The sequence below is a fragment of the Burkholderia sp. WP42 genome, from assembly GCF_000745665.1.
Lineage (GTDB): Bacteria > Pseudomonadota > Gammaproteobacteria > Burkholderiales > Burkholderiaceae > Burkholderia > Burkholderia vietnamiensis.
Map to the genome: position 1 here is coordinate 173,015 of NZ_JQJT01000010.1, position 57,671 is coordinate 230,685.

50 protein-coding genes (2 of these 50 running past the window's edge) are annotated in these 57,671 nt (G+C 66.9%); 10 read left to right on the plus strand and 40 right to left on the minus strand.

The features are described from left to right. From EX20_RS06150 to EX20_RS06155, 3 genes are all read right to left on the minus strand, one after another. A protein-coding gene (locus EX20_RS06150; protein ID WP_034192979.1) for a mechanosensitive ion channel crosses the window boundary here: on the minus strand, positions 1-54 show its 5' end (the start). The gene continues 1,410 nt to the left of window position 1, outside the view; 54 of the gene's 1,464 nt are visible here — the first part of the coding sequence; the start codon lies at positions 52-54; the stop codon falls past the left edge of the window. A gap of 382 nt (positions 55-436) precedes the next feature. Continuing rightward, complete coding sequence (locus EX20_RS30335) at positions 437-868, minus strand: zinc ribbon domain-containing protein (RefSeq protein ID WP_072465435.1); 432 nt, start codon at positions 866-868, stop codon at positions 437-439. A 10-nt stretch (positions 869-878) separates the two neighbouring features. Continuing rightward, complete coding sequence (locus EX20_RS06155; RefSeq protein WP_034192980.1) at positions 879-3,479, minus strand: heavy metal translocating P-type ATPase; 2,601 nt, start codon at positions 3,477-3,479, stop codon at positions 879-881. 81 nt (positions 3,480-3,560) lie between these two features. Here EX20_RS06155 and cadR point away from each other — a divergent pair, with 81 nt between their 5' ends. Together cadR and EX20_RS06165 are read left to right on the plus strand one after the other, a co-directional pair. Further along, positions 3,561-3,992 carry a Cd(II)/Pb(II)-responsive transcriptional regulator gene (gene cadR, locus EX20_RS06160; protein WP_011882831.1) on the plus strand — a complete coding sequence of 144 codons (432 nt, stop codon included), beginning with the start codon at positions 3,561-3,563 and terminating at the stop codon, positions 3,990-3,992. Positions 3,993-4,060: 68 nt separating this feature from the next. After that, positions 4,061-4,633 (plus strand): PadR family transcriptional regulator, encoded by a 573-nt coding sequence (locus EX20_RS06165; RefSeq protein WP_011882830.1) that lies wholly within the window; start codon positions 4,061-4,063, stop codon positions 4,631-4,633. A gap of 25 nt (positions 4,634-4,658) precedes the next feature. Here the strand turns inward: EX20_RS06165 and EX20_RS06170 are convergent, their stop codons facing one another. The 4 genes from EX20_RS06170 to EX20_RS06185 all read right to left on the minus strand — a co-directional run bounded on the left by EX20_RS06170 (position 4,659) and on the right by EX20_RS06185 (position 9,068). Next, positions 4,659-6,101 (minus strand): FAD-binding oxidoreductase, encoded by a 1,443-nt coding sequence (locus EX20_RS06170; protein WP_034192981.1) that lies wholly within the window; start codon positions 6,099-6,101, stop codon positions 4,659-4,661. Positions 6,102-6,113: 12 nt separating this feature from the next. After that, positions 6,114-6,902, minus strand: a complete 789-nt coding sequence (locus EX20_RS06175) for an ABC transporter substrate-binding protein (RefSeq protein WP_014722183.1) — start codon at positions 6,900-6,902, stop codon at positions 6,114-6,116. Positions 6,903-7,017: 115 nt separating this feature from the next. Then, positions 7,018-8,172: a pyridoxal phosphate-dependent aminotransferase gene (locus tag EX20_RS06180; protein WP_014722182.1), complete on the minus strand. Its 1,155-nt coding sequence runs from the start codon at positions 8,170-8,172 to the stop codon at positions 7,018-7,020. Positions 8,173-8,399: 227 nt separating this feature from the next. After that, positions 8,400-9,068 carry a TetR/AcrR family transcriptional regulator gene (locus EX20_RS06185; protein ID WP_014722181.1) on the minus strand — a complete coding sequence of 223 codons (669 nt, stop codon included), beginning with the start codon at positions 9,066-9,068 and terminating at the stop codon, positions 8,400-8,402. 88 nt (positions 9,069-9,156) lie between these two features. On the opposite strand from EX20_RS06185, the gene EX20_RS06190 reads away from it, so the two are divergent. Next, complete coding sequence (locus EX20_RS06190) at positions 9,157-10,809, plus strand: acyl-CoA dehydrogenase family protein (RefSeq protein ID WP_034192982.1); 1,653 nt, start codon at positions 9,157-9,159, stop codon at positions 10,807-10,809. Between the two features lie 120 nt (positions 10,810-10,929). Here the strand turns inward: EX20_RS06190 and EX20_RS06195 are convergent, their stop codons facing one another. The 4 genes from EX20_RS06195 to hemE all read right to left on the minus strand — a co-directional run bounded on the left by EX20_RS06195 (position 10,930) and on the right by hemE (position 20,252). Continuing rightward, positions 10,930-12,069, minus strand: coding sequence for a branched-chain amino acid ABC transporter substrate-binding protein (locus tag EX20_RS06195; protein WP_011882824.1), 1,140 nt, complete (start codon positions 12,067-12,069; stop codon positions 10,930-10,932). 84 nt (positions 12,070-12,153) lie between these two features. Beyond that, positions 12,154-16,083: a trifunctional transcriptional regulator/proline dehydrogenase/L-glutamate gamma-semialdehyde dehydrogenase gene (putA, locus tag EX20_RS06200; protein ID WP_011882823.1), complete on the minus strand. Its 3,930-nt coding sequence runs from the start codon at positions 16,081-16,083 to the stop codon at positions 12,154-12,156. 367 nt (positions 16,084-16,450) lie between these two features. Then, a complete protein-coding gene (locus tag EX20_RS06205; RefSeq protein WP_034192983.1) occupies positions 16,451-18,712 on the minus strand; it encodes a primosomal protein N' in 2,262 nt (753 codons plus the stop codon). 445 nt (positions 18,713-19,157) lie between these two features. Beyond that, entirely contained in the window at positions 19,158-20,252 is a 1,095-nt protein-coding gene (hemE, locus tag EX20_RS06210; RefSeq protein WP_014722178.1) for a uroporphyrinogen decarboxylase, read from the minus strand. A 146-nt stretch (positions 20,253-20,398) separates the two neighbouring features. On the opposite strand from hemE, the gene EX20_RS06215 reads away from it, so the two are divergent. Continuing rightward, on the plus strand, positions 20,399-21,196 hold the full coding sequence (locus tag EX20_RS06215; protein WP_034192984.1) for a transporter substrate-binding domain-containing protein: 798 nt from the start codon (positions 20,399-20,401) through the stop codon (positions 21,194-21,196). 175 nt (positions 21,197-21,371) lie between these two features. On the opposite strand, the gene EX20_RS32765 is transcribed toward EX20_RS06215, so the two are convergent. The 26 genes from EX20_RS32765 to EX20_RS06340 all read right to left on the minus strand — a co-directional run bounded on the left by EX20_RS32765 (position 21,372) and on the right by EX20_RS06340 (position 50,868). Further along, positions 21,372-21,608: a hypothetical protein gene (locus EX20_RS32765; protein ID WP_231572242.1), complete on the minus strand. Its 237-nt coding sequence runs from the start codon at positions 21,606-21,608 to the stop codon at positions 21,372-21,374. A gap of 194 nt (positions 21,609-21,802) precedes the next feature. After that, complete coding sequence (locus EX20_RS06220; protein ID WP_034192985.1) at positions 21,803-23,530, minus strand: AMP-binding protein; 1,728 nt, start codon at positions 23,528-23,530, stop codon at positions 21,803-21,805. A 257-nt stretch (positions 23,531-23,787) separates the two neighbouring features. Beyond that, positions 23,788-24,213 carry a F0F1 ATP synthase subunit epsilon gene (locus EX20_RS06225; protein WP_011882817.1) on the minus strand — a complete coding sequence of 142 codons (426 nt, stop codon included), beginning with the start codon at positions 24,211-24,213 and terminating at the stop codon, positions 23,788-23,790. Positions 24,214-24,373: 160 nt separating this feature from the next. Continuing rightward, the gene (gene atpD / locus EX20_RS06230) at positions 24,374-25,768 is read right to left on the minus strand and encodes a F0F1 ATP synthase subunit beta (RefSeq protein ID WP_011882816.1); all 1,395 of its coding nucleotides are present in this window, start codon (positions 25,766-25,768) and stop codon (positions 24,374-24,376) included. Positions 25,769-25,833: 65 nt separating this feature from the next. Further along, positions 25,834-26,709 carry a F0F1 ATP synthase subunit gamma gene (gene atpG, locus EX20_RS06235; protein WP_011882815.1) on the minus strand — a complete coding sequence of 292 codons (876 nt, stop codon included), beginning with the start codon at positions 26,707-26,709 and terminating at the stop codon, positions 25,834-25,836. A gap of 69 nt (positions 26,710-26,778) precedes the next feature. After that, positions 26,779-28,320, minus strand: a complete 1,542-nt coding sequence (gene atpA / locus EX20_RS06240; RefSeq protein WP_011882814.1) for a F0F1 ATP synthase subunit alpha — start codon at positions 28,318-28,320, stop codon at positions 26,779-26,781. Between the two features lie 44 nt (positions 28,321-28,364). Beyond that, a complete protein-coding gene (locus EX20_RS06245) occupies positions 28,365-28,904 on the minus strand; it encodes a F0F1 ATP synthase subunit delta (RefSeq protein ID WP_011882813.1) in 540 nt (179 codons plus the stop codon). Between the two features lie 2 nt (positions 28,905-28,906). Further along, entirely contained in the window at positions 28,907-29,377 is a 471-nt protein-coding gene (locus tag EX20_RS06250) for a F0F1 ATP synthase subunit B (RefSeq protein ID WP_011882812.1), read from the minus strand. A gap of 129 nt (positions 29,378-29,506) precedes the next feature. Continuing rightward, complete coding sequence (atpE, locus tag EX20_RS06255) at positions 29,507-29,776, minus strand: F0F1 ATP synthase subunit C (RefSeq protein WP_006482730.1); 270 nt, start codon at positions 29,774-29,776, stop codon at positions 29,507-29,509. Between the two features lie 75 nt (positions 29,777-29,851). Continuing rightward, positions 29,852-30,703, minus strand: a complete 852-nt coding sequence (atpB, locus tag EX20_RS06260; protein ID WP_011882811.1) for a F0F1 ATP synthase subunit A — start codon at positions 30,701-30,703, stop codon at positions 29,852-29,854. A gap of 110 nt (positions 30,704-30,813) precedes the next feature. Further along, on the minus strand, positions 30,814-31,341 hold the full coding sequence (locus tag EX20_RS06265) for an ATP synthase subunit I (RefSeq protein ID WP_011882810.1): 528 nt from the start codon (positions 31,339-31,341) through the stop codon (positions 30,814-30,816). 576 nt (positions 31,342-31,917) lie between these two features. Further along, the gene (locus EX20_RS06270; RefSeq protein WP_175464255.1) at positions 31,918-33,048 is read right to left on the minus strand and encodes an SLC13 family permease; all 1,131 of its coding nucleotides are present in this window, start codon (positions 33,046-33,048) and stop codon (positions 31,918-31,920) included. A gap of 13 nt (positions 33,049-33,061) precedes the next feature. Then, a complete protein-coding gene (locus EX20_RS06275) occupies positions 33,062-33,955 on the minus strand; it encodes a ParB/RepB/Spo0J family partition protein (protein ID WP_011882807.1) in 894 nt (297 codons plus the stop codon). Positions 33,956-33,986: 31 nt separating this feature from the next. Next, positions 33,987-34,766 carry a ParA family protein gene (locus tag EX20_RS06280; RefSeq protein WP_011882806.1) on the minus strand — a complete coding sequence of 260 codons (780 nt, stop codon included), beginning with the start codon at positions 34,764-34,766 and terminating at the stop codon, positions 33,987-33,989. 50 nt (positions 34,767-34,816) lie between these two features. Beyond that, complete coding sequence (gene rsmG, locus EX20_RS06285) at positions 34,817-35,503, minus strand: 16S rRNA (guanine(527)-N(7))-methyltransferase RsmG (RefSeq protein ID WP_034192987.1); 687 nt, start codon at positions 35,501-35,503, stop codon at positions 34,817-34,819. Further along, complete coding sequence (gene mnmG / locus EX20_RS06290) at positions 35,500-37,470, minus strand: tRNA uridine-5-carboxymethylaminomethyl(34) synthesis enzyme MnmG (RefSeq protein ID WP_034192988.1); 1,971 nt, start codon at positions 37,468-37,470, stop codon at positions 35,500-35,502. Before mnmG ends, rsmG begins: the two co-directional genes overlap by 4 nt. A 467-nt stretch (positions 37,471-37,937) precedes the next feature. Continuing rightward, a complete protein-coding gene (locus EX20_RS06295; RefSeq protein WP_034192989.1) occupies positions 37,938-38,693 on the minus strand; it encodes an ABC transporter ATP-binding protein in 756 nt (251 codons plus the stop codon). Then, a complete protein-coding gene (locus EX20_RS06300; RefSeq protein ID WP_051974397.1) occupies positions 38,693-40,477 on the minus strand; it encodes a branched-chain amino acid ABC transporter ATP-binding protein/permease in 1,785 nt (594 codons plus the stop codon). The genes EX20_RS06295 and EX20_RS06300 overlap by 1 nt, the downstream gene beginning before the upstream one ends. A gap of 4 nt (positions 40,478-40,481) precedes the next feature. Beyond that, positions 40,482-41,537, minus strand: a complete 1,056-nt coding sequence (locus EX20_RS06305; protein WP_034192990.1) for a branched-chain amino acid ABC transporter permease — start codon at positions 41,535-41,537, stop codon at positions 40,482-40,484. Between the two features lie 162 nt (positions 41,538-41,699). Further along, on the minus strand, positions 41,700-42,857 hold the full coding sequence (locus EX20_RS06310) for an ABC transporter substrate-binding protein (RefSeq protein WP_034192991.1): 1,158 nt from the start codon (positions 42,855-42,857) through the stop codon (positions 41,700-41,702). Positions 42,858-43,928: 1,071 nt separating this feature from the next. Continuing rightward, positions 43,929-44,903: a branched-chain amino acid ABC transporter permease gene (locus EX20_RS06315; RefSeq protein WP_034192992.1), complete on the minus strand. Its 975-nt coding sequence runs from the start codon at positions 44,901-44,903 to the stop codon at positions 43,929-43,931. Next, positions 44,903-45,787 carry a branched-chain amino acid ABC transporter permease gene (locus EX20_RS06320; RefSeq protein ID WP_014722163.1) on the minus strand — a complete coding sequence of 295 codons (885 nt, stop codon included), beginning with the start codon at positions 45,785-45,787 and terminating at the stop codon, positions 44,903-44,905. The genes EX20_RS06315 and EX20_RS06320 overlap by 1 nt, the downstream gene beginning before the upstream one ends. 119 nt (positions 45,788-45,906) lie before the next feature. Further along, positions 45,907-47,106, minus strand: a complete 1,200-nt coding sequence (locus tag EX20_RS06325; RefSeq protein ID WP_014722162.1) for an ABC transporter substrate-binding protein — start codon at positions 47,104-47,106, stop codon at positions 45,907-45,909. A 77-nt stretch (positions 47,107-47,183) separates the two neighbouring features. Further along, positions 47,184-47,939: an ABC transporter ATP-binding protein gene (locus tag EX20_RS06330; RefSeq protein WP_034192993.1), complete on the minus strand. Its 756-nt coding sequence runs from the start codon at positions 47,937-47,939 to the stop codon at positions 47,184-47,186. Further along, positions 47,936-48,715 (minus strand): ABC transporter ATP-binding protein, encoded by a 780-nt coding sequence (locus EX20_RS06335; RefSeq protein WP_011882795.1) that lies wholly within the window; start codon positions 48,713-48,715, stop codon positions 47,936-47,938. The genes EX20_RS06330 and EX20_RS06335 overlap by 4 nt, the downstream gene beginning before the upstream one ends. A gap of 467 nt (positions 48,716-49,182) precedes the next feature. After that, positions 49,183-50,868 (minus strand): GMC family oxidoreductase, encoded by a 1,686-nt coding sequence (locus EX20_RS06340; protein WP_011882794.1) that lies wholly within the window; start codon positions 50,866-50,868, stop codon positions 49,183-49,185. Between the two features lie 164 nt (positions 50,869-51,032). Here EX20_RS06340 and EX20_RS06345 point away from each other — a divergent pair, with 164 nt between their 5' ends. Together EX20_RS06345 and EX20_RS06350 are read left to right on the plus strand one after the other, a co-directional pair. Then, entirely contained in the window at positions 51,033-51,932 is a 900-nt protein-coding gene (locus EX20_RS06345; protein ID WP_034192994.1) for a LysR family transcriptional regulator, read from the plus strand. Positions 51,933-52,019: 87 nt separating this feature from the next. Continuing rightward, entirely contained in the window at positions 52,020-52,550 is a 531-nt protein-coding gene (locus EX20_RS06350; protein WP_034192995.1) for a class IV adenylate cyclase, read from the plus strand. A gap of 79 nt (positions 52,551-52,629) precedes the next feature. On the opposite strand, the gene EX20_RS06355 is transcribed toward EX20_RS06350, so the two are convergent. Further along, positions 52,630-53,115 (minus strand): Lrp/AsnC family transcriptional regulator, encoded by a 486-nt coding sequence (locus EX20_RS06355; protein ID WP_006408082.1) that lies wholly within the window; start codon positions 53,113-53,115, stop codon positions 52,630-52,632. A 106-nt stretch (positions 53,116-53,221) separates the two neighbouring features. Here EX20_RS06355 and phhA point away from each other — a divergent pair, with 106 nt between their 5' ends. Both phhA and EX20_RS06365 read left to right on the plus strand, forming a co-directional pair. Beyond that, positions 53,222-54,148 (plus strand): phenylalanine 4-monooxygenase, encoded by a 927-nt coding sequence (gene phhA / locus EX20_RS06360; protein ID WP_175464254.1) that lies wholly within the window; start codon positions 53,222-53,224, stop codon positions 54,146-54,148. A gap of 146 nt (positions 54,149-54,294) precedes the next feature. Then, positions 54,295-54,603: a 4a-hydroxytetrahydrobiopterin dehydratase gene (locus tag EX20_RS06365; RefSeq protein ID WP_011882790.1), complete on the plus strand. Its 309-nt coding sequence runs from the start codon at positions 54,295-54,297 to the stop codon at positions 54,601-54,603. Between the two features lie 93 nt (positions 54,604-54,696). Here EX20_RS06365 and EX20_RS06370 read toward each other — a convergent pair whose 3' ends face one another. Beyond that, positions 54,697-54,927 carry a DUF3717 domain-containing protein gene (locus tag EX20_RS06370; protein ID WP_014722154.1) on the minus strand — a complete coding sequence of 77 codons (231 nt, stop codon included), beginning with the start codon at positions 54,925-54,927 and terminating at the stop codon, positions 54,697-54,699. Between the two features lie 122 nt (positions 54,928-55,049). Between EX20_RS06370 and EX20_RS06375 the strand changes: the two genes are divergently transcribed. Both EX20_RS06375 and EX20_RS06380 read left to right on the plus strand, forming a co-directional pair. Then, positions 55,050-55,742 (plus strand): response regulator, encoded by a 693-nt coding sequence (locus EX20_RS06375; protein ID WP_006401494.1) that lies wholly within the window; start codon positions 55,050-55,052, stop codon positions 55,740-55,742. Between the two features lie 129 nt (positions 55,743-55,871). Then, positions 55,872-57,356: a sensor histidine kinase gene (locus EX20_RS06380; RefSeq protein WP_011882788.1), complete on the plus strand. Its 1,485-nt coding sequence runs from the start codon at positions 55,872-55,874 to the stop codon at positions 57,354-57,356. A gap of 139 nt (positions 57,357-57,495) precedes the next feature. On the opposite strand, the gene EX20_RS06385 is transcribed toward EX20_RS06380, so the two are convergent. Continuing rightward, positions 57,496-57,671, minus strand: the 3' end of a protein-coding gene (locus EX20_RS06385; RefSeq protein ID WP_034192996.1) for an SET domain-containing protein. 355 nt of this gene lie beyond the right edge of the window; 176 of the gene's 531 nt are visible here — the last part of the coding sequence; its start codon lies beyond the right edge, outside the window — the gene reads right to left on this strand; its stop codon occupies positions 57,496-57,498.

Sequence of the window (57,671 nt, forward strand, 5' to 3'; positions counted from 1 at the left end):
CAGGTAGCCGCCCAGCGTGGTCTGCAGCGACGTGATGAAGCTGGAAGCATCCATTTCTTCTTCTCCCGAAAACGTGGCGTTGCGATTGAACGTCGACGAACTACCTGCGTACTTCGAAAACCGTGCGTTACCGTCCGGCGAACTTACCCGAGAAAAATGACGCGTTGATCCGATTTCACCCTCTTTAACTTTAGTCGGTGATCGGAGGGGTGAACCCCGATTCGGACAAATTAAAAGGGGGCGATTCGGGGGCGGACGATGGCTGGGAGAGGGGGCTGGCGATGACGTGGGGCGAACGCGGGTCCGGGGTATCGGGATGTCTGGGCCGGGAGGGAAGCCGGTCGATGCGGTCGCGGAGGGGTGCGGGGGTGGGTCTGTCGGTCTGTCGGTCTGCCGGTCTGCCGGTCTGCCGGTAACGATACCCGTGCTTGCGCGTCTAGCCGGCCTGCGTCCCGCAGTTCGGACAAAAGCGCGCGTCGGCGGCGAGTGCTGCCTGGCAACGGCCGCACGCGCGGCCACGCTGCGATACGCCGCACTGCGCGCAGAATCGCGCGGCCGGCGCGTTGAGCGCACCGCAGCCCGCGCATACGAGTTGGCGCAACGACAAGTCGGCGCCGGGCACGCCCCGGCCGCCGGTCGGCGGCTGCCGGCCCCAGTAATGGCGATCGCGATCGCGGCCGTGCGCGTCGTGCGCGTCGTACAGTTCGCAGCCTCGCTCGCCGTGATGGCCGCCGCCATGGCCGCTCTGCGGTCCGCTGCCGTGCCCGCCGCCGTGTGAGCCGTGTGAGCCGTGTGAGCCGTGTGAGCCGCCGTGCCCGCCCCCGTGCCGACCACCCCACCCGCCAAACACCCGTTTCAGCAACCCCATCGCCCGCTCCTCAGCGCTGCGTGCGCGCGCCGTCGAACACGCCGGCCTTCGACAGCAGCCGCAACCCGTTGCCGACGACGATCAGGCTCGCGCCGGCGTCCGCGAACACGGCCATCCACATCGTGCCGAGCCCGGCGATCGTGAGACCGAGGAACACGATCTTCACGCCGAGCGCGAAGCCGATGTTCTGCACCAGCACGCGGTGCGTCGCCCGCGACAGCCGCACGAACGCGGGAATCTTGCGCAGGTCGTCGTCCATCAACGCGACGTCGGCCGTCTCGATCGCCGTGTCGGTGCCCATCGCGCCCATCGCGAAGCCGATATCGGCGCGCGCGAGCGCCGGCGCGTCGTTGATGCCGTCGCCGACCATCCCGACCGCGCCCGCGCCGCGCGCCGACAGCTCCTCGACCGCCGCGAGCTTGTCTTCGGGCAGCTGGTTGCCGCGCGCATCGTCGATGCCGGCCTGTTGCGCGATCGCCTGCGCGGTGTGCGGGTTGTCGCCCGTCAGCATCGCGGTGCGGATGCCGAGCGCATGCAGATCGGCGATCGCAGCGCGGCTCGTCTCCTTGATCGTGTCGGCCACCGCGAAGATGCCGAGCACGCGCGCCTCGTCGATCAGCATCACGACGCTCTTGCCCTGCCGCTCGAGCACGTCGAGCTTCGCTTCGAGCGCCGGCGAGCAGCGTTCGAGCTCCTCGACGAGCCGGTGATTGCCGAGCCAGTAGCGCGCGCCGCCGATCGTGCCGCGCACGCCGCGCCCGGCGAGCGCCTCGAAGTCCGTCACCTCGTCGAACGCAGCCGCGCTCGCATCGCGGGCGGCCGCGGCGATCGCCTGCGACACCGGGTGATCGGAGCGCGCCGCGAGGCTCGCGCCGAGCCGGCGCACCTGCGCGGCGTCGGCGTGCTCGGCATGCAGGTCGAAGTCGGTCTGCACCGGCTTGCCGTGCGTGATCGTGCCGGTCTTGTCGAGCGCGAGCCACGACAGCGTGCGGCCCTGTTCCAGATACACGCCGCCTTTCACGAGGATCCCGCGTCGCGCCGCGGCCGCGAGCCCCGACACGATCGTGACGGGCGTCGAGATCACCAGCGCGCACGGGCATGCGATCACGAGCAGCACCAGCGCGCGGTAGATCCAGTCGTGCCACGCACCGCCCGTGACGAGCGGCGGGACGACGGCCACCAGCAGCGCGATCGCGAACACGATCGGCGTGTAGACGCGCGCGAAGCGGTCGACGAAGCGCTGCGTCGGCGCCTTCGCGCCCTGCGCCTGCTCGACCGCATGGATGATCCGTGCGAGCGTCGAGTTCGACGCGGCCGCCGTCACACGATAGTCGAACGAACCCGATTCGTTGATCGTGCCGGCGTACACCGCGTCGCCGGTGGTCTTGTCGACGGGCAGGCTCTCGCCGGTGATCGGCGCCTGGTTCACCGTCGAGCGCCCGGCAACGACCTCGCCGTCGAGGCCGATCCGCTCGCCCGGCTTCACGCGCACGATCGCGCCCGGCGCAATCTGCGCGGCGTCGAGCGTGCGCCACGTGCCGTCGGCGTCCTGCACGGTCGCGGTGTCCGGTGCGAGCTGCATCAGCCCCTGGATCGCGTTGCGCGCCCGGTCGAGCGACTTCGCCTCGATCAGTTCGGCGATCGTGAACAGCACCATCACCATCGCCGCTTCCGGCCACTGGCCGATCGCCATCGCGCCCGTCACCGCGATGCTCATCAGCGCGTTGATATTCAGGTTGCCGTTGCGGATCGCGATCCAGCCCTTCCTGTAGGTGGTCAGCCCGCACGCGAGGACGGCGGCGATCGCCAGCGCTGCCGACAGCCACACCGGCAGGCCGGCCCAGTTCACCGCCTCCGACGCGACCGCGGCGACGCCGGCGAGCGCGAGCGGCCACCAGGACTTCGCACGCGGCGCGTCGACGGGCGCGGCGGGCGTGTCCGCCGATGCAGCCTCGGGCGTCATCCCGAGCGTGCGGATCGCGCTTTCGATCGCCGGCTGCGCGCCGGGCACGTGGTCGACGGTCAGCATCCGCTGCATCAGGTTGAACTCCAGCGCCGACACCTGCTGCATCGCGCCGAGCTTCTTGCGGATCAGCGTCTCCTCGGTCGGGCAATCCATCTGCATGATCCGGAACGCGGAGCGCACGTGGCCCGATGCGGTCGCCCGTGCAGCGGGCAGCGGCGCGAGCGTCGGCGCGGCCGGCGCGCAGCAGCCGCCGGCCGCGTGCTCGTGCTCGTGCTCGTGCTCGTGCTCGTGCTCGTGCTCGTGCTCGTGCTCGTGCTCGTGCTCGTGCTCGTGCTCGTGAGCATGCTCGTGGGCGTGGCCCTGCGAACAAGCCGCCCCATGCACATGCCCATCGCCCCGCACCCTACCTGCAGCAGCGGCGCCGTGATCGTGCTGCGCGCCGTGCGCGCGCGAATCGGCGTGCTCATGACCATCGGCCTCCGGACGTACGCCGCGCGCCGCCACATCGCCGTGTGCGTGCTCGCCGCCCGCCGGCGCCGCGTCGCCGGCGCAGCACGCCTGCGTGTCGCGCGCGTCGGCGCAGCAGGTCGCGGCGCCGTCGGCATGGCGGTGTCGTGGGTCGGGGGTACGCTGGGCGTCGGTCATGAAGACCTCCTCTATGGCTGGACGAGGTAGAGTTAACACCCTGAAGCCACTACAAGGTCAACCCTGACAACGGAGCAAGCCATGAAGATCGGCGAACTGGCCAAAGCGGCCCGCTGCACGCCCGAAACGATCCGCTTCTACGAGCGGGAGGGGCTGATGCCGGATGCGGAGCGCACCGATTCGAACTACCGCAACTACACCGACGTGCACGTCGAACGGCTGCGCTTCATCCGCAACTGCCGCGCGCTCGACATGGCGCACGACGAAATCCGCGCGCTGCTGCAACTCACCGACACGCCGGCCGATCCGTGCGATTCGGTCAATGCACTGCTCGACGAACATATCGGCCACGTCGACGCGCGCCTCGCCGAACTCACGCATCTGCGCGACCAGCTGATCGAACTGCGCCGCCAGTGCGTCGGCGAACATTCGGTCGAGGACTGCGGGATCGTCCACGGTCTGACGACCATGGAGACGGTCGCGCCGCCTGCAAAACGCTCGCACCTCGGCTGAAACCCTTGTCGGATCGGATAGTTTGTCCAATACTAGTCATATCATGACTAGATATAGACGAACTAACCATGCCGGTCAGCCGCCCGTCTCCGCTTGCCCTCGCCGTGCTGGCGACCCTCACCGAAACGCCGATGCATCCGTACGGGATGCTGCAGCAGCTGAAAGCGCGCGGCTATGACGAAGTCGTCAACGTGCGGCAGCGCACGAGCCTTTACCAGATGATCGACCGGCTGTTGCGCGACGGGCTGATCGCCGTGCACGACACCGAGCGTGACGGCGCGTTTCCCGAACGCACGCTGTACAAGCTGACGGAAGCCGGCCACAAGGCGGGACAGGCCTGGCTGCATGCGCTGCTCGCCGAACCGGCGCGCGAATTCACCGCGTTCGGCGCCGGCCTCGCGTTCCTGCCGCTGCTCGATGCCGACGATGCGCGCCGCCAGCTGGAGCGCCGCATCGACGCGCTCGAGGCCGAACGCGAGCGCCTCGATGCGCTGCGCAACGCCGCGCAAGGCGATCAGGTGCCGCGCCTGTTCCTGCTGCAGAACGAACACGCGCTCGTGATGCTCAACGCGGAGCTCGACTGGACGCGCAGCGTCGTCGAACACCTGAAGATCGGCGCGCTGCGCTGGGTCGACGCCTGACGCGCACCCGCCCGGCCTGCACCCGTCAAAGCACCTTGCCGGGATTGAGCACGCCGGCGGGATCGAGCGCGGCCTTCAGGCGCCGCATCAGCGCGATCTCGGCTTCGCTGCGCGTGTGCGCGAGATAGCGGCGCTTGAGCACGCCGATGCCGTGCTCCGCCGACACCGAGCCGCCCATGTCGCGTACGACCGCGTAGACGCAATCGTCGATCGCCTCGGCATCCGCGTCGCGCCGGCCGGCGAGCGATACGCCGACATGCACGTTGCCGTCGCCGACATGGCCGAAGAACAGACACACGATGTCCGGCCAGCGCCCGCGCAACGCCGCTTCGCAGCGTACGGCGAACGCGCCGAGCTCACTGGTCGGCAGGCTCACGTCGAAGTTCATCAGGTGCGGCAGCGCATCGATCGCGAGGCCTTCGCGCAGCGTCCACACGTCGCGCGCCTGCCGCGCCGAGGTCGCGAGCACGGCATCGTCGACGAGGCCCGCGTCGAGCGCGTCCGCGAACGCGGCTTCCAGCGCCGCGCGCGCATCGCCGCCCGGCGCGCTCGTCGCGCACTCGATCAGCACCGCGAAGCCGCCGTCGCCCGCCAACGGCGCGACGACGCCGGGCGTATGACGCGCGACGTAGTCGTAAAAGGCCGGCCACATCGCTTCGAAACTGACGAGCTCCGGCAGCGCGCGCAGGCGGTTCCACAGCTCGAGGACGGCATCGTAGCCCTGCACGCGGCACAACGCGGTAGCCGGCTCGGCCAGCTTCGGATGCAGCCGCAGCACGGCGCGCGTGACGACGCCGAGCGTGCCCTCGCTGCCGATGAACAGCTGCTTCAGGTCGTAACCGGCGTTGTTCTTCAGCATCCGGTTCATCGACGACACGACGGTGCCGTCCGCGAGCACGGCCTCCAGCCCGAGCACCTGCTCGCGCATCATCCCGTAGCGGATCGCGCGCGTGCCGCCCGCGTTGGTCGCGAGCATGCCGCCGATCTGGCACGACCCGCGCGCGCCGAGATCGACGCCGAACGTGAAGCCCGCCGCGTCCGCCGCCTCCTGCACGGTCTGCAGCGGCGTGCCGGCACGCACCGTCATCGTGCCGGCCGCCGCGTCGATCGCCTCGACGCCGGCGAAGCGCTCCATCGACAGCACGATCTCGCCGCCCAGCACGACCGCGCCGCGCGCGAGCCCGGTGAGGCCGCCCTGCGGCACGACCGGCTGCGCGAGGCGCGTGCACAGCGCGAGCGTGCGCGACACCTCGTCGACGCTGCGCGGCCGCACCAGCGCGCGCGGGCGCACGCCGGCCGGCTCGTTGTACGCGGTGAAGTAGCGCGGCTCGATGTCGGCCGAGCGCGTGACGAGGCCATCATCCAGCGCATCGCCCAGCGCGGCGGCGAGCGCCGTGGCGAGCGCGTCGTCCGCCTGCGGCGGCACGCCAGGGCCGTCCGGCACGCCGGCCGCGGGCAGGCTCTGCATCGTCCGCACCGCTTACTTGGCGGAGATATCGACGTCGCCGAAGTACTTCCGGCCGAGCGTCTTCACGGTGCCGTCGGCCTTCAGCTGCTCGATTGCCGCATCGAGCTTGGTCTTCAGCGCGTCGTCGCCCTTGCGCAGGCCGAACGCGATCCCGCTGCCGAGGATCCGGTCGTCGCGCACCGGCTGGCCGACGAACGCGAAGCCCTTGCCGTCCGGGCGCGACAGGAAACCGCGCTGGCCGGCCGGCGCGAGCACCAGAGTCGCGTCGAGGCGGCCCGCGACGAGATCCGCGTACGCCTGGTTCTGGTCCTGATACGCGACGACCGACACGCCGGCCGGTTCCCAGTGCGCCTTCGCATAGGTTTCCTGGATCGACGCCTGCAGCACGCCGACACGCTTGCCCTTCAGCGCGTCGGGCGTCGGCAGCAGGCCGCTGCCGGTGCGCGCGATCAGCTGCGTCGGCACGCGATAGATGATCGTCGTGAAATCGATCGCCTGACGCCGTTGCTCGGTCGCGTTCATCGCCGAATTGATCGCGTCGAACTTGCGTCCCTTCAGCGCCGGGATCAACCCGTCGAACGATGTCTCCACCCACTTGCACGTGAGTTTCGCGCGCTCGCACACCGTGTTGCCGACGTCGATGTCGAAGCCCTGCAGGTCGCCGTTCGGCGCCTTCGATTCGAACGGCGGGTACTGCGCCTCGAGGCCGAAGCGCAGCGTCTGTGCGTCGGCGAGCGCGGCGCCCGCGCCGAGCGCACATGCGATTGCGAACGCGAACTTGAGGATGGGGACATGCTTCATCGTGATCTCCTGGCTGGTCGGGCGGCGCCGTGCAGCGGCACGTGCGCCGGGTCCGTCGGTGGCTTTCCGTGCGACGTGCCCGTCGCGTGCTTGGGATGCGGGCCGCGCCCGCGCGTTACAGCGAACGCAATCGCCGCGCGCCCTCGATCAGCGTCGCGTCGTCCTTCGAGAAACTGAGGCGGATCACGCCCGTATCGGTGCCGTCCGCATAGAACGCCGACAACGGAATCGTCGCGACGCGCACATCGCGGATCACGCGCAGCACGAAGTCGCTGTCGCGTTCGTCCGACAGGTGCCGGAAGCGCGCGAGCATGAAGAACGAGCCCTCGCTCGGCAGCAGCTGCAGGCGCGAGCCGGCCAGCTCGCGCGCGAGCAGGTCGCGCTTGGCCTGATAGAACGCCGACAGGCCCAGATAGCTTTCCGGCCGCGCGAGCATCTGCGCGAACGCGACCTGCATCGGCGTGTCGGCCGAGAACGTCATGAACTGGTGGACCTTGCGGATCTCGTCCATCAGCGCGGCCGGCGCGACGCAATAACCGACGCGCCAGCCCGTCACGTGGAACGACTTGCCGAACGACGACACGATCACGCTGCGCTCGGCCAGCTCGCGATGCCGCGCGACGCTCTGGTGCTGAGCGCCGTCGAACACGACGTGCTCGTAGACCTCGTCGGACAGCACCACGATGTCGGTATTGCGCGTGAGCTGCGCGAGGCGTTCGAGATCGTCGGCGCGGAACACCGTCGCGGTCGGGTTGTGCGGCGTGTTGACGACGATCATCCGCGTGCGCGGCGTGATCGCCGCGGCCACTTCGTCCCAGTCGACGCGGAAATGCTCGGGCGACAGCTTGATCGCCACCGGCGTCGCGTGCTGCATCCGCACGATCGGCGCATAGCTGTCGAACGCCGGCTCGAAATAGATGACCTCGTCGCCCGGATGCACGAGCGCGCTGATCGCCGCGTACAAGCCCTCGCTCGCGCTCGCGATCACGGTGATCTCGGTGCCCGGATCGTAACGCGCGCCGTACAGCGCCTCGGTCTTTTCCGCGAGCCGCTCGCGCAGCGACACGACGCCGGCCATCGGCGCGTACTGGTTGTGCCCGTCGCGCATCGCGCGCGCGACGCCGTCGATCAGCGCGGGATCTGGCGCGAAATTCGGCGCGCCTTGCGAAAGGTTCAGCGCATCGTGCTGCGCGGCAAGCTGGCCGATCACCGTGAAGATCGTCGTGCCGACGTCCGGCAGTTTCGAACGGTGCGTGATGGCGCTTCGCATGACTCCTCCTGATGTCCGTCGGGCATGCCGGCGCGGTGCGCGGCGATGCCGGTGTCGGGCGATTTAGCCCGAGCCAATATCGACGCACAATCGAAAGTTCGTCATGACGGCCATGCGTTTTGCTCATGGCGTTCGATACGCGTGGCCCGGCATCGCGCGGGCATATGCCGTTCACGCATGCGTATCAGGCATCGTCGTGCGGAGAAGCCGCGCGGCCGCGGCGCGTGTCAGTCGTGCAGCGCCGCCAGATAGCCGCCCAGCGCGGCGTGCAGCTCGCGGCGCAGCGCGGCGAAGTCGAGCGCCGGCCCGAGCGTCAGCAGCGCCTGCGACACGCCGCCATAGCAGAGCGCGTGCGCCATCCGCGCGCACGCCTCGAGCCGCGCGGCCGGCGGCGGGTCGCCGGCCTGCGCGAGCGCGTCGCGCCACAACGCGACATAGGCCGTGTAATGGCGGCGGTACGCGGCAAGCGGCGACACCTGACGCTCCAGCACGAACAGCGCGCCCCACAGCGCCGCATCGGCGGCGATCACTTCCACCTGCAGATCGACGAGCGCGGCCGCGACCTCGGCGCGCGGCATGCCGCGCAGCCCGTGCGCGGCCGCACGCAGCCGCTCGGCGAGCGCCAGCACGCGCCGGTGGATGCACAGCGCGGCGAGGCTCTGCTTGTCGCCGAAGTATTCGTAGAAGGTGCCGACGCTCACGCCGGCGACCGCCGCGATCTCGCGGATCGTCACGTTCGCGTGCCCGCGTTCGAGCAAAAGCTGAACGAACGCCTGCTGCAACGCATCGGACGTGGCCTGAGCGCGCGACTGGCGCGGCCGGCGGCGCAACGCGGGCGCGGGTTGCGCGCCCGGCTGACCGGGCGGCGCCGGAACCTGAACATGTCGCGGCGGCATATTTGCTACTCTGAAATTCAGCGGAACACGCGGTTGACGGGAAACCGGCACACGAGCGGCCGCGAAGCACGACACCGGAGACAGCCCGATGACCGAAGCGACCCATGCCGTCACGAACCAGTTCGACGAACTGGTCGACTATAACCTGTTCGCCACCGACGCCGCGCTGCGCGACGCGCTCGCCCGCGCGGGCGCCGGCTGGGCCGCGCCGCAGCTCGACGCATACGGCGCGCGGCTCGGCAGCGCCGACACGGCGCGCCTCGCCGACGAAGCGAACCGCCACACGCCAGAGCTGAACGCGTTCGACCGGCGCGGGCGCCGCATCGACCGTGTCGAGTTCCACCCGGCCTGGCACACGCTGCTCGGCATGTACCGCAACGAGGGCCTGGTGTCGCTCGCGTTCCGCGACACACGCCGCGGCCGCTGGGCGGCGACCGCGGCCGGCTTCTACCTGCACGGCCAGATCGAGGCCGGCACGCTGTGCCCGGCGACGATGACGCAGGCCGCGATTCCGCTGCTGCAGAAGGAGCCCGCGCTGTGGGCGCTGCTGCGCGACAAGCTGTACAGCGACGACTACGATCCGCGCGACGTGCCGCTCGCCGGCAAGCGCTCGATCTGGTTCGGGATGGGCATGACGGAGAAACAGGGCGGCTCCGACGTGCGCGCCAACACGACACTCGCGACCGCCTGCGGCGCCGGTGGGCGCGGCGGCGAATACCGGCTGCGCGGGCACAAGTGGTTCTTCTCCGCGCCGATGTGCGACGCGCATCTCGTCGTCGCGCGCACCGAAGCGGGCGGCCCGTCGTGCTTCTACGTGCCGCGCTGGCGGCCCGACGGCACGAAGAACGCGGTCGAGATCCAGCGGCTGAAGAACAAGGTCGGCAACCGCAGCAACTCGAGCAGCGAGATCGAGCTGAACGACGCGTGGGGCATCATGCTCGGCGACGAGGGGCGCGGCATTCCGACCATCATCGAGATGGCGACCTACACGCGGCTGAACTGCGTGCTCGGCAGCGCGGCGATGCTGCGCCAGGGCGTCGTGCAGGCGATCGCGTACACGCGCCAGCGCCACGCGTTCGGGCGCGCGCTCGCCGAGCAGCCGCTGATGCGCACGGTGCTCGCCGATCTCGCGCTCGAGAGCGAGGCGGCGCTGGTGCTGGCGATGCGCATCGCCGACGCATTCGAGCTCGACGACTCGCCGCGCGAGCGCGCATGGAAGCGGATCGTCACGCCGGCCGCGAAGTTCTGGGTCTGCAAGCGCGCGGTCGAGCTGACCGGCGAGGTGATGGAAGTGTTCGGCGGCAACGGCTACGTCGACGACGGGCCGATTGCGCGGCTGTTCCGCGAAGCGCCGGTGAATTCGATCTGGGAAGGCTCGGGCAACGTGATGTGCATCGACGTGTTGCGCGCCGTGTCGCGCGAGCCCGACGCGGCGGCCGCGCTGCTCGCCGAGCTGACGGAGCTGGGCGCGGGCGAGCCGCGCATCCGCGCGGCGCTCGACGTGCTGCACGCGATGCTGGCGACGCCGGCCGACGCGCTCGAAGCCTCGGCGCGCCTGTTCGCGCAGCGGCTCGCGCTGGTGGCGCAGGCCTGCCTGCTCACACGCGATGCGCCAGCCGCGGTCGCCGATGCGTTCATCGCGACGCGGCTCGCGGCGCCGGACTGGGGACGCGTCGCGGGCGGCTTCGATCCGCGTGCGATGGATGTCGCGGCGTTGCTGGAGCGTGCGTACCGCGCCTGACGTCGCCGCAGTACCCGCCAACCCGCCAACAAAAAAGCCGCCGGGCTCGAAGGCCCGACGGCTTTCCCGCAGGATGCGCGACGCGACGCCGTTCGGCGCCGCCCGCGATCCGCATCGTGCTTACTTGCCGCCGATGCTCTTCAGCGGCTTCCACTCGCCCTTCTCGACCTTGTACATCGTGATGCCGCCGTTCTTCAGGTCGCCCTTCGCGTCGTACGCGACGTGCGTCGACGTCACGCCGGCCATGTCGGTCTTCGCGAGGACCGGCAGATACTTCGCCGGATCGGTCGAATCGGCCTTCTTCATCGCGTTCAGCATCGCCATCGCGCCGTCGTAGGCATACGGCGAGTAGGTCTGGACGTCTTCGCCGAAACGCTTCTTGTACTTCTCCGCGTACGACTTGCCGCCGGGCATTTCGTCGAGCGGCAGGCCGGCCAGCGATGCGATCGTGCCGTCGGCCGCGTTGCCCGCGATCTTCAGGAACGTCGGCGTCTTCACCATTTCGCCGCTCATCAGCGGTGCGGTGAAGCCGAGCGTCTTCATCTGCTTGACCATCGGCGCTGCCTGCGAGTCCGCGCCGCCGTAGTAGACGAGATCCGGCTTCGCCGCCTTCAGCTTGGTCAGGATCGCCTTGAAGTCGACGGCCTTGTCGTTCGTGAATTCACGATCGACGATCGTCGCGCCGGCCGCCTTCGCAGCCTTCTCGAACTGGTCGGCAAGACCCTGGCCGTAAGCCGTGCGGTCGTCGACGATCGCGATCTTCTTCAAGCCGAGATCCTTCGCCGCGAAGGTGCCCGCCACCGAGCCCTGCTGCGTGTCGGACGTCATCATGCGGAAGGTCGTCTTGTAACCCTGCTGCGTGTATTCCGGCGCCGTCGCCATCGCGATTTCCGGAATGCCGGCGTTCGCGTAGATGCGCGATGCCGGAATCGTCGTGCCCGAGTTGAAGTGGCCGAGCATGCCCTTGATGCCGTCGTCGACCAGCTTCTGCGCGACCGTCGTGCCGGTGCGCGGGTCAGCCTGATCGTCCTGTGTCTCGAGCACGAACTTCACCGGCTTGCCGCCGATCTTCGGGTTCGTCGCGTTGAAGTCTTCCAGCGCGAGCACGATCCCGTTCTGCATATCCTTGCCGTAGTGAGCCTGGGCGCCCGTCATCGGCCCTGCGTAACCGATCTTCACGTCGTCCGCATGGGCCGTCCCCGCAAGCGACATGACAGCGACGAACGTCGCGCCTGCCAGCTTTTTCATCGTGTGTTGCATAGCATCTCCTTGGTACCAGGGTAAATGGAGCGGCTTCGGGATCGCCTTGCCACTCCCTTTGTTTGATCCGAACGGCAAGGATCGTCAGCCGATCGTCATCAAATTCGCATTGCCACCCGCCGCGGCCGTGTTCACGCTGACCGAGCGCTCGGTCAGCAGCCGCTCGAGCGCGTAGTCTTCCGCGTCGCCGTTCTCGAACGCGCCCGCCGACACGCCCTGCACCGACACGATCGGCCCCGGGCGCTGCGCGACGTCCTTCACGAGCGTCTGCAGCTCGTCGCTGTCGCCTTCGAACAGCACGGCGTCGAACGGCGCGTCGGCCTGCTTGCGCACGGCCGCATGGCCCTTCAGCGCGGCCGGCAGCGCGGCGACCAGCGCCTCGCCCGCCGAGCCGGCGAACAGCGCCCGGTTGCCCGTCGCCAGCACCGCCGCGAACTGCGCGCGCGCGCCGCTCGGCGTGGCCGCGACACACAGCACCGTGCCGCGCGGGCCGAGTGTATACGTGTTTCGCTCGCCCGTCGGCCCGGTCAGCACGGCCGTCGCACCGGCCGGCACCTGGGACAGATAGCCGTCGCAGCGCGCCGCCAGCGCCGGCTCGCGCTGCTCGATCAGCCAGTCGCGCAGCGCGGTGAGCGCCGCCGCCGGATTGCCGCGCTGCTCGCCTTCGGCCACGCCGTCGGCGATCAGCGTCTGCGCGAGCGCCTTCGGCAAGCCCGACGGACGCGTCGCGAGCAGACGCTGCAGGTACAGCGCGCCGCCGGCCTTCGGGCCCGTGCCCGACAGCCCTTCGCCGCCGAACGGCTGCACGCCGACCACCGCGCCGATCACGTTGCGGTTCACGTAGATGTTGCCGACGTGCGCATTGGCGATCACGTGCGCGATCGTCTCGTCGATCCGCGTGTGGATGCCGAGCGTGAGCCCGTAACCGGTCGCGCGGATCTGCTCGAGCAGCTTGTCGAGCTGGCTGCGGCGGTAACGCACCACGTGCAGCACGGGGCCGAACACCTCGCGCTTCAACTCGTCGATGCTGCCGATCTCGATCAGCGTCGGCGGCACGAAGGTGCCGTGCGCGCAGGCGTCGGGCATCGGCAGCTGCGTGACCGCGTGGCCCTTGTCCTTCATCGCGGCGACGTGCGTGTCGATCGTCTGCTTCGCTTCGGCGTCGATCACCGGGCCGACGTCGGTCGACAGACGGTCCGGGTTGCCGAGCGCCAGCTCGTGCATCGCGCCCTTGAGCATCGTCAGCGTACGGTCGGCGACATCGTCCTGCAGACACAGAACGCGCAGCGCCGAGCAGCGTTGACCGGCCGAGTCGAACGACGATTGCATCACGTCCGCGACGACCTGCTCCGCGAGCGCCGACGAGTCGACGATCATCGCGTTCTGGCCGCCCGTTTCGGCGATCAGCGGAATCGGCTTGCCGTCCGGGTCGAGCCGCGCGGACAGCGTCTTGTTGATCAGGCGCGCGACTTCGGTCGAGCCGGTGAACATCACCGCACGCGTGCGCGGATCGGCGACCAGCGCCGCGCCGACGGTTTCGCCGGTGCCCGGCAGCAGCTGCACCGCGCCGGCCGGCACGCCGGCCTCGCGCAGCAGGCGCACGGCCTGCGCGGCGATCAGCGGCGTCTGTTCGGCCGGCTTGGCGAGCACCGTGTTGCCGGCCGCGAGCGCGGCGGCCACCTGCCCCATGAAGATCGCGAGCGGGAAGTTCCACGGGCTGATGCAGACCACCGGGCCGAGCGGACGGTGCGTGTCGTTCGAGAACTCGCCGCGGATCTGCGCCGCGTAGTAGCGCAGGAAGTCGACGGCTTCGCGGATTTCGGCGATCGCGTTCGGCAGCGACTTGCCGGCTTCGCGCACGATCAGGCCCATCAGCGTGTGCATCTGCGCTTCGAGCAGATCGGCTGCGCGCACCAGGCAGTCGGCGCGCGCATCGACCGGCGTCGCCTGCCAGATCGGCGCGGCCGCGACCGCGTGGGCGAGCGCCGCGCTCACGTGCTCGGACGTCGCTTCGCTGACCGCGCCGACCACGTCGCGCTGGTCGGCCGGGTTGCGCACGTCGCGCGCCGGGGCGTCGGCGAGCGCGTCGTCGGCCAGCATCGGCGCCGCGCGCCACGGATGATGCGCGCTCGCGAGCAGCGCCGACGACAGCGACGCGAGACGGTGCTCGTTCGACAGGTCGAGGCCCATCGAGTTGGCGCGCTCGTCGCCGTACAGGTTGCGCGGCAGCGGGATCTTCGCGTGCGGCGCGCCGAGCGGCACGACCTTCGACGCCTCGTCGACCGGGTCGGCGACCAGCTCCTTCACCGATACCGTCTTGTCGGCGATGCGGTTCACGAACGACGTGTTCGCGCCGTTCTCCAGCAGGCGGCGCACGAGGTACGCGAGCAGCGTTTCGTGCGTGCCGACCGGCGCGTAGACGCGGCACGGGCGGTTCAGCTTGTCGCGGCCGGTGACTTCCTCGTACAGCGGCTCGCCCATCCCGTGCAGGCACTGGAATTCGTACTGGCCCGGGTAGTAGTTCTGGCCGGCCAGGTGATAGATCGCGGCGAGCGTGTACGCGTTGTGTGTCGCGAACTGCGGGTACACGGCGTCGGGCGCCGCGAGCAGCTTCTTCGCGCACGCGAGGTACGACACGTCGGTGTAGATCTTGCGCGTATAGACCGGATAGCCTTCGAGGCCGTCGACCTGCGCGCGCTTGATTTCGCTGTCCCAGTACGCGCCCTTCACGAGGCGGATCATCAGGCGGTGACGGCTGCGGCGCGCGAGATCGATCAGGTAGTCGATCACGAACGGGCAACGCTTCTGATAGCCCTGCACGACGAAACCGATGCCGTTCCAGCCGGCGAGATCCGGATCGAAACACAGCGCCTCGAGCAGGTCGAGCGACAGCTCGAGCCGGTCGGCTTCTTCCGCGTCGATGTTCAGGCCGATGTCGTAGCGGCGCGCGAGCAGCGCGAGCGCACGCACGCGCGGCAGCAGCTCGCTCATCGTGCGGTCCTGCTGCGAGCGCGAGTAGCGCGCGTGCAGCGCCGACAACTTGATCGAGATGCCCGGGCCCTCGTAGATGCCGCGGCCGCCCGCGGCCTTGCCGATCGCGTGGATCGCCTGCTCGTACGACGCGTAGTAGCGCAGCGCGTCCTCTTCGGTGGTCGCCGCTTCGCCGAGCATGTCGTACGAGTAGCGGAAGCCGCGCGCTTCGTACTTGCGGCTGTTCGCCAGCGCTTCCGAAATCGTCTCGCCGGTGACGAACTGCTCGCCCATCAGGCGCATCGCCATGTCGACGCCCTTGCGGATCAGCGGCTCGCCGCCGCGCCCGATCAGGCGCGTGAGCGCCGACGACAGCCCCGCTTCGCTGTTGGTCGTCACCAGCTTGCCGGTGATCATCAGGCCCCAGGTCGCCGCGTTCACGAACAGCGACGGCGCGTGGCCGACGTGCGAGCGCCAGTCGCCCTTGCTGATCTTGTCGCGGATCAGCGCATCGCGCGTCGCGCGGTCGGGGATGCGCAGCAGCGCTTCGGCGAGGCACATCAGCGCGACGCCTTCCTGGCTCGACAGCGAAAACTCGTGGATCAGCCCTTCGACGCCGCCGCCCGAGCTCTTCTCGCGCAGCGTCTCGACGAGGTGCGTCGCGAGCGTCTGCACGTCCGCCTGCAGGTTCGCCGGCAGGCGCGCCTGGCCCAGCAGGAACGGCACGCATTCCGGCTCGGGGCGGCGATACGCGGCGGTGATCGCCGCGCGCAGCACCGATTGCGGCTGCACGTTCTGCGCGAACTCGAGGAACGGATGCGGCGAGTTGTCGTCGTCTTCCGCCGCGTGGCCGTCGGCGAGCTCGGTCACGCCGCTGCTGCCCGACAGCTCGGGCGGCAACTGACCGTGCTCGATGCGCTCGAGATACGCGAAGATCGCCTGCTTGATCAGCCAGTGGGGAGTGCGCTCGAGACGCGTCGCCGCGTCTTTCAGGCGCGAGCGGAGAAGGTCGTCGACTTTGACGCCGAGAGTCGTGCTTGCCATGGTGGGTTCGTGCGCCGGCGCGGGTCCGGCCATGTGGTGTGAGAGGATGCGCGAAATCCTACGGCACGCAATAAAAAGGTGCAACCGAATTACACGGCCGGTTGCACCCATTGGATAGTCAATATAATCAGCCACTTAGGCGGTTGCAACCTAGGAGTTGCCCGTGGTCGGCGGATCGGTGTTTTCCCTGATCCGTGCCGTTTGGCCGGCGGCGGCGGCTTTTGGGGCGCGCGGCGCGTGGCCGAAGCGGGTTGCACTGACGGTGTCGACGCGCGCGGCGCCGCGCACGCGGCGCCGCGCACGCGGCGGGCCGGCGGACGGGAAAGGGCCATAGCGTGGCGGCGTGAAGCGGCAGCCCGCGCCGCGCTCAGATGTCGAGCGGATCGACCTCGATGCTCCACCGCAGCACGCCCTTCAACGCGCGCAGCTGCGGCTGCCATGCGCGCAGCGCATGCTGCAGCGCCGAGCGCGACGCGCTCTCGAGCAGCAGCTGGGCGCGGTGGACGTTCGCGACCTTCACGATCGTCATCGGCACGGCGTCGTAGACGGTCACGCGCTCGGCGCCCGGCAGCCCCGGCAGCGCGGCGGCCGCCTGCAGCAGGAACCCGAGCGCCGCGTCGAGCGTGCGCCCTTCGGCGCGCAACAGCGCCTGATAGACGAACGGCGGCAGGTGCGCGTCGCGCCGCTCGCCGAGCGTCGAATTGGCGAAGCCGACGTAATCGTGCCGGCCGAGCGCGTGATACAGCGCGTGACGCGGATAGCGCGTCTGCACGAGCACCTCGCCGGGCAGCCCGGCGCGGCCCGCGCGGCCGCTCACCTGCATCAGTTGCGCGAACAGCCGCTCGCTCGCGCGGAAATCGTGCGAGAACAGCGCGGTGTCGGCATTCAGCACGCCGACGAGCGAGACGCGCTGGAAGTCGTGCCCCTTCGCGATCATCTGCGTGCCGACCAGGATGTCCACCTCGCCCGCATGCACGTTGGAGAACAGCGCCTGCGCGCTGCCCTTGCGGCGCGTGCTGTCCGCATCGATGCGCAGCACGCGTGCGCCCGGCACGGCCTCGGCGAGCGCCTCCTCGATGCGCTGCGTGCCGCGGCCGAGCGGTGCGATGTCGACGTTTCCGCATTCCGGACACGAGCGCGGAATGCGCGCTTCCCAGCCGCAGTGATGGCAGCGCAGCGCATGCTCGGGCTTGTGCAGCACGACGTAGGCGCTGCAGCGCGGGCAGCCGGCGACCCAGCCGCATGCGTCGCACGCGAGTTGCGGCGCGTAGCCGCGCCGGTTCAGGAACACGAGGCTCTGTTCGCCGCGTTCGAGGCGCGCCTTCAGCGCCGCGACGAGCGGCCCGGAGAGTCCGCCCATCGACGCGCGCCCGCGCCGCCGCTCCTCTTCGAGATCGATCAGGCGCACGGTCGGCAGCGTCGCATCGGCCACCGCGCGGCGCGACAACGTGAGCCGCGTGTAGCGGCCCTGCTCGGCCTGCCACCAGCTCTCGAGCGACGGCGTCGCCGAGCCGAGCACGACCGGAATGCCGAGATGCTTCGCACGCCATACGGCCAGATCGCGCGCCGAATAGCGCAGGCCTTCCTGCTGCTTGTACGCGGGCTCGTGTTCTTCGTCGACGACGATCAAGGCGAGCATCGGCAACGACGCGAGCACCGCCAGCCGCGTGCCGAGCACGATGCGCGCGCGCCCGGTATGTGCGGCGAGCCAGTTGCGCGCGCGTTCGCCTTCGGCGAGCCCGCTGTGCAGCGTGACGATCGCGTCGTCGGCGAGCGTGCCCGCGAAGCGCGCGCGAAACGCGGCCTCGAACTGCGGCGTCAGGTTGATTTCGGGCACCAGCACGAGCGCCTGCGCGTCCGGCCGCGCGTCGAGCAACGCGGCCAGTGCGTGCAGATAGACCTCGGTCTTGCCGCTGCCGGTCACGCCGTGCAGCAGGAACGGCGCGAAGCCCTGTGCCGCGCGAATCGCGTCGAGCGCCTCGGCCTGCTGGTCGGTCAGCGCCGGCGGCGCAGATCTTCCACTGCTTGTCGACAGGTTATCCACAGCTTTGGGCACAGGCGCATCGCCCCAGCCGATTTCGTCGACGGCCACCCAGCCCCGCGCCGCCCAGTCGTCGAGCGTCGCGGCGGCCTTCGGGTGCATCGCGCGCGCATCGGGCAGCGTCAGCGAAGCGGCGTCCGCGAGTGCCTGGGCGAGCCGCCGCAGCGCGGCGCCTCGTGCGGGCAGCGCATCGGGAAGCGCCGCGCGGCCGGCGTCGGTCAGCCGATAGCGCAGCTCCGGCGCCAGCAGCCGGCCCCAGCGCTGCGCGTCGCGCAGCGCCTGCGGCAATGCGGGCAGCGCGACTTCGCCGCGCCCGCGCTGATAATAGTCGGCCGCGAATGCAACGAGCGCCAGCCAGTCCGATCCGAGCGGCGGAAGCTCGGTACAGACCGCGTCGATCGCGCGCAAACGGGAGGGCGGCACATCCGTGTGAGTCGTCACTTCGCACACGAGGCCGACGGCCTGCCGCTTGCCGAACGGCACCTGGACCAGCGTGCCGGGCCGCGGCACCGGCTGCACGTCGCAGCGATAGTCGAACAGCGTGGCCAGCGGATGGTCGAGCGCGACCCGCAGGTAGGCGCCGTCCATCACCGCACTCCCGCGGCGATGGACGCAGCGCCGACGCAGTGCAGCACGCCGGGTGCGGTGGCGGACTTAAAGTAAAACTTCACATTCGGCGCTAAGTTTTGGATTCGCATTAGGAATCGCCGTATACCCTGACCAGCCTGTGGATAACTTTGTTGAGAACTCGGCGCTGAATAGCCGAGAAGGGCGTGCGGCGGCGCTTTCCGCCGATTTCGGCCGCGCTGCGCCGCGCCCCGCGGAGCCTTATTCCATAAGGCTGCTATTCAAATTCCCCAACCATAGCGAGACAATTCGACCGATACAGGCCTCTACCGCGCTGCAACGTGGAAAATGTGTATAAGTCAAGTCTTGACAAGCGATGAATCGGCATCCGGGGCGGGGTTGCGCCCTGTTTAGCGCCGGCCGCGAAACGCTGCAATTCCGCGGCGCAGCATGCCGGCGCTTGCGTTCAGCCCGCGGCTCCGCTACGCAGCTTACGGCTGTAGCCATGCACCTCGTCGACGAGTTCGGCGACGTGGTCGGGCGACGTGAACTGCGAAATGCCGTGGCCGAGGTTGAACACATGGCCCGGGTGATTGCCGTAGCTGTCGAGTACCGCGCGCGCCTGTTCCCGCACTGCAGCAGGCGGCGCGAACAGGATCGTCGGGTCGAGGTTGCCCTGCAACGCCACGCGCCCCGCCACGCGCTCGCGCGCGGCGCCGAGATTCACCGTCCAGTCGAGCCCGACCGCGTCGACGCCGGTCGCCGCGATTTCCTCGAGCCACAGCCCGCCGCCCTTCGTGAACGTGATCACCGGCACGCGTTCGCCGTCGTGTTCGCGCTTGAGCTGCGCGACCACGCGGCGGATGTAGTCCAGCGAGAAGCGCTGGTATGCGCCGTCGGCCAGCGCGCCGCCCCAGGTGTCGAAGATCATCACGGCCTGCGCGCCGGCTTCGATCTGCGCGTTCAGGTACGCGGCCACGGCCTGCGCGTTCACGTCGAGGATCCGGTGCATCAGGTCGGGGCGCGAATACGCCATCGACTTCACCGTGCGGAAATCGTCCGATCCGCCGCCTTCGACCATGTAGCACGCGAGCGTCCACGGGCTGCCCGAGAAGCCGATCAGCGGCACGCGCTGCCGGCCCTGACCGTCGGTCAGCGCGCGACGGATCTCGCGCACCGCGCCCGTGACGTAGCCGAGCGTTTCGTCGATGTCCGGCACCGCGAGCTTCGCGACGTCGGCCTCGGTGCGCACCGGATGCGCGAACTTCGGCCCTTCGCCGGCCTGGAAGTCGAGGCCGAGCCCCATGGCATCGGGAATCGTCAGGATGTCGGAGAACAGGATCGCCGCATCGAGCGGGAAACGATCGAGCGGCTGCAACGTCACTTCGGTCGCGTAGTCGGGATTCTTCGCGAGGCCGAGGAAACTGCCGGCGCGGGCGCGCGTCGCGTTGTATTCGGGCAGATAGCGGCCGGCCTGGCGCATCAGCCAGATCGGCGTGTAGTCGGTCGGCTCGCGCAGAAGCGCACGCAGGAAGGTGTCGTTGAGCAGGGTATAGGCCACGGTAGGAGCGACGATGCGAGAGCAAACCGGCATTTTACCGGAGCGCGGCCGCGCGGCCGTCATGCCGATGCGATGGCGGCCATATGACGCGCGCGACGGCTCCGTTATGATCGAACGCTGATATCACCGAACAACGGAGGAGACCGATGAAACGATTCGCCACACTCGCCGCGCTGGGCGCCGCGACGCTGTTCTGCTGCGGCGCCGCGCATGCGCAGGCCACTGCGGCCACGGCCGCCGCAGGCTCGCGGCTCGACGACGTGCTCGCACGCGGCACGCTGCGCGTCTGCACGACCGGCGACTACAAACCGTATTCGTACTATCGGGGCGACGGGCGCTTCGAGGGCATCGACATCGACATGGCCGAATCGCTCGCGACTTCGCTCGGCGTGAAGGCCGAGTTCGTGAAGACGAGCTGGTCGAGCCTCACCAACGACTTCGTCGCGAAATGCGATATCGCCGTGGGCGGCGTGTCGACGACGCTCGAGCGTCAGAAGCGCGTGTTCTTCACGCAACCGTACGTGGTCGACGGCAAGACGCCGATCGTGCGCTGCGCCGACGCCGACAAATACCAGACCATCGCGCAGATCGACCGGGCCGAGACCCGCGTGATCGTGAACCCGGGCGGCACCAACGAGCGCTTCGCGAAGCAGTTCTTCACGCACGCGAACCTGAGCGTTTATCCGGACAACGTGACGATCTTCAAGCAGATCCTCGCCGGCAAGGCCGACGTGATGGTGACCGATGCGTCCGAGACGCTGCTGCAGCAAAAGCTGAATCCGGGCCTGTGCTCGGTGCATCCGGACAAGCCGTTCCAGTTCGGCGAAAAGGCCTACATGGTGCGGCGCGGCGACGTCGTGTTTCAGCAGTACGTCGACCAGTGGCTGCATCTCGCGCTGGCGAGCGGCGCGTACCAGACGATCTCCGACAAGTGGCTGAAATGATGTGATGGCCGGCGGCGGCGGGCGTCGAACATGTATCCGGCCGCCCGTCGCGCACGCCGAACCCGTTTCAAAATCTTTCTGACGATTGAATCGGCGGGCGCGGCGTCCGCCGCGCAATGCGCGTTTCGCCGTGCAAATCCGCAATTCGACGACACTGAACCGCGCGAAAATCGCATTACGCGCACGCGATGAAAACTCGGCGGGAAAGATAAGTAAATATGACCTTTTTCAGGACGCCGAAAACAGCAAAAAATCCCGGAAAGCCTTGTCCGACGGGCGTTACAACCTGAAACACTTTGTTACCGCGATGGGCCGTCAATTCGCCCACAATGGCCTCAACGGTTTCAACACGGATGCGGTCTCGTGTGCCAAGTGTGAGCGGACGCGAAGCGCTGCGAGCCCAGTCGGTCACGTACCGAAGCCCTTCCCAGGGGCATCCCTGTTGGAGTCGTTTCCGGCCCCCCGCCGGATCCGGTTTCAACTTTGGTCTCCTCGCGCTAACCCCGTAGCGTGTGGTTTTTAGCGGGCTAATAAGCCCGCTTTTTTTCGTCCATCGAAAACGCAACGGCCTGCCGGCCGCCGCGTTCCCTCCGTCGCCGCACCGCTTCACGCGGTCTTCTGCACGTCGAGCTTCAACTCTTCGATCATCCGTTCGCGCATCACGAACTTCTGCACCTTGCCGGTCACCGTCATCGGCAATTCGTCGACGAAGCGGATGTAGCGCGGAATCTTGTAGTGCGCGATCTGGCCTTGGCAGAACGCGCGCACGTCGTCGTCGGTCATCTGCTCGCCGGCGCACAGCACGATCCACGCGCACAGCTCCTCGCCGTATTTCGCATCGGGCAGGCCGAACACCTGCGCGCTCTGAATCTTCGGATGCCTGAACAGGAATTCTTCGATCTCGCGCGGATACACGTTCTCGCCGCCGCGAATCACCATGTCCTTCAGCCGGCCGACGATGTTGCAGTAGCCCTGCCCGTCGAGCGTCGCGAGATCGCCCGTGTGCATCCAGCCGTCGATCAGCACCTCGCGCGTCTTCGCGTCGTCGTCCCAGTAGCCGAGCATCACCGAATAGCCCTTCGTGCACAGCTCGCCGGTCGCGCCGACCGGCACGATGTCGCCGCCCGGATCGACGATCTTCACCTCGAGATGCGGCTGGATTCGCCCGACCGTCGTCGTGCGCTTCTCGAGCGGATCGTCGGTCGAGCTCTGGAACGACACGGGGCTCGTTTCGGTCATCCCGTACGCGATCGTGATCTCCGACAGATGCATCTGCGACACGACGCGCTTCATCGTCTCGATCGGGCAAGGCGAACCGGCCATGATCCCGGTGCGCAGCGTCGACAGGTCGAACGTCTTGAACTCGGGATGATCGAGTTCGGCGATGAACATCGTCGGCACGCCGTGCAGCGCGGTGCATCGCTCGTCGGCCACGGCCGCGAGCGTCGCGACCGGATCGAACGCCTCGCCGGGGAACACCATCGCCGCGCCCGTCGACACGCACGCGAGCACCGCCAGCACCATCCCGAAGCAGTGATACAGCGGCACGGGAATGCAGAGCGCGTCCTGTTCGGTGAAGCGCATCGCCATCGCGATCGAGCGCGCGTTGTTGACGACGTTGCGGTGCGTGAGCGTCGCACCCTTGGGGCTTCCCGTGGTGCCGCTCGTGAACTGGATGTTGATCGCCTCGCCGGCCGCGAGCGTCGCGCCGATCGCATCGAGCCGCGCGGCATCGAGCGTGTCGCGGCCGCGCGCCATCACGTCCGCGAAGCGGAACATGCCGGCAGGCGCGACGTCTCCCATCGACACGACCGTGCGCAGGCTCGGCACGCGCGCCGCGTGCAGATCGCCGGGCGTCGCGCTCGCGAGTTCGGGTGCGATCGTCTGCAGCATCTCGACATAGGCGGAGCTCTTGAAGCGCTCGGCCGCGATCACGGCCTTGCAGCCCACCTTGTTGAGCGCGTATTCGAGTTCCGCGAGCCGGTAGGCCGGGTTGATGTTGACGAGCACCGCGCCGATGCGCGCGGTCGCGAACTGCGTCAGCAGCCATTCGCTGCGGTTCGGCGACCAGATGCCGACGCGATCGCCCTTCACGATCCCGAGCTCGACGAGGCCGGCCGCCAGCACGTCGACCTCGTGCGCGAATTCGCGCCAGCTCCAGCGCACCTGCTGCTCGCGGAACACGACCGCCGGGCGGTCCGGAAAGCGGCCGGCCGTGTCGAGCAGGAAGCGGCCGATCGTCGCTTCGGATAGCGGCACGTCGGTTGCGCCGCGCACGTACGAGAGTCCGTTTTCGGGCGCGATCAGCGCCCGCATGCCAAGGTCTGCTGCCATCGATGTCTCCGTCCGTTTTTTTGTCTGATCGGCCCGGCGCGCGCGTTAGGCGCACCGCTCCGCCGCACTCGCGACGGGCGGCCTACGAGCGGATGATGCCGCGCTCCGCTGACGACACTCTGACATCGAATCGCTGCGCGCGGATGAAATAGCACGATCGGACGATACGACGCGGCCGGCACAACCGCGACGAAACCGCCGGACGAAAAAAAAGCAGCCCGAAGGCTGCTTTCTTTCGCGGGATACGCGCGCGCGGCTCAGTGCCGGCTGCGGATCTTCGCCAGACGCTGGATCGCTTCGAGCTGCGCCATCGCGGTCGCGAGCTCCGATTGCGCCTTTGCGAGGTCGAGGTCCGACTTCGCGTTCTGCAGCGTTTCCTCGGCACGCTTGCGCGCGTCCTCGGCTTTCGCCGCGTCGAGGTCCTTGCCGCGGATCGCGGTATCGGCGAGCACCGTCACGGCGCCCGGCTGCACTTCGAGGATGCCGCCCGCGACGAACACGAATTCGTCGTTGCTGCCCTCGACTTCGATGCGCACCGCACCCGGACGGATCCGCGTGATCAGCGGCGTGTGACCCGGCAGAATACCCAGCTCACCCGTTTCGCCCGGCAGCGCGACGAATTTCGCCTCGCCCGAGAAGATCTGCTCTTCCGCGCTGACGACGTCTACTTTGATGGTTGCCATATCGACTCCTGTCAACGAGCGCAAACGCCGCAAGGCGCGTGCGCTCGTCCCATGCACGGCGGGTTGAGCGTATTGCGGTCGGCGCGGCCGGCCGGCGCACGAGCCATCGACGGTTCGTGCAGCCGGCCGGCGCGCGCCAGCGTGCTACTCACTCAAGCCCTTACTGGATCTTCTTGGCCTTTTCGAAGGCTTCGTCGATCGTGCCGACCATGTAGAACGCCTGTTCCGGCAGGTGGTCGCACTCGCCGTCGACGATCATCTTGAAGCCGCGGATCGTTTCCTTCAGCGGCACGTACTTGCCCGGCGAGCCCGTGAACACTTCCGCGACGTGGAACGGCTGCGACAGGAAACGCTGGATCTTACGCGCACGTGCGACCGACAGCTTGTCTTCCGGCGACAGTTCGTCCATGCCCAGAATCGCGATGATGTCGCGCAGTTCCTTGTAGCGCTGCAGCGTTTGCTGAACGCGACGCGTGATCGTGTAGTGCTCTTCGCCGATCACGTTCGGGTCGATCTGGCGCGACGTCGAGTCGAGCGGGTCGACCGCCGGGTAGATACCCAGCGAAGCGATGTCACGCGACAGAACGACGGTTGCGTCCAAGTGACCGAAGGTGGTCGCCGGCGACGGGTCGGTCAAGTCGTCCGCAGGGACGTACACGGCCTGAACCGACGTAATCGAGCCCTTCTTGGTCGACGTGATGCGCTCTTGCAGCTTGCCCATTTCTTCAGCCAGCGTCGGCTGATAGCCCACTGCCGACGGCATACGGCCGAGCAGTGCCGACACTTCGGTACCGGCCAGCGTGAAACGGTAGATGTTGTCGACGAAGAACAGCACGTCGAGGCCTTCGTCACGGAAGTGCTCAGCCATCGTCAGGCCGGTCAGCGCGACGCGCAGACGGTTGCCCGGCGGCTCGTTCATCTGGCCGTACACCAGCGCGACCTTGTCGAGAACGTTCGAGTCCTTCATTTCGTGGTAGAAGTCGTTCCCTTCACGGGTACGCTCGCCCACGCCCGCGAACACGGAGTAACCGCCGTGCTCCTTCGCGATGTTGTTGATGAGCTCCATCATGTTGACGGTCTTGCCCACGCCTGCACCACCGAACAGACCGACCTTGCCGCCCTTCGCGAACGGGCAGATCAGGTCGATGACCTTGATACCCGTTTCGAGCAGTTCGGTCGACGGCGACAGCTCGTCGAACGCCGGAGCCTTCTGGTGGATCGAACGCGTATGTTCGCTTTCGATCGGGCCGGCCTCGTCGATCGGACGGCCGAGGACGTCCATGATACGACCGAGGGTCGGCTTGCCGACCGGCACCGAAATCGGCTTGGCCGTGTTCTTCACGGTCAGGCCGCGGCGCAGGCCGTCGGATGCACCCAGACAGATGGTGCGGACCACGCCGTCGCCCAGCTGCTGCTGGACTTCGAGCGTCAGTTCCGAGCCATCGAGAATAAGCGCGTCGTAGATCTTCGGCATGCTGTCGCGCGGGAATTCCACGTCGATAACGGCGCCGATGCACTGTACGATCTTGCCTTCTACCAAAGCAGCAGTACTCATCGCTTTTCCTTTAAATACCTGATTCTTTACTCGCGCAAAGGCGCAGTTGTCGTCCGGGCGCGCGCTTAAACAGCAGCTGCGCCGCCGACGATCTCCGACAGTTCTTTCGTAATCGCGGCCTGGCGGCTCTTGTTGTACACGAGCTGCAGTTCGCTGATCACCGTCTTCGCGTTGTCGGACGCGGCCTTCATCGCGACCATGCGCGCCGATTGCTCGGACGCCATGTTTTCCGCGACGGCCTGGTACACCAGCGCCTCGACGTAACGCACGAGCAGTTCGTCGACGACTGCCTGCGCGTCCGGCTCGTAGATGTAGTCCCACGACGTGGCCGGCGTACCGTCATTGGCGTCGAAGTGGTCCGCCGACAGCGGCAGCAGCTGTTCGATCACGGCTTCCTGCTTCATCGTGTTGACGAAGCGCGTGTACGCGATATAAACGGCCGACAGCTTGCCTTCCGAGTACAGATCGAGCTGCGTCTTCACGGCGCCGATCAGCTTGTCCAGGTGCGGGGTGTCGCCGAGGTGTACGACCTGCGACATCACCTTCGCGCCGAAGCGGTTCAGGAACCCGAGGCCCTTGCTGCCGATTGCGGTAGCTTCGACCTTCTGGCCCCGCTCTTCGAGCTCCTTGAACTTCTGCACCGTCGCACGCAGCACGTTGGTGTTCAGACCGCCGCAAAGACCCTTGTCCGTCGTGACGAGGATGATGCCGGCCGTCTTCGCGCCGTCGTTCGCCACCATGAACGGGTGGCGGTACTCCGGGTTCGCACGGCTCATGTGCGCGGCGATGGCACGGACCTTGTCCGCGTACGGACGAGCGGCGCGCATGCGTTCCTGCGCGCGGCGCATCTTCGATGCGGCCACCATCTCCATCGCCTTCGTGATCTTGCGCGTGTTTTGCACGCTCTTGATCTTGCCGCGAATTTCCTTCATTCCAGCCATAGCTTGCTCCTTGACCGGAGCGGCGCGGGCGCCTCAGCACCCGCGCTGCCCCGTTGTGTCACTCGCGGATCAATAGGCACCCGACTTCTTGAAGGATTCGATCGCCGCGCGCAGCGCGCCTTCGTCGTCCTTCGAGAGGTCCTTGGTGTCTTCGATGCGCTTGATGAGGTCAGCGTGGCTGGTCTTCAGGTTGTCGCGCAGGCCCTTCTCGAACGACAGCACTTGCTTGACGTCGAGATCGTCGAGGTAGCCGTTGTTCGCGGCGTACAGCGACACGGCCAGTTCCCACACCTGCAGCGGCTGGTACTGCGGCTGCTTCAGCAGTTCCGTCACGCGGCGGCCGCGCTCAAGCTGCTTGCGGGTCGCTTCGTCGAGGTCCGATGCGAACTGCGCGAATGCGGCCAGTTCACGGTACTGCGCGAGGTCGGTACGGATACCGCCCGACAGCTTCTTCACGACCTTCGTCTGAGCGGCACCACCGACGCGCGACACCGACACGCCGGCGTTGATTGCCGGGCGGATGCCTGCGTTGAACAGGTCGGTTTCCAGGAAGATCTGGCCGTCGGTGATCGAGATCACGTTCGTCGGAACGAACGCGGTCACGTCGCCGGCTTGCGTTTCGATGACCGGCAGTGCCGTCAGCGAGCCGCTCTTGCCCTTCACTTCGCCGTTCGTGAACTTCTCGACGTACTCTTCCGACACGCGAGCCGCACGCTCGAGCAGACGCGAGTGCAGATAGAACACGTCGCCCGGGTACGCTTCACGGCCCGGCGGGCGGCGCAGCAGCAGCGAGATCTGACGGTATGCCCATGCCTGCTTGGTCAAGTCGTCATAGATGATCAGCGCGTCTTGACCGCGGTCGCGGAAGTATTCGCCCATCGTGCAGCCGGCGTACGGTGCCAGGTACTGCATCGCGGCCGAATCCGACGCCGAAGCGGCGACGACGATCGTGTATTCCATCGCGCCCGTTTCTTCGAGCTTGCGAACCACGTTCATGATCGACGAAGCCTTCTGGCCGATCGCGACGTAGATACAGATCAGGTCCTTGCCCTTCTGGTTGATGATCGCGTCGAGCGCCACCGCGGTCTTGCCGCACTGACGGTCGCCGATGATCAGCTCACGCTGGCCACGGCCGATCGGCACCATCGCGTCGATCGACTTGATGCCCGTCTGCACCGGCTGCGACACCGACTTACGCCAGATCACGCCCGGGGCGATCTTTTCGATCGCGTCGGTCAGCTTGGCGTTGACCGGGCCCTTGCCGTCGATCGGGTTGCCGAGCGCATCGACCACGCGGCCGACGAGTTCCGGACCAACCGGCACTTCCAGGATGCGGCCCGTCGTCTTGACGACGTCGCCTTCCGAGATGTGTTCGTATTCGCCGAGAATCACCGCGCCGACCGAGTCGCGCTCGAGGTTCAGCGCGAGGCCGAACGTGTTGCCCGGGAACTCGAGCATTTCGCCCTGCATCACGTCGGACAGGCCGTGGATGCGCACGATACCGTCGGTCACGGAGATCACGGTGCCCTGGTTGCGAACGTCTGCGCTCGCTTCAAGGCCCTGGATCCGGCTCTTGATCAGCTCGCTGATCTCAGAGGGATTGAGTTGCATTATTCGCTCCTGATAGTCAATTCTGTTGCGTGCCGGCGTGGCGCTCAGGCGGTCAACGCAGCCTGCATCGATGCGAGGCGCGCGCGAACCGAGGTGTCGAGCACTTCGTCGCCGACCGTCACGCGCACGCCGCCGATCAGCGACGAATCGACTTCGACCGTCGGTTTCAGCTTGCGCTTGAACTTGCGTTCGAGGCCCGAGACGAGACTGTCGAGCTCCGCGCCTTCCAGCGGGAACGCGCTCACGATCTCGGCGTCGGCTGCACCTTCACGTTCGTTCTTGAGCGCCTCGAACTGCTCGGCGATTTCCGGCAGCAGCGCGATGCGATGATTGTCGACCAGCATCTGCACGAAGTTCTTCGCTTCGGCGCCAGCCGCGAGCGGCGACTTCACCGCAACAAGCAGCAGCTCGGCTACTTGCTTGCGGGTCACCTTCGGGCTCGACGCGACCGACAGCACTTCCGGCAGATGCGCAACCTGGGCCAGCTCTTGCACGAGCGTGGACCAGGCGGCGATGTCACCGCCCTCGGCCACGCGGAACAGCGCTTCTGCGTAAGGGCGGGCGATGGTTGCAAGTTCGGCCATGATCAGAGCTCGGCTTTCAGTTGATTCAGCAGTTGGGCGTGGGCCGTTTGATCGACTTCGCGCTTCAGGATCTGCTCGGCGCCCTTCACGGCCAGCGCGGCAACTTCGCCACGCAGCGTTTCGCGCGCCTTCACGATTTGCTGTTCTGCTTCCGCTTTCGCCTGGGCGACGATGCGGGCGGCTTCAGCCTGGGCGTTGGCCTTGATTTCCTCGGCGACCGCCTGGGCACGCTTTTCGGCGTCGGCGATGCGCTGCTGGCCGTCGTTACGGGCCTGCGCGAGTTCCTGGTCCACGCGCTTGTGCGCTGCGTCGAGTTCCGCCTTGCCCTTTTCCGCGGCGGCGAGGCCGTCGGCGATCTTCTTCGAACGTTCGTCGAGGGCGTTGATCAACGGCGGCCACACGAATTTCATCGTGAACCACGCGAGGACCAGGAACACGACCATTTGCGCAAACAGAGTTGCGTTGAGATTCACGGTGTTTCCTTATCTGCTATTCCGGAAAAATGAAACGGTAAGGCGCTCATCGAGTTGCATTCGATCAGCGCCCCAAGTCTCCGTTCCGCCCTGCGCCGGCTCACGCCGTGCGCATATTTCCGAGGAACCTTAGCCTGCGAGCTTCGACAGGAGCGGGTTCGCGAACGCGAACAGCATTGCGACACCAACACCGATCAGGAATGCAGCGTCGATCAGGCCGGCCAGCAGGAACATCTTGGTTTGCAGCGGGTTGATGAGTTCCGGCTGACGTGCGCAGGCTTCGATGTACTTGCCACCCATCAGCGCGATACCGATACAGGCGCCGATTGCACCCAGGCCGATGATGATGCCGATACCGATGGCGGTCAGACCCTGGATGTTGGCGATGTAAGCTTGCATGATCACTCCTTTGAGAAAAGACTTGGAACTTAGATTTAAAAAACTAAAACGGAAACTCTTGTTTGCACGTCGCGCTTAGTGCTTGTCGTGCGCCTGGCCGAGATACACCAGCGTCAGCATCATGAAAATGAATGCCTGCAACAGAACAATCAGGATGTGGAAGATTGCCCAGACGCTGCCCGCGATCACGTGACCAACGAAGCCGAGGAACGTTGCGTCGCCACCGAAGCTCCACATGCTGCCGAGCAGGGCGATCAACAGGAACAACAGCTCACCTGCGTACATGTTGCCGAACAGCCGCATGCCGAGGGAGACGGTCTTCGCGACGTATTCGACGATGTTCAGCGCAAGGTTCGGGATCCACAGCAGCGGGTGGCCGCCGAACGGCGCCGACAGCAGCTCATGCACGAAACCGCCGGCGCCCTTGATCTTGATGCTGTAGTAGATCATCAGGACGAACACGCCGAGCGCGATGCCGAGCGTGCCGTTCAGGTCGGCCGTCGGGACGATGCGGTGGTGGGAAATCACGTCCGACAGACCGAGCAGGGCGATCACGCGGCCCGGCAGGTCGACCGGCAGGAAGTCGAGGGAGTTCATCAGCGCGACCCACACGAACACGGTGAGCGCGAGCGGAGCGATGAACGTGCGATTGCCATGGACGATGGCCTTCGATTGATCTTCGACCATCTCGACGAGCATTTCGATCGCGCACTGGAAACGGCCCGGCACGCCCGACGTCGCCTTGCGGGCGGCCAGACGCAACACGACGATCGTCACGATCCCGCACACGATCGACCAGAACAGCGTGTCGATGTTCCAGACGTGGATGTCGAAAATCGACGTCTGATGCGAGGTGGAAAAGTTCTGCAAGTGGTGCGCAATGTACTCGGACGGATCCGGACCGCGCGTGCCTTCGCTAGCTGCCATATCGTTAATGCCACCCAAATTGTCGAAAATCGTTTCCCCCGTTTCCGCAATACGCTATTGCGGGAACGGGCCGGTGCGGTTCCTGTCGAAAACCGCACGCTGCTTGTTGCTTACCGCCAGGCCAGCGCGATCCAGTACGTCTTCAGCACGACGAGGTAGGTGACGAGGAGCGCCGGCCAGTGCACGCCGGCATAGCCGTACGCCACTGCGGCGAACATTCCGATCGTCACGCCGAGCTTCAGGGCTTCGCCCATCACCCAGCTCATCACGGTGGCCGAGCCACCTGCCTTCAGTCGTGCCACGAACAACGCGCTTGGCACCCAGCCGATCGCCCCGCCCAGAAACGCGGATTGCGCAGCGGCACCCGGCGACTTCGAAAACAGCCACCACGCCAGCGTTGCAACCAGGGACAAGACCACCTGCGCGATCACCACCTTGTAGGGAGTGACGCGCGGCGGCTTGCTCACGTTCGGACCGAACAACCTCTCGGCTTCCGTCCGCGTGAGCGGAACGATGTTGTCATCTTGCTGCTCGGCATCCCAGTCGTCGCCGTCGGATTCGCGCCGTTCGCCGGCCGCTGAAGCGGTGCGTTGCGCTCGGGGACCATCGTGCCTGTCGTTCGGCGCCTGACCCGCCATCGCAATCTTCCGCAAAATCCTTGAACCCGGCCCCAAGCTTTCTGAAAGCTTTCAGGGGTGCCTAGCTAACAAATCCGGGCGATTGTAAGCGATAGTTGCAAGTGATTCAAGGCTTTAGACGCGACAAAAACCTTCGTAAAACGCCGCCTCATCATGTGAAAAACGCGCGAATCGACGACGTACGATGACAGTTGTAAGGTGTTTTTTTCGCGTCGCACATTTCGCGGGCGGAAATGCGCGTTTCAGCGGAAATTGACGGCCGGAAATGGGGGCTGTGACGCGGCGTCGCGGCGGGCTGAGTGCGATGAAATTCCGCGAAGGCGGAACGAACGGAAGCGCAGCGGCCGGCGCTGCGCGACAACCGCACCTCGCCGACGTGCGCCGCTTGGCAGCACGAAGAAATGCGATCAGCCGTGCAGATGAAGCGGCGAGCGGCGTTGCGTCGCCACAGTAGATCGACTGTGAATCGGCGCACTTATCAACAGGCGGGGTGTTTCGAAGATCGCTGCTGCTGCCGCCCTGCCCGGCCACGCTTTTGCAGGCGGCCGGCGTCGCCGCTGCCGCCGGCCGCGCCGCTCAACCGTGGACGAGCAACCACGCGCCGAGTGCCGCACTCGCCAGCGCGAACGGAATCGACACCGCGTGAAACGGCAGCCACATGCGCGGCTCCTTCGCGAGACGCACGGCGATCAGGTTCGCGAGCGAGCCGATCGCGAAACCGAAGCCGCCGACCGAGACGCCGAACGCGAGTGCGCGCCAGTCGTGCGTGAATTCCGACAGCAGGATCGCGGCCGGCACGTTGCTGATGCCCTGCGACAGCACCGCGCCCGCGGCGAACACGCGCAACGGCGTATCGAGATGGCTGCTCGCAATCGTGTCGTGTATGACCGGCAACGCGGCCGCGCTGCGCAACACGACGAACATCAGCACGAAGATCAACAGCAGTAGCCAGTCGATTTTCAGGACTGCGTCGCGCTTCGCCGCCAGCAGCGCGAGCACGACGGCGATCAGGCCCGGCACCGGATGGTGCGCGTCGGCGAGCAGCACGAAGCCGCCGAACAGCACGGCCGCGAGCAATGCGTGCATGCGTTGCACGGGCACCGCCTGCACGTCGCCCGACAAGTCGAGCGGTTTGGCACGAAACGCGCACGCCGTGACCGCGAGCAGCAACGCCATCAACGCGAGCGCGAGCGGCCCGAGCGCGACGACGAAGCCGCCGAACGACACGCCGCTCAATTGCCACAGGAACAGATTCTGGGGATTGCCGAGCGGCGTCGCGACGGACCCGGCGTTGACCGCCAGCGCGACGACGATCACCAGCCGTCGAAACGGCAGCGGCGTCAACGCACGCAGCGATACCATCAGCGGCACGACGACGAACAGCGCGACATCGTTGGTGAGCCACATCGCAAGCGCCGCCGCGAATATCACCAGCAGCATCGCGAGCTCGCGCTCGGAGTGCACGTGGTGCACGATGCGATGCGCAAGCCACATCAGACAACCGGACAGCTCGAGCGCCTTGGTCAGCATCAACAGGCCAGCGAGCGTGACCACCGTCTGCCAGTCGACCAGACCGGCCAGTACCGCGAACGGTTGCGGACGCAACCATTCGAGAACGATCAGCGCAACGGCCAGGACCGTCAGTACGGGCTCCTGCAAAAGCCAGCCGAGCCACCGGCGCGGCGCCGGCGCGCCCGTGCTTTCGATCAATTGAACCTCGTCACTCTTCAGTTGCGACGTTACCGCGCAGCCGCGCGAGAATGCCCTCGAGCGCATCGAGGTTGCCGAAATCGATCAACACCTGCCCTCGGCCGCGGCGGCCGAGCTTGATCTTCACCGTGGACGCGAGCAGGTCGGACAACTCCTCCTCCAGCCGGCGCGTGTCGCGGCCGCCGTCGTCCTTCGCGCGCGCCTTCACGGCCGGCGCTTCCTTCGTCGTGTGTGCGACCAGCTTCTCGGTCTCGCGCACCGACATGCGCTTGTTGACGACCTGATGCGCGAGCGCGATCTGCGTTGCCGCATCGACGGCGAGCAGCGCACGCGCGTGACCCATGTCGAGATCGCCGGCCAGCAGCATCGTCTGCACCGGCGACGCGAGGTTCAGCAGCCGCAACAGGTTCGACACCGCGCTGCGCGAGCGGCCGACGGATTCGGCGGCCTGCTCGTGCGTGAAACCGAACTCGTCGAGCAGACGCTGGATGCCGTGTGCCTCTTCCAGCGGATTCAGATCCTCGCGCTGGATGTTCTCGATCAGCGCCATCGCCGCGGCGGCCTGATCGGATACGTCCTTCACCAGCACCGGCACTTCTTCGAGGCCGGCGAGGCGCGCAGCCCGAAAACGCCGCTCGCCCGCAATGATCTCGTATTTATCAGACGAAACGGGCCGCACCAGGATCGGCTGCATCACGCCTTGCGCGCGAATGCTGGCGGCCAGCTCCTGGAGGTTGCCTTCGTCCATCCGCGTGCGCGGCTGATACTTGCCGGCCTGCAGCTTGCCGAGCGCAAGCGTGTTCGGAGCGCCTTCGATCTTCACCGCTTCGGTGATGTCCGCACTGCCGCCGAGCAACGCTTCGAGGCCACGTCCCAAGCCCTTCTTCTTTGGTACCGCGTTCATGTCTTTCTTCCTCGCTTCGCTCATGTCTGGCTCACGACACCTCGAACGCGCGCACGCGGTCGATCATCTCGGCACCGAATTGAAGATATGCCTGCGCACCGCGCGAGTTACGGTCGAATACGACGCCCGGCAACCCGTAGCTCGGCGCTTCCGCCAGACGCACGTTGCGCGGAATCACCGCGTCGAACACCTTGTCGCCGAAATGCGCTTTCAGTTGATCGGAAACCTGCTGCTGCAGCGTGATGCGCGGATCGAACATGACGCGCAGCAAGCCGATGATCTTCAGGTCGCGGTTCATGTTCGCGTGAACCTGCTTGATCGTGTTGACGAGATCGGACAAGCCCTCCAGCGCGAAGTACTCGCACTGCATCGGGATCACCACGCCGTGCGCCGCGCACAGCCCGTTCAGCGTCAGCAGCGACAGCGTCGGCGGGCAGTCGATCAGCACGAAATCGTAGTCGTCTGCGACGCGCTCGAGGGCGGCCTTCAGCCGGCGCTCGCGGTTGTCGATGCCGATCAGCTCGATCTCCGCGCCGGACAACTCACGGTTGGCCGGCAGCACGTCGTACGTGACGCCTTCCGGACGCACACGTGCGTCCGACACCGGTACGCCGTCGATCAGCACTTCGTACACGGTCGACTCGCATGCGGCCTTGTCGATCCCGCTGCCCATCGTCGCGTTGCCCTGCGGGTCGAGATCGATCAGCAGCACGCGCTGCTCCTGCGCTGCAAGGCTTGCGGCGAGATTGACCGATGTCGTCGTCTTGCCGACGCCCCCCTTCTGGTTTGCAACGCAGAAGATCTTTGCCATCGTTGGGTGTTCCTCTTACCTTCAAACAAACGGCGCGCATCCGCGCGCATTCAATTCGCTTCGTCGACGGCGACTTCGATCAGATGCCGTTCGGCATCGAGCATCGGGACGGCCAATCGTATCGTCTGCTTCACGCGGCTGCCTTCCGGCAGTCGCGCAATTTCGTCGTCCGGGTGGACGCCCTTCATTGCCCAGATCGATCCGCCCGGTGCGACGAGATGACGAGCAAGTTTAACGAAGTCGGATAGATCCGCGAAGGCGCGGGATACGATCATGTCGAATTTTTCCGGCACTTCGAAGCCCGGCTGCAGCGATTCGACGCGCCCGGTGACGACGGACAGGTTCGTCAGCTTCAGTTCGGCGCGCATTTGCGTCTGGAATGCCGATTTCTTCTGCACGATATCGTTCAGCGTAACCTGCCAGCCCGGCTGGACGATCGCCAGCACGATGCCCGGCAGCCCGCCGCCGGAGCCCACATCAAGCACGCGCGCATCCGGGCGGCCGCGCAGATGCGGAACGATGGAAAGCGAATCGAGGATGTGCTGGATCAGCATCTGCCTCGGGTCGCGGATCGCCGTCAGGTTGTAGACCGCGTTCCATTTACCGAGCAGCGCCACATAGTCGAGCAACTGGTTGCGCTGAGCGTCCGTCAATACGATGTCCAGCGCGGCCGTGCCGTCGATCAACATCTGCTCAAGTACGTCCCGATTAACCGCCGGCGCGCGACGCGCCGTCATTGCTGCGTCGGGACGGTATCGCCCCCCTGCTCGGTCGTTTCTGCTGCGGCGCCGTTACGGCGGCCGAGGCCACGGCGCTTCAGGTGCACCATCAGCAGCGAGATCGCGGCCGGCGTCACACCCGAGATACGCGAGGCCTGGCCGATCGTTTCGGGGCGGAACTCGTTGAGCTTCTGACTCACCTCGAACGACAAACCGCGAACGTCACGGTAGTCGATACCATCCGGCAGGCGGGTATTCTCGTTCGCATCATTGCGCTCGATCTCGTTGGCCTGGCGCTCGATATAACCCTGATACTTGATACCGATCTCGACCTGCTCCTTGATCTGACCCAGCAGCACCGGCTCATCGGCCAGCGGCTCCACGGGGCCACATTCACCGCCCTTCAGCCCACATACGCCGTCGTAGCTGATACCAGGCCGCCGCAGCAGTTCGGCCAGGCTGTACTCGTGGTCGATCGGCTTGCCGAGCAGCGCGGTCGCCTCTTCCGGCGGCAGCGTCTTCGGCGTCACCCAAGTCGACTTCAAGCGTTCGGTTTCACGTGAAACAGCGTCGCGCTTCCGGCTGAACGCGTCCCAGCGCACGTCGTCGACGAGGCCCAGCTCGCGACCAATCTCGGTCAACCGCATATCCGCATTATCTTCACGCAGGCTCAGCCGGTATTCGGCGCGGCTCGTGAACATCCGGTAAGGCTCAGCCACGCCGCGCGTGACGAGGTCGTCGACCAGCACGCCAAGGTACGCCTGATCCCGACGCGGGCACCATGCGTCCTTTTCCTGCACGTAACGGCCGGCATTCAGGCCAGCGAGCAGGCCCTGCGCCGCCGCCTCTTCATAGCCGGTCGTACCGTTGATCTGGCCCGCAAAGAACAGCCCGTTGATCGCCTTCGTTTCCAGCGACGCCTTCAGCGCACGTGGGTCGAAATAGTCGTACTCGATCGCGTAGCCGGGGCGCAGGATGTGCGCGTTCTCAAGGCCGCGCATCGAGTGCACGAGTTCGAGTTGCACGTCGAACGGCAGGCTCGTCGAAATGCCGTTGGGATAGAACTCGTTGGTCGTCAGCCCTTCCGGTTCCAGGAAGATCTGGTGCGACTCCTTCGACGCAAACCTGTGAATCTTGTCCTCGATCGACGGGCAGTAACGCGGGCCGACGCCTTCGATCACGCCCGTATACATCGGCGATCGGTCGAGCCCACCGCGAATGATGTCGTGCGTGCGCTCGTTCGTATGCGTGACCCAGCATGGCAGCTGCTGCGGATGCTGCTCTGCGCGGCCGAGGAACGAGAACACCGGGATCGGATCGAGGTCGCCCGGCTGCTCGTCGAGCTTCGAAAAGTCGATCGAGCGGCCATCGATACGCGGGGGGGTGCCGGTCTTCAGGCGGCCCTGGGGCAGCTTCAATTCCTTCAGGCGGGCCGACAGCGGGACGGCTGCCGGATCGCCCGCACGGCCGCCGGTGTAGTTGTTCAAGCCGACATGGATCTTGCCGTCGAGGAACGTGCCCGCCGTCAGCACGACAGCGCGCGCCCGGAAACGGATGCCGATTTGCGTGACCGCACCGACCACCCGGTCGCCCTCGACCATCAAATCGTCGACGGCCTGCTGGAACAGCCACAAGTTCGGCTGATTCTCGAGCCGATGGCGGATCGCAGCCTTGTAAAGGATGCGGTCGGCCTGTGCACGCGTTGCGCGTACGGCCGGACCCTTCGACGAATTGAGGATCCGGAACTGAATACCGCTCTCGTCGGTCGCGGCGGCCATCGCACCGCCGAGCGCATCGACTTCCTTCACGAGATGGCCCTTGCCGATGCCGCCGATCGACGGATTGCAGCTCATCTGGCCGAGCGTTTCGATGTTATGGGTCAGCAGCAGCGTCTTCGCACCCATGCGGGCCGATGCCAACGCGGCCTCCGTGCCGGCGTGCCCGCCGCCGACGACGATGACGTCAAATTCTGTGGGAAAAAGCATGGTGGATTCCGTACGCAGGACAGCGCACGAACCTATCAGAGAAATGTATGGGCCGAATTATAGCGGGTTCGCTTTTGCGCCGAAGACCGTCCGAATGGTAGGGTGCGTTCATTTGACGGTTTTTTCGACCGCCGTGGCGTGCTGTGACGCTCAAAGGAGCCATCGCGGCCGTTGGTCGGGCGGAAATACATGAATTTCTGTGAAGCCTCGTTAGCTTGCGGTGGCTCTCACAGCGCTTGCACTCGGCCTGCAACAAGTTATCCCCTGTGCCGCTAGCGCGTCGCCATAGCCCTAACCTCCGTGTCGACGTAGAGCGATGTTCGCCGCTCACGCCACAGTATTTCTATAAGACGGGCAGACTCTTATCCCCACCCGCTTCCGTTCCCGGTCCGCCCAACAAAAACGGCGTGTTTCACGTGAAACACGCCGTCCGTTTCCCGGTTCGGCCTCCGCTCCCCGAGCAGGCGTCACGTCGATTTCTTCGCCAACCCGAGGTAAGTCTCGATCACCTGCGGATTCTGTGCCAACTCGGCCGCCGGGCCCTCCAGCGCAAACTCGCCAGTCTCGAGCACATAGCCGTAGTCCGAAATCTGCAGCGCAGCGCGCGCATTTTGCTCGATGAGCAACGTCGCGACGCCCGTACCGCGCAGCGCGCTGATGATGTGAAAAATCTCCTTCACGATCAGCGGCGCCAGCCCGAGGCTGGGCTCATCGAGCATGAGCAAGTCGGGCTTGCCCATCAGCGCGCGGCCGACCGCCAGCATCTGCCGCTCACCGCCCGACAAAGTACCGGCCGCCTGCCTGCGTCGCTCCCTGAGCCGCGGAAACAGCGCGAAGACATGATCGAGCTGGTCGAGAAAGTTCGCCTCGCCCGCCTGCTTGCGGCGGTAGGCGCCCAGCACGAGGTTATCCTCGACGGTCATCGTGCTGAACAGCTCACGCTTTTCCGGGACGAGGCACATGCCACGCGCGACGCGTTGCTCGATCGGCAACGCGCCGACGTCGCGGCCGCGATACAAGACCTCGCCTGACGCATGCCCCGTCACCGGCAACGCGCCCATGATCGCGTTCAGCAGCGTCGACTTGCCTGCACCGTTCGGCCCGATCACGCTGACGATCTGGCCCGCGCCGACCTTGATCGCCGCGCCGTACAACGCCTCGACCTTGCCGTACCGCACGGCCAGCCCACGTACCTCGAGAATCGGCATCGTCGTGTCCGCCATCACTCCACCCCGCCCAGATACGCCTCGAGCACCGCCGGATCCTGCTGCACGTCCTGCGGCAGCCCTTCCGCGATCCTCGTGCCGAATTCCATCACGACCAGCCGGTCCGTCAGGTTCATCACGAAATCCATGTCATGTTCGACGAGCAACACGCTCATCCCCTCGCCCTTCAGGCGCCGCAACAGCTCGGCGAGCTGCTGCTTCTCCTGATAGCGCAACCCGGCGGCCGGCTCATCGAGCAGCAGCAGCGTCGGATCGCAGCACAGCGCGCGGGCGATTTCGACTATCCGTTGCTGACCCAGCGCGAGGCCGCCCGCTTCGTCGTACATGTGCTTTTCGAGCCCGACACGGCGGATCTGCTGCGCCGCCTCGGCCAGCAGCTGCGCTTCCTCGTGCGCATTGAGCCGCGCGATGCTGCGCCACACGCCGGTATGACCGCGCAGGTGCGCGCCGATCGCGACGTTCTCGAGCACCGTCATCGTCGGAAGCAACTTCACGTGCTGGAAGGTCCGGCCGATCCCGCGGCGCACGATCTGCCGCGACGTGAGCCCGTCGATCCGCTCGCCACGGAACGTGATCGCGCCGCCGGTCGGCTTGAGCACGCCCGTCACCAGATTGAACGTGGTCGACTTGCCGGCGCCGTTCGGCCCGATCAGCCCGATGATCTGCCCCGCTTTCACGTCGAAGCTCACGTCGTTCACGGCCACCAGCCCGCCGAATTGCTTGCGCGCGCGATCGACCACGAGCAGCGGCTCGCCCGCGACCGGCTTCGCCCGCTGCGGCAACGGATCGGCGTGCTCGGGCGCATAGGCGCGCGGCCCGCGCGGAAACAGCTTCGCGACGAACGGCCATACGCCCTGGCGCGCGTACTGCAGCAGAACGACCATCAGCACGCCGAACACGATGATCTCGAAGTTGCCCTCCGAGCCGAGCAGCTTGGGCAGCAGCGTCTGCAGGTAGTCCTGCAGCACGGTGAGGATCGCGGCGCCGAGCACCGCGCCCCACACGTGCGACACCCCGCCCACCACGGCCATGAACAGGAATTCGATCCCGTGGTTCAGGCCGAACGGCGTCGGGTTCACCGCGCGCTGCAGATGCGCGTAAAGAAAGCCCGATACCGCGGCGAGCACCGCCGCATAGACGAAGATCACCACGCGCATCCAGGCGGTGTTCACGCCCATCGCCTCGGCCATCACGCCGCCGCCGCGCAGCGCGCGAATCGCGCGGCCCGGCCGGCTATTGAGCAGGTTCTGCACCGACACGATCGCGGCGAGCACGACGGCCCAGATCACGAAGTACAGGCTGCGGCCGCTTTCGAGTGCGACGCCGAACAGGTTCAGCGCCGGAATCCCGCTGATCCCGTCGTACTTGCCGAGCAGTTCGAGGTTGCCGAACAGGTAGAACAGCGCGAGGCCCCATGCGATCGTACCGAGCGGCAGGAAGTGCCCGGACAGCCGCATCGTGACCGCGCCGAGCAGCAGCGCGACCAGCGCCGTCAGCACGACGCCGACGACCAGCGCGAGCCACGGCGACACGCCGTAGCGCGTGGTCAGAAGCGCGGTTGCATACGCGCCGATGCCGACGAACGCGGCCTGGCCGAAGCTCGTCATCCCGCCGACGCCGGTCAGCAGCACGAGGCCGATCGCGACGATCGCGTAGAGGCCGATGTAGTTGAGCAGCGTGATCCAGTATTCGGGCACCTGCAGCGCGCCGGGCAGCACCGGCAGCGCGAACAGCACCACGAGAAACACCCAGAAGGCCTTGTTGCGTACCATCGTCGTCATCGCGTCACTCCTCTTCATCTTCCGCATGCGGCGTCGCGAAACTGCGCCACAGCAGCACCGGGATGATCAGCGTGAACACGATCACTTCCTTGTACGCGCTCGCCCAGAACGACGAATACGACTCGAGCACGCCGACGAGCAGCGAGCCGGCCGCCGCGAGCGGATAACTGACGAGACCGCCGATGATCGCGCCGACGAAACCCTTCAGCCCGATCAGGAAGCCGGAGTCGTAGTAGATGGTCGTCAGCGGGCCGACCAGAATGCCGGACAGCACGCCGAGCCCGGCTGCCAGCGTGAACGCCAGCCGCCCGGCCTCGGTCGTGCCGATCCCGACGAGCCGCGCGCCGAGCCGGTTCACCGACGTCGCGCGCAGCGCCTTGCCGGCGATCGTGCGGCCGAAGTACACGTAGAGCGCGCCGATCAGCACCAGCGCGGTCGCGACCACGACGATGCTCTGCACCGACACCGTCATGCCGCCCAGGGCGAGTGACGCATCGGTGAATCCGTTGGTGCGCGAGCCTTCCGCGCCGAACATGACGAGCCCCAGCCCGACCATCGCGAAATGGACGGCGACCGACACGATCAGCAGCAGCAGCGTCGTGCCTTCGGCGATCGGCTGATACACGAGCCGATAGACGAACGGCCCCATCGGCACGACGATCGCCAGCGTCAGCGCGATCTGCGCGAGCATCGGCAGCGGCTGCGCGGCGAAGTTGCGCGTGAGCGCGAACATGGCGAGCGGCAGCAGCACGTAGCGGCTGCCGAGCGTCGCGAGCGTCCGGCCGAGCTGATGACGGCGTTCGCGATGGCGGATCAGGCCGCCCGCTTCGAGCAGAAAGCACGCGATGCCCATCACCAACAGGAGCCAGCAGGTGGCCGGAAATTTCTGCGCCTGCAGCGCCGCGAGCGTCAGCGCACCGTAGGCGACGAATTCGCCCTGGGGAATGAAGATCACTCGCGTGACGGAAAACACCAGCACGAGCGCCAGCGACAGCAATGCATAAATGGCGCCGGTCGTGATGCCGTCTTGCGCGAGGATCGCCGCAATCGAGAGATCCATACGTTTCGTGTATCGAGAATGCTGCGAAGAATCGGTGACGGGACAACGCCCCGCAAGCGGAAACGGCATGGCGGGAACGCGGCGCGCCGTTCCGCGGTGTTCCGGAAAACATGCGGCGGGCCCGGTGCCGTTCCCACCGGGCCCGCCAGTTTCACGTGATGCTTACTCGGCCTGCAGCTTCCACTTGCCGTCGACGATCTGCACCATCACACGCGCACGCGTGTCGAAGCCGTTGTGATCGGTCGGCGTCATGTTGATCACGCCGTGCGACACCGGCAGATCCTTCACGCTCTCGAGCGACGCGCGCAGCGCCTCGCGGAACGCTTCGGTGCCCGGCTGCCATTTCTTCAGCGCCTCCGGAATCGCCCGCTGCAGCAGCAACCCTGCGTCCCATGCGTGGCCGCCGAAGGTCGACAGCGAACCCGCGCCGTAGGCCTTCTCGTACGCCGCCTTGTAGCCGAGCGCCGGCTTCTTCACCGGGTTCGAATCGGGCAACTGGTCGGTCACGAGCACGGGGCCGGCCGGCAGGATCTCGCCTTCGCAATCCTTGCCGCACACGCGCAGGAAGTCGTTGTTCGCGACGCCATGCGTCTGGTACACCTTGCCCTTGTAGCCGCGCTCCTTCAGCGTCTTGGCCGGCAGTGCGGCCGGCGTGCCGGAGCCGGCGATCAGCACCGCGTCCGGCGTCGAGCCCATCAGCTTCAGCACCTGCCCCATCACCGACGCATCGGTGCGGTTGTAGCGCTCGTTCGACACGACCTTCAGCCCGTTCTTCGCCGCGGCGGCGTTGAAGGTGTTGTACCAGCTGTCGCCGTATGCATCGGCGAAGCCGATGAAGCCGACGGTCTTCACGCCGTGCTTCGCCATGTAGTCGGCGATCGCGTCGGCCATCAGCTGATCGTTCTGCGGCACCTTGAACATCCATGCGCGCTTCGCATCCATCGGCGCGATGATCTGTGCGCTCGCGGCCAGCGAGATCGTCGGCGTCTTGCCCTGCGACACCGGATCGAGCATCGCGAGCGAGTTCGGCGTGACGGACGAACCGATGATCGCGTCGACGTGATCCTCGTCGATCAGCTTGCGCACGTTCTGCACGGCGCGGCTCGTGTCGGACGCGTCGTCGAGCACGATGTACTGGACGCTCTTGCCCCCGATCTCCTTCGGCAGCAGCGCGATCGTGTTCTTCTCCGGGATCCCGAGCGATGCGGCCGGCCCGGTGGCCGACAGCGTCACGCCGATCTTCACCTGGGCGGACGCCGTCGCCGCCGCGCACACGAGGCCAGCCGCAAGCAGAGCCTCCATCCATCGATTCATTTTCATTTACGTTGTCTCCAAACGCTGCTCGAAAAATCCGCGGGTCGCTCTGGCGGCTCCCGGTCCTCAAACAATTTAATAATTTAACTATCCCGCTGTGCCGCGCCTACGCTCGTTTTCCCGCGAGGCATCGTCGCGCACAGCAGAACGGCCATTCGACCGCAACGATGCGCGACGGCGATGTCGTCGAAATGAAGCAAGCGAAAAACAGAAGCGGCGAAGCGGCCGCGATGCACGCGCAACGACGGCGGCAACGCGCCCGGTGCGGCGCCGTCGCCAGGGGCGAACAAAGGCCGCAATCGGCCGCTCATGCGACGGTGAACGAGGCATCGGATCTGGCGAGCACCGCGCCAACCTGCGCGTTGTCGGTGCTTCCCGCGGCAACGGACGTCGCACTCGCCCGGCGGCGCCCGCAAGCCGCAAGAAGCCCGCGCCGCCCTGCTCCCGAACGGCCGCCCTCGACCGTACGCGATACCGCGATCCAACGTCCTGCGCGTCTCATCCAACCGTACTCCCTGTTCTGCGTTGCGCTCGTAGGAGAACTGCCGACCGATTTTCCCGACCGCCCGGTCGGCGAAAGCCGAGTGTAACGGACGCCTTTCATGCACGCCAACCGGGTAAGCCCGAACCGCGCGCAGGCGCGCGCAAGCCGTCGACAGCTCGACAGCAGGATCGAAGAAAATACGGGGCGGGATGAACGGTGCGATGCGAGCGCGCGAAATGGCGCGCATTGAGGGCGATGCGCGCCATGCACCATCGATGCAAATTCGCGCACGCAAATGAAAAAGCGCTGTTGGATTCCGTCCAACAGCGCTTTGGGGTCCGGGCACTTTGTGCCTCGATTGTCTCCTCGTTCTCCACCTGCAAATTCGTTTCGCGGTGCATCAGAACTGAAACGAAGATTAAAGGACCTTTCACCCTGCGACAACTTAGCATTTACCCCTATGGTGCATCGCCGCACGAAAATGGGGCAGCAATCTGGCCGTGCGGCGCGGCCCGGGCGAGCGCAAAACGCCTCTGCGCAAGGCGCCGGATGGTGCTTCGCATCAACGCCGCCGCGCACCGAATGCAACGCGATCAGGACGGCCGCAGCGTCTTCACGCGCGCGACCATCTCGCCGACGATGCCGCGCCGGAACGCAAGCACGCATGCGATGAAGATCAGCCCGGTGACGATCGTCGCCGATTCGCCCAGCGAGTGGAACCAGCCGACGCCCGTGAGCGATGCGAGCCACTCGCCGATGTCGCCGAGCCGGTCTTCGAGCGCGACGATCAGCGCCGCGCCGAGCAGCGGCCCGAACAGCGTGCCCATCCCGCCGACGAGCGTCATCAGCACGACGAGGCCCGACATCGTCCAGTAAGCGTCGGACAGCGTCTCGAAGCCGAGCACCAGCACCTTCAACGCGCCGGCCAGCCCGGCGAGCCCGGCCGACAGGATGAACGCGAGCAGCTTGAAGCGGTCGGTGTCGTAGCCGAGCGAGATCGCGCGTGGCTCGTTCTCCTTGATCGCGACGAGCACCTGGCCGAACGGCGAATGCACGACCCGCACGATGAACGCACACGCGGCGACGATCACCGCAAGCACGACGTAGTAAAGCGTGACGTCGTTCGACAGGTCGAGCACGCCGAACAGGTGGCCGCGCGGCACGCCCTGCAGCCCGTCCTCGCCGTGCGTGAACGGCGCCTGCAGGTAGATGAAGTAGACCATCTGCGCGAACGCGAGCGTGATCATCGCGAAATAGATGCCCTGCCGCCGGATCGCGAACAGGCCGACGACGAGCCCCAGCAGCGTGGCCGCCGCCGTGCCGGCGAGCACGCCGAGCTCCGGCGTGAAGCCGAGCGTCTGGATCGTGTAGCCGGTCGCGTAGCCGGCGCTCGCGAGGAACATCGCATGGCCGAACGACAGCAGCCCCGTATAGCCGATCAGCAGGTTGAACGCGGCCGCGAACAGCGCGAACGTGAGCACCTTCATCACGAACACCGGATACGCGCCGATGAACGGCGCCGCCAGCAGCGCGGCGAGCAACGCGCCGTAAAGCACTTTTCTCTGCATCATTTTTCCTTGCCGAACAGGCCCGCCGGACGGAACAGCAGCACGATCGCCATGATCACGAACACGACGGTGGCCGACGCTTCCGGATAGAACACGCGCGTGAAGCCCTCGATCACGCCGAGCAGCAGCCCGGTGACGATCGAACCGAGTATCGAGCCCATCCCGCCGATCACGACCACCGCGAACACGGTGATGATCATCGGCTGGCCCATCAGCGGTGACACCTGGATCACCGGCGCCGCGAGCACGCCCGCGAACGCCGCGAGCGCGACGCCGAAGCCGTAGGTGAGCGTGATCATCATCGGCACGTTCACGCCGAACGCCTCGACGAGCTTCGGGTTCTCGGTGCCGGCGCGCAGATATGCGCCCAGACGCGTCTTCTCGATCACGAACCAGGTCGCGAGACACACCGCGAGCGATGCGACGACTACCCACGCGCGGTAGTTCGGCAGGAACATGAAGCCGAGATTGGTCGCGCCCGACAGTTGCGCGGGCACGTCGTACGGCTGGCCCGACGAACCGTAGATCGAGCGGAACACGCCTTCGACCACCAGCGTGAGGCCGAACGTGAGCAGCAGCCCGTACAGGTGATCGAGCTTGTACAGCCAGCGCAGCATCGAGCGCTCGATCGCAATCCCGAACGCGCCGACGATCAACGGCGCGAGCACGAGCATCGCCCAGTACGGCAGGCCGAAGTACGACAGCCCCATCCACGCGAGCATGGCGCCCAGCATGAACAGCGCGCCGTGTGCGAAGTTGATCACGTTGAGCAGCCCGAAGATCACCGCGAGCCCGAGGCTCAGGATCGCGTAGAACGAGCCGTTGACGAGGCCGAGCAGCAACTGGCTCAGCATCGCCGGCAACGGAATGCCAAAGATTTCCATCGACTTAGCCGTCAGTATGAGTTTGGTTGCGCGTGCAACCTTCAGGCCGGCGCGCATGCACGGCCCGGCGGCCACGTCGCCGGGGCCGTCGGAACCGCCGCAGCGCCGCTACGCCGCGCCTACTTCCACAGCGCGCAGCGCGATTCCTGCTTGGTGCCGAACGCCTGGTCGCCCGGGATCGTCGCGAGCACCTTGTAGTAATCCCACGGCTCCTTCGACTCGGACGGCTTCTTCACTTCCATCAGGTACATGTCGTGGATCATGCTGCCGTCCTGACGGATGTAGCCCTTCGCGTAGAAGTCGCTGATCTTGAGCTTCTTCAGCTCGGCCATCACCTTGTCGGAGTCGGTCGTGCCGGCCGCCTGCACGGCCTTCAGGTAGGTCGTCACCGACGAGTAGTCGGCCGCCTGCAGGCTCGACGGCATCTTCTTCATCTTGCCGAAGTAGCGCTGCGCCCACTGGCGCGACGCGGCGTCGCGGTTCCAGTACCAGCTGTCGGTCAGCACGAGACCCTGCGTCGTCTCGAGGCCGAGGCTGTGCACGTCGTCGATGAACATCAGCAGCGCGGCGATCTTCATCGTCTTGGTGATGCCGAATTCCTTCGCGGCCTTGATCGAGTTGATCGTGTCGCCGCCCGCGTTCGCGAGGCCGAGGATCTGCGCCTTCGACGACTGCGCCTGCAGCAGGAACGACGAGAAGTCCGACGCCGACAGCGGGTGCCGCACCGCGCCGAGCACCTGGCCGCCGTTCGCCTTCACGACGTCCGACGTGTTCTTCTCGAGCGCCTTGCCGAACGCATAGTCGGCGGTCAGGAAGAACCAGCTCTTGCCGCCTTGCTTGACCACGGCCGAACCGGTGCCCTTCGCGAGCGCCATCGTGTCGTATGCGTAGTGGACCGTGTACGGCGTGCACTGCTCGTTGGTCAGCGTGTCGGCGCCCGCGCCGATGTTGATGTAGACCTTCTTCTTCTCGGCCGCGACCTGGTTCATCGACAACGCGGTCGCGGAGTTCGTGCCGCCGACCAGCAGGTCGAGCCCGCCGCGATCCATCCATTCGCGCGCCTTCGACGCGGCGATGTCGGCCTTGTTCTGGTGGTCCGCGTAGACGACCTCGATCGGCTTGCCGAGCACCTTGCCGCCGAAGTCGGCGACCGCCATGCGGATCGCCTCGAGGCCGCCCTGCCCGTCGATGTCCGCGTAAAGCCCCGACATGTCCGTGATGAAGCCGATCTTCACGCTGTCGGCGGCATGTGCCGCGCCGGCGCTGAATGCTGCGGTCGCGACCGCGAGACACGCGTGTGCGAGGGTCTTCATTTTCATTGACGTCTCCTGTTGTTCTGATGCGTTGTGGTTGTTCGTGCGCCGCCACGGCCAGCGGCAAGTGAGACGGGGCGGCGTCACACCCCCAGCAGGTCGTGAAGGATCGGCATCTTTCCTTCCAGTTCGGACGAGCGGAAATGCTCGACGATGCGGCCATGCTCCATCACGTAGAAGCGGTCGGCGAGCGGTGCGGCAAAGCGGAAGTTCTGTTCGACCATCACGACCGTATAGCCGCGCGCCTTCAGCGCGACGATCATGCGCGCGAGCGCCTGCACGATCACCGGCGCGAGGCCTTCCGAGATTTCGTCGAGCAGCAGCAGGTTCGCGCCGGTGCGCAGGATCCGCGCGACCGCGAGCATCTGCTGCTCGCCGCCCGACAGCCGCGAGCCCTGGCTCTGCCGGCGCGACGCGAGATTCGGGAACATCGCGTAGATCTCGTCGAGCGACATCGCGTGCTCGCGCGGGCCGATCGGCGGCGGCAGCATCAGGTTCTCCTCGCACGACAGGCTCGAGAAGATGCCGCGCTCCTCCGGGCAATAGCCGACACCGAAATGCGCGATGCGGTGCGTCGCCAGGCCGATCGTCTCGTTGCCGGCCACCTTGATCGAGCCGCTGCGGCGCCCGGTGAGCCCCATGATCGCGCGCAGCGTCGTGGTGCGCCCCGCGCCGTTGCGGCCGAGCAGCGTGACGACCTCGCCGCGATGCACGGTCAGATCGACGCCGTGAAGAATGTGGGATTCCCCGTACCAGGCTTCGAGGCCCGAGATTTCCAGCGCGGGCGCGCCGCTTTCGACGCCGCTCAATTCGCGTTCCTCCCGTTCGCTGTGCTTCATGCGTGCGCCCCTGCGAGCGCCGCGTCGGCGCTGCCCATGTAGGCCTCGATCACCAGCGGATTCTTCGACACTTCGGCATACGAGCCTTCGGCAAGCACCTCGCCGCGCTGCAGCACGGTGATCGTGTCGGAGATGCCGGCGATCACGTTCATGTTGTGCTCGACCATCAGGATCGTGCGGCCGGCCGCGACTTTCTTGATGAGCGCGGTCACGCGATCGACGTCCTCGTGGCCCATCCCCTGCGTGGGCTCGTCGAGCAACATCAGTTCGGGCTCCATCGCGAGCGTCGTGGCGATTTCGAGCGCGCGCTTGCGGCCGTATGCAAGCTCGACGGTCGGCACGTGCGCGAAATCGCTGAGGCCGACCTGCGTGAGCAGATCCATCGCGCGATCGTCGAGGCGCCGCAGCGTGCGCTCGCTGCGCCAGAAATGGAATTCGGTACCGAGGGCGCGCTGCAGCCCGATGCGCACGTTCTGCAGCGCGCTCAGGTGCGGGAATACCGCAGAGATCTGGAACGAACGGATGATGCCGCGGCGCGCGACCTGCGCGGGCCGCTCGCCGGTGATGTCGATACCGTTGAAGACGATCTGGCCGGCCGTGGGTGTCAGGAACTTGGTCAGCAGGTTGAAGCAGGTGGTCTTGCCCGCGCCGTTCGGTCCGATCAACGCGTGGATCGCGCCTCGGCGCACGCGCAGGTTGACGCCGTTGACGGCAGTGAAGCCCCTGAATTCCTTCGTCAGTCCGCGTGTTTCGAGAATCGTGTCGCCGAGAATCATGTTCCCTTCCGTACGAAGTCGGGCGAAGCACCGGGGAGCGTCGCACTGGCGATCGCGATCGGCGCCGCGGATCGGCGGGCCGCCCCCGGGCGCCGTATTACACGTCGAGGGTGGTCTCCCCGCGCCGACGCGTATGCACACTGCGGGACATTGTCGCCTCGTTGGTGCAGTGCAATCATCGGGATTTGCACTTATAGGGCTGGCCGCCATATCGCACGCGGTGGAGCGCGAAGGTTCGACACGTGCGCGCTCCGCGACCACGCTGCGCACGGCGCGTGCCTGTGAAAACAGCGCGCGTCAGGTCATCGCGACCACGTCGCCGATCGTGACCCATGCGCGGGTTCAACGTGATCGTTCGCACGCGCGCGCTTCCAACCGCCGCATATGCGAACCCGTTTCGCCGCATAGCTCGAAGGTCGCCGCAGACACGCGGCCGCCGCGCGTGTGGCGCCGATATCACGCCGATATCACGCCGGCGTCATCGCCGCTTCCGTGCGCACCTGCGTCGCGTCGCGCGCCGTGCGGCGATCCTCGCGGATCATGTCGCTCGCGCGCTCGGCGATCATCAACGTCGGCGAATTCGTGTTCCCCGACGTGATGAACGGCATCACCGACGCGTCGACGATCCGCAGCCCCGCGATCCCGCGCACGCGCAGCCGGCTGTCGACCACCGCACGTTCGTCGTCGGCGCGCCCCATCCGGCAGGTGCCAACCGGATGGAAGATCGTCGTGCCGATCGCGCCCGCCGCTTCGACGAGCTCGGCTTCGGTCTGATAGCGCGTGCCCGGCAGAATCTCCTGCGGGCGATAACGTGCGAGCGCCGGCGCGGACGCGATGCGGCGCGTCAGCCGCAGCGCATTGGCGGCGACGTGACGATCGTGATCGGTCGACAGATAGTTCGGCGCGATCGACGGCGCGACGCCCGGATCGGCGCTCGCGATATGCACGCTGCCGCGCGAGCTCGGCCGCAGCTGGCAGACCGACGCGGTGAATGCGTTGAAGCGGTGCAGCGGCTCGCCGAAGCGCTCGAGCGACAGCGGCTGCACGTGATATTCGAGATCGGGACGCGTGAGCGCCGGGTCGTCCGGATCGGATTTCGCGAACGCGCCGAGCTGCGACGGCGCCATCGACATCGGCCCGCGCTGCAGCAGCGCGTATTCGGCGCCGATCATCAGCTTGCCCCACCAGTTCGCCGAGCGCGTATTCAACGTGCGCACGCCGTCGACGCGAAACGCCATCCGCAGCTGCAGGTGGTCCTGCAGGTTTTCGCCGACCGCGGGCAGATCGTGCACGACGTCGATGCCGAGCGCCTGCAGCCGCGCGCCCGCGCCGATGCCCGACAGTTCGAGCAGCTGCGGCGAATTCACCGCGCCGGACGTCAGCAGCACTTCGATGCGCGCGTGCGCGACGTAGTCGACGCCGCCGCCGTGGTATTCGACGCCGACCGCGCGCCGGCCGTCGAACACCACGCGCTGCGCGTGCGCGCCGGTGATCACGGTCAGGTTCGGGCGCGCCATCGCGGGCCTCAGGAACGCCTTCGACGTATTCCAGCGCACGCCGCGCTTCTGGTTCACTTCGAAATAGCCGACGCCGGTGTTGTCGCCGCGGTTGAAATCGTCGGTGGCCGGGATGCCCGTCTGCTGCGCGGCCTGCGCGAACGATTCGAGAATCTCCCAGCGCAGCCGCTGCTTCTCGACGCGCCAGTATCCGCCCGCGCCGTGCGCGTCGCTCGCGCCGGCGTGATGGTCCTCGCTGCGCTTGAAGATCGGCAGCACGCTGTCCCACGACCAGCCGGCGTCGCCGGTTTCCTGCGCCCAGCCGTCGTAATCCTCGCGCTGGCCGCGCATGTAGATCATTCCGTTGATCGACGAGCAGCCGCCGAGCACGCGGCCGCGCGGATACGACAGCGCGCGGCCGTTGAGCGCCGCCTCGGGCTGCGTCTTGTACAGCCAGTCGGTGCGCGGATTGCCGATGCAGTACAGATAGCCGACCGGGATATGAATCCAGTGGTAATCGTCCTTGCCGCCCGCTTCGAGCAGCAGCACGCGGATGTCGGGATCTTCGGTCAGGCGGTTCGCGAGCACGCAGCCGGCCGTGCCCGCGCCGACGATCACGTAATCGAATTCGCCCTCGAGCGTGCGTTGAGTGGTCACGACGTGTCTCCTGAGTTGTTGTGCGCCGCGCGGGGCGTGCCGCGCGCCTTTTTCAGCATAGTGCGCCGCGGAGCGACGCGATCGTTGCAGCGTACTCCGGCCGCGCGCTGCCGATCCAATGAGTTATGCTGAACTGCGTTATAAGCCGCACTCATATCACGACGATGGATCTCACTCTGCTGCGCGCGTTCGCGACGGTCGCCCGTGAAGGCAATCTCACGCGCGCCGCCGTGCAGCTGCACCTGACGCAGCCGGCCGTCAGCCTGCAGATCAAGCATCTGCAGGAAGCGCTCGGCGTCGTGCTGTTCACGCGCACGTCGCGCGGGCTCGCGCTCACCCGCGACGGACAGACGCTGCTGCCGCACGCGGAGCGCGCGCTCGCCGCGGCCGTCGACGTCGAGCGCGCCGCCGCCGCGCTGCGGCACGAGGTGCGCGGCCGGCTGCGGATCGGCACGATCCTCGATCCGGGTTTCCTGCGGCTCGGCGGCTTCCTGCGCGCACTGGTCGAAACGCATCCGCAGATCGAAACGGCGCTGCGGCACGGGATGTCGGGCTGGGTGCTCGAACAGGTGCGCGGCGCGGCGCTCGACGTCGGCTACTACATCGGCCGGCCGGGCGAAGACGATCCGCGCGACGACGCCCTGTTCCACACGGTCACGCTGACCCATTTCGAGTACCGCGTGCTGGCGCCGGCCGGCTGGAAGGAGCGCGTGCAGCGCGCGCACGACTGGCGCGCGCTGGCCGCGCTGCCGTGGATCTGGACGCCGCCGGCGTCCGCCCATCATCGGCTGCTGACGCGGCGGTTCGCGGCCGCGGGCGCACAACCGGTGAAGGTCGCCGAGGTCGATCAGGAGCAATCGATGCTCGATCTCGTGAAATCGGGGATCGGTTTGACGCTCGCGCGCGATTCGACCGCGCTGGCCGAAGCGCACGCGCACGCATTGACGATCGTCGAACAGGTGACGGTGCCGACCGAGCTCACGTTCGTGACGCTCGCCGAGCGGCGCGACGAACCGGCCATCGCCGCCGCGCTGCGGTTGATCGACGCGCAGTGGGCGAGATGAGGCCACCGCGCGTCATGCCACCGTCGCAAGCTTTTTGCTAGATTGTGCGTTCGCACACCGCGAGCCCCCTGACCGAAGGAGATCCGCATGGCCCGCAACATCGAGATCAAAGCCCGCGCCCGCGCATTCGACCGGCTGCGCGAACAGGCGGCGACGCTCGCGACCGAAGCGCCGCTGTTCTACCGTCAGCAGGACTTCTTCTACGACGTGCCGCGCGGCCGGCTGAAGCTGCGCCGCTTCGAGGACGGCACGCCGGCCGAACTGATCTTCTACCAGCGCGACGACCGTGACGGCCCGAAGGCGTCGTACTACACGCGCAGCCCGGTGACGAACCCCGACGCGATGCATGCGCTGCTCGCGACCGCGCTGACCACGCGCGGCATCGTGACCAAGGAACGGCACGTCTATCTGGCGGGCCGCACGCGTATTCACCTCGATCGCGTCGACGGCCTCGGGGACTTCATCGAACTCGAAGTGGTGCTCGCCCCCGACGACGAAGCCGACGGTGAAGCCGAAGCGCATCGCGTGTTCGCGCAGCTGGGCGTCGCGCAGGAGGACCTCGTCGCGGTCGCGTACGTCGATCTGCTGAACGCCGACGCTCAATCGGAAGCCGCATAAGCGGCGACAATAATGGCGGCATGACCGCCGCCGGCGCGTCATGTGGCGGCGGCACCGCCATCACCGCCCTGCCGCTCGATCACGCCGCGCCGGGCGCCAGATGCGCGAGCGGCAGCGCGCCGTTGCGCTTGAACGTGGTCAGCACGATGTTCGAGCGCACGCTGTCGACGCCCGGCACGCGCATCAGCTTCTTCATCACGAACTGCGACAGCGCGTTCAGATCGGGCGCGACGATCCGCAGCAGATAGTCGGCGTCGCCGACCACCGCATGACACTCGAGCACCTCGGGCAGCACGTCGATCTGCTGCTGAAACTGCTCGATGATCGAATCGCCGTGATGCTTGAGCTTCAGGCTCGTGAACGCGGTGACGCCCAGGCCGAGCTTTTCCGGCCGCAACATCACGCGATAGCCTTCGATCACGCCGGCCGCCTCGAGCCGCTGCAGCCGCCGGCCGATCTGTGACGGCGACAGCGGCACCTCCTCGCCGAGCTGCTGATGCGTGGCACGGCCGAAGCGCTGCAGCACATCGAGAAGCGCGAGATCGAAGTGGTCGAGTTCCAGCATGAATGCCCTCCGCACAAAACGATGAAATGATGCGGGATTATCGCATCGGATGGAGAATCGACGCCATCTTTGCGCCCATCACGCGCGCGCCCCGCTCTACACTCGCATGGTCATTCACCCAAGCATGCAGAGCGTCACCATGTCCAGCGTCGTCACCGCGAAACTGCAGGAGCAGTTCGACGCGGGCCTCGAAACCCGTGCCGATTTCACCATCGACCAGCCGCTCGAACGCTACGGCCAGGTCGATCACGCGGTATGGCAGCAGCTGTATGCGCGCCAGGCGGCGCTGCTGCGCGGGCGCGCATGCGACGCGTTCATCGGCGGGCTCGGGAAGATCCGCTTGCCGGCCGACCGCGTGCCGTCGTTCGCTGACGTGAACCGCCAGCTGAAGCCGGCCACCGGATGGGAGATCGTCGCGGTGCCGGGCTTGGTGCCCGATCGCGTGTTCTTCGAGCATCTCGCGCACCGGCGCTTTCCGGTCACCTGGTGGATGCGCCGCCCCGACCAGCTCGACTATCTGCAGGAGCCCGACTGCTTCCACGACCTGTTCGGCCACGTGCCGCTGCTGATCGAGCCGGTGTTCGCCGACTACATGCAGGCCTACGGGCGTACCGCGCTCGCGGTCGCGGACGACGACGCGGCGCTCGCACGGCTCGCGCGTCTCTATTGGTATACGGTGGAGTTCGGGCTGATCCGCGATCCGCGCGGCACCAACGGGCTGTCGATCTACGGCGCGGGAATCGTGTCGAGCAAGGGCGAGAGCCTCTACAGCGTCGAGAGCGCGGCGCCGAACCGGCTCTGCTTCGACCTCGAGCGCGTGATGCGCACGAAGTACCGGATCGACACGTTCCAGAAGACCTACTTCGTGATCGACGACTTCGCGCAGCTGTTCGCGCTGGCCGACGTCGACGCGCGTGCGCTGGCCGAGCGGCTCGCCGCGCTGCCCGAGCTGTCCGCCGACGCGGTGCTCGATACCGACGTCGTGCTTCAGCGCGGCACCGGCGAAGGCTGGCCCGACGACGACGACGCATGACGCATGAGGCATGATCCAGCCGCGGACGCCGGCAGCCTCCGGCGCCGGCCGCGATGCGCGCCGCCCAACTATGAAACAATGACCGGAGCCGGCTTTGCCGCGCGGCGTGTGCCGCGCGCGAGCGCCGCTACCGAACGAGGTGCAACATGATCCACAAGCTCACATCCGAAGAACGCAAGACGCGGCTCGAAGGCCTGCCGCACTGGACGGCCGTGCCGGGCCGCGACGCGATCCAGCGCAGCCTGCGCTTCGCCGATTTCAACGAGGCGTTCGGCTTCATGACGCGCGTCGCGATCAAGGCGCAGGAGATGAACCACCATCCGGAATGGTTCAACGTGTACAACCGCGTCGACGTGACGCTGTCGACCCACGACGCCGACGGGCTGACCGAGCGCGACATCGAACTCGCGCAATTCATCGACCGCGTGTGTGCGCACACGCTGCCGGCGGCCTGACACGTTGCGCGAGCCGCCGCGCCGGTTTTGCCGCGCGGCGCGTCAACTTTTCATTTCGCTGAACGTTTTCTAGGATGTATTGAGCGAAAGCCTTCAGCTTTCCAAGCCATCCTTAAGGCGCACGTAAGTCTCGAACGCATTCCGCGCCTTGGGGTCCAAACCTTCCAGTTGCAGCGCGCTTCCGCGCTGTACAATCAGCAGCGCATACGGCTTGGAGAGCGCGCTGGCCTCTTCGCAGAGTTTGAGTTCGTCGCCGCTGGATGGCGAGCGGGCGCGCCAGAAATTGATCGCGGCTTCGAGGTCGTGAATCGAAATATCGGACATGATTGAATTTGTTCGTTCGCTGGCCGCCATGCTTGATGTCAGGCGATGCGGCGCCCCTGTGGAAACGGCGTCGTGCTGTCCGCGTGCCTGAACCGCCAACCCATTGTACTTGAGCGAACTTCATGCGACTCCTTCTGATCGAAGACGACCGCCCCATCGCACGCGGTATCCAGAGCAGCCTCGAGCAGGCTGGCTTTACCGTCGACATGGTGCATGACGGCATCTTTGCCGAACAGGCGCTGGCACAAAACCGCCACGAACTCGTGATCCTCGACCTCGGCCTGCCGGGTATCGACGGGATGACGCTGCTCACCCGCTTTCGCCAGACCAATCGCCACACGCCGGTCATCGTGCTGACCGCGCGCGACGAACTGAACGACCGCATCCAGGGCCTGAACTCCGGCGCCGACGACTACATGCTCAAGCCGTTCGAGCCGGCCGAGCTCGAAGCGCGCATCCGCGCGGTGATGCGCCGCAGCGGCCCGCACAGCGACATGCCGCGGCCGGAAGTGTCGCTCGGCGGCGTCCGGCTGTCGGGCGTCGATCGCCGCATCTTCAACGACGACAAGCCGCTCGAGCTGTCGCCGCGCGAATTCGCGGTGCTCGAAATGCTGCTGCTGCGCCACGGCCGCGTGGTCAGCAAGGCGCAGCTGCAGGATCACCTCACGCATTTCGGCGGCGATCTCGGCGACACCGCGATCGAAGTCTACGTGCACCGCGTGCGCAAGAAGCTCGAGCAGTGCCGCGTCGAAATCGTCACGGTGCGCGGCTTCGGCTACCTGCTGCAGGAAATCCGCCAGACCGCCAGCGTCTGAGCGGCCGGGCGCGCCGGCCGGCCGCCTGCGGCCGGTGCGTCGCACCGCGCCGTTGCCAGTCGCCCGTCGCCGTCCGGTGCCCGACCGCGCCGCTCCCCGTGAGCGGCGCTCATCCATTTGCCCGTCGAAATGTCTGCTGATCCGGCCGTGACCTCCAGCCTGCGCCGCTCGCTGCTGCGGCGCCTCGCCGCGCCGCTGTCGATGCTCGCGCTGATGAGCGGCCTGATCGCCTACTGGCTCGCGTGGCAATACACGCAGCACGTGATCGACCGCTCGCTCGCCGATCTCGCCACCGCCATCTCGAAACAGATCCAGATCGCCGGCCCCGACGCGCCGTTCACCGTGCCGCCGCTCGCGCAGGCGATGTTCTCCGATCCGGCCGAAGCGCTGATCTACCGGATCAGCGACGGCGAACAGGAGCTCGCCGGCGATCCGAAGCTGCCGCTGCGCGGCATCAACGTGCGCCGCATGCATCACGCGTACGTGTTCGAGGCCGAGTACGACAATCGCGCGGTGCGCGTCGCCCAGGTACGCGTCGAAGACGTCGAGGGCGGCAAGCCGATGGTCGTCGAAGTCGCGCAGCCGGTGCGGCACCGCTACAGGATCGCCGCCGAATTCCTGGTCGCCATCATGATGCCGCTGCTGCTGTTGCTGCTCGCCGGCTGGGGCATCGTGTGGCGCGTCGTGAACCAGCAGCTCGGCCCGCTCACGCATCTCGCCGATTCGCTGAACCGGCAGACCCACACGTCGCTGGAGCCGGTCGACGAGACCGACGTGCCGCTCGAAATCCGGCCGCTCACGAGCGCGATGAACGCGCTGCTCGGCCGCCTGAAGACCGCGCTCGACGCGCAGCGCAAGTTCATCGCCGACGCCGCGCACCAGCTGCGCACGCCGCTCACCGCGGTGAAGCTGCATGCCGAGCAGGCGGCCGTCGCGCGCGATCCGCAGCAGACCTATACGGCCGTGCGCGAACTGCGCGCGGCTGCCGATCGCGCGGTGCGGCTGTCCAACCAGCTGCTGTCGCTCGCTCGCGCGGAGCCGGGCGAACAGGTTGCGCGTTTCGTCGACGTCGACCTCGCCGCGATGGCGTTCGAGACCGGCGCCGAGTGGGTGCCGCGCGCGCTCGCGTCGCACGTCGATCTCGGCTTCCAGCGCAGCGACGAGCCCGGCGACGACGAAACATTGAACGTGCGCGGCAATCCGGTGCTGCTGCGCGAAGTCATCGCGAACCTGCTCGACAATGCATTGAAGTACGTGCCGCTCGCGCGGCCGGACGGCGCGCGCATCACCGTGAACGTCGCGCGCGGCACGCTCGACGACGGCCTGCCGGCCGCGGAGATCGTCGTCGAGGACAACGGCCCCGGCGTGCCGGCGAATCAGCAGGCCGACCTGTTCAAGCGCTTCTTCCGCGGCGACGCGCAAAGCGGCAACGGCGTCGAGACGGGTGCGGGGCTGGGCCTCGCGATCGTGCACGACATCATCGCGATGCACGGCGGCACGGTGTCGTACGAGGATGCACCCGAAGGCGGCTCGCGCTTCGTGGTGCGGGTGCCGCTCGCCGAGCGAACCAGCAAGCCGGCGAGCGAAACGCCGGCGGCCGTGCCGACGCACTGAGCGGCGCGTAACGCGCGGGTAGCGGATCTCGAGCGAACCCGGCGAAGCCGTCAAAGCCATCGAGCCGGCTCAGCCCCGCAGCGACGCAGCAACAAGGCCCGCCGGCGAAGCAGCCGCGCGAGCTCGCGCGGCGCGTCGATCACTTCTTCTTTTTCTTGTCCTTCGCGCCGGACTCGGCCTTGCCGTCCTTCTTGTCCTTCTTCTTTTTCTTCTTGCCGTCGTCGTCCGGCGTCGCGAGCAGCGTGCCGCGGCACGTCTCGGCGCCGCAATGGCACGCGTATTCGCGCTTGAGCTTCTTCGTCAGCTTCTCGTCGA

Excerpts from the sequence above, each read along its gene's own strand:
- EX20_RS06335 (WP_011882795.1), bottom strand. The coding sequence starts at position 48,715 with ATGATTCTCGGCGACACGATTCTCGAAACACGCGGACTGACGAAGGAA.
- atpA (WP_011882814.1), bottom strand. The coding sequence starts at position 28,320 with ATGCAACTCAATCCCTCTGAGATCAGCGAGCTGATCAAGAGCCGGATC.
- EX20_RS06325 (WP_014722162.1), bottom strand. The coding sequence starts at position 47,106 with ATGAAAATGAAGACCCTCGCACACGCGTGTCTCGCGGTCGCGACCGCA.
- EX20_RS06275 (WP_011882807.1), bottom strand. The coding sequence starts at position 33,955 with ATGAACGCGGTACCAAAGAAGAAGGGCTTGGGACGTGGCCTCGAAGCG.
- EX20_RS06180 (WP_014722182.1), bottom strand. The coding sequence starts at position 8,172 with ATGCGAAGCGCCATCACGCACCGTTCGAAACTGCCGGACGTCGGCACG.
- EX20_RS06225 (WP_011882817.1), bottom strand. The coding sequence starts at position 24,213 with ATGGCAACCATCAAAGTAGACGTCGTCAGCGCGGAAGAGCAGATCTTC.
- EX20_RS06175 (WP_014722183.1), bottom strand. The coding sequence starts at position 6,902 with ATGAAGCATGTCCCCATCCTCAAGTTCGCGTTCGCAATCGCATGTGCG.
- EX20_RS06245 (WP_011882813.1), bottom strand. The coding sequence starts at position 28,904 with ATGGCCGAACTTGCAACCATCGCCCGCCCTTACGCAGAAGCGCTGTTC.
- atpB (WP_011882811.1), bottom strand. The coding sequence starts at position 30,703 with ATGGCAGCTAGCGAAGGCACGCGCGGTCCGGATCCGTCCGAGTACATT.
- EX20_RS06320 (WP_014722163.1), bottom strand. The coding sequence starts at position 45,787 with ATGGAAATCTTTGGCATTCCGTTGCCGGCGATGCTGAGCCAGTTGCTG.
- mnmG (WP_034192988.1), bottom strand. The coding sequence starts at position 37,470 with ATGCTTTTTCCCACAGAATTTGACGTCATCGTCGTCGGCGGCGGGCAC.
- EX20_RS06300 (WP_051974397.1), bottom strand. The coding sequence starts at position 40,477 with ATGACGACGATGGTACGCAACAAGGCCTTCTGGGTGTTTCTCGTGGTG.
- EX20_RS06330 (WP_034192993.1), bottom strand. The coding sequence starts at position 47,939 with ATGAAGCACAGCGAACGGGAGGAACGCGAATTGAGCGGCGTCGAAAGC.
- EX20_RS06295 (WP_034192989.1), bottom strand. The coding sequence starts at position 38,693 with ATGGCGGACACGACGATGCCGATTCTCGAGGTACGTGGGCTGGCCGTG.
- atpE (WP_006482730.1), bottom strand. The coding sequence starts at position 29,776 with ATGCAAGCTTACATCGCCAACATCCAGGGTCTGACCGCCATCGGTATC.
- EX20_RS06370 (WP_014722154.1), bottom strand. The coding sequence starts at position 54,927 with ATGTCCGATATTTCGATTCACGACCTCGAAGCCGCGATCAATTTCTGG.
- atpD (WP_011882816.1), bottom strand. The coding sequence starts at position 25,768 with ATGAGTACTGCTGCTTTGGTAGAAGGCAAGATCGTACAGTGCATCGGC.
- EX20_RS06310 (WP_034192991.1), bottom strand. The coding sequence starts at position 42,857 with ATGAAAATGAATCGATGGATGGAGGCTCTGCTTGCGGCTGGCCTCGTG.
- EX20_RS06355 (WP_006408082.1), bottom strand. The coding sequence starts at position 53,115 with ATGCTGGAACTCGACCACTTCGATCTCGCGCTTCTCGATGTGCTGCAG.
- putA (WP_011882823.1), bottom strand. The coding sequence starts at position 16,083 with ATGGCAAGCACGACTCTCGGCGTCAAAGTCGACGACCTTCTCCGCTCG.
- EX20_RS06190 (WP_034192982.1), top strand. The coding sequence starts at position 9,157 with ATGACCGAAGCGACCCATGCCGTCACGAACCAGTTCGACGAACTGGTC.
- EX20_RS06345 (WP_034192994.1), top strand. The coding sequence starts at position 51,033 with ATGGATCTCACTCTGCTGCGCGCGTTCGCGACGGTCGCCCGTGAAGGC.
- EX20_RS06165 (WP_011882830.1), top strand. The coding sequence starts at position 4,061 with ATGCCGGTCAGCCGCCCGTCTCCGCTTGCCCTCGCCGTGCTGGCGACC.
- EX20_RS06375 (WP_006401494.1), top strand. The coding sequence starts at position 55,050 with ATGCGACTCCTTCTGATCGAAGACGACCGCCCCATCGCACGCGGTATC.
- EX20_RS06350 (WP_034192995.1), top strand. The coding sequence starts at position 52,020 with ATGGCCCGCAACATCGAGATCAAAGCCCGCGCCCGCGCATTCGACCGG.
- EX20_RS06305 (WP_034192990.1), bottom strand. The coding sequence starts at position 41,537 with ATGGATCTCTCGATTGCGGCGATCCTCGCGCAAGACGGCATCACGACC.
- atpG (WP_011882815.1), bottom strand. The coding sequence starts at position 26,709 with ATGGCTGGAATGAAGGAAATTCGCGGCAAGATCAAGAGCGTGCAAAAC.
- EX20_RS06220 (WP_034192985.1), bottom strand. The coding sequence starts at position 23,530 with ATGGCAGCAGACCTTGGCATGCGGGCGCTGATCGCGCCCGAAAACGGA.
- EX20_RS06315 (WP_034192992.1), bottom strand. The coding sequence starts at position 44,903 with ATGCAGAGAAAAGTGCTTTACGGCGCGTTGCTCGCCGCGCTGCTGGCG.
- EX20_RS06155 (WP_034192980.1), bottom strand. The coding sequence starts at position 3,479 with ATGACCGACGCCCAGCGTACCCCCGACCCACGACACCGCCATGCCGAC.
- cadR (WP_011882831.1), top strand. The coding sequence starts at position 3,561 with ATGAAGATCGGCGAACTGGCCAAAGCGGCCCGCTGCACGCCCGAAACG.
- EX20_RS06365 (WP_011882790.1), top strand. The coding sequence starts at position 54,295 with ATGATCCACAAGCTCACATCCGAAGAACGCAAGACGCGGCTCGAAGGC.
- EX20_RS06280 (WP_011882806.1), bottom strand. The coding sequence starts at position 34,766 with ATGGCAAAGATCTTCTGCGTTGCAAACCAGAAGGGGGGCGTCGGCAAG.
- EX20_RS30335 (WP_072465435.1), bottom strand. The coding sequence starts at position 868 with ATGGGGTTGCTGAAACGGGTGTTTGGCGGGTGGGGTGGTCGGCACGGG.
- EX20_RS06195 (WP_011882824.1), bottom strand. The coding sequence starts at position 12,069 with ATGCAACACACGATGAAAAAGCTGGCAGGCGCGACGTTCGTCGCTGTC.
- phhA (WP_175464254.1), top strand. The coding sequence starts at position 53,222 with ATGGTCATTCACCCAAGCATGCAGAGCGTCACCATGTCCAGCGTCGTC.
- rsmG (WP_034192987.1), bottom strand. The coding sequence starts at position 35,503 with ATGACGGCGCGTCGCGCGCCGGCGGTTAATCGGGACGTACTTGAGCAG.
- EX20_RS06380 (WP_011882788.1), top strand. The coding sequence starts at position 55,872 with ATGTCTGCTGATCCGGCCGTGACCTCCAGCCTGCGCCGCTCGCTGCTG.
- EX20_RS06205 (WP_034192983.1), bottom strand. The coding sequence starts at position 18,712 with ATGGACGGCGCCTACCTGCGGGTCGCGCTCGACCATCCGCTGGCCACG.
- EX20_RS06215 (WP_034192984.1), top strand. The coding sequence starts at position 20,399 with ATGAAACGATTCGCCACACTCGCCGCGCTGGGCGCCGCGACGCTGTTC.
- EX20_RS06185 (WP_014722181.1), bottom strand. The coding sequence starts at position 9,068 with ATGCCGCCGCGACATGTTCAGGTTCCGGCGCCGCCCGGTCAGCCGGGC.
- EX20_RS06170 (WP_034192981.1), bottom strand. The coding sequence starts at position 6,101 with ATGCAGAGCCTGCCCGCGGCCGGCGTGCCGGACGGCCCTGGCGTGCCG.
- EX20_RS06265 (WP_011882810.1), bottom strand. The coding sequence starts at position 31,341 with ATGGCGGGTCAGGCGCCGAACGACAGGCACGATGGTCCCCGAGCGCAA.